Consider the following 55,350-nt stretch of genomic DNA (forward strand, 5'->3'; position numbering starts at 1 on the left):
CGCCGTCGTCGGCCTCGAGACGCTCGGCCAGGTCTCGACGTACGGCGCCGAGGCGTTCACCTGGGCGCTCGTGCTCGCCGTGTTCTTCCTCGTGCCCTACGGCCTGATCTTCGCCGAGACCGGTGCTGCCTTCAGCGAGGAGGGCGGCGCGTACACCTGGGTCCGCGACGCCTTCGGCCGCCCGGCGGCAGCGGTCGCCTCGCTGCTCAACTGGGTCACCCAGCCGGTGTGGGTGGGCGGCTCGATGTCGTTCCTGGCGGCCGAGACGGTCAGCACCTACATCACCCCGCTGCCGTCGGGCTCCTTCGCCGACTACGTCTTCAAGTTCGTCTTCATCTGGATCACCGTGCTCGCGGCCGTCGTCAGCCTGCAGAAGGGCAAGTGGCTGCCGACCAGCGGTGCGGTGCTCAAGATCGCCGTGCTGGTGCTGTTCGTGGTGACCACGGCGATCTACGCCGTCCAGCACGGCGTCGAGGGCCTCGGCGCCGGCGACTTCAGCCCGACCCTGCTCGGCCTCTTCGGCTCGGTCCCGATCCTGCTGTTCGCCTACCTCGGCTTCGAGTCGGGCAACAGCGCCGCCGGCGAGATGGAGAACCCGGGCCGCGACGTGCCCGTCTCGATCGCCCGCTCCTGCGCGACCGCCGCGTTCTGCTACCTGGTGCCGATCCTCGCGATCCTGCTGGTGGTGCCGAAGGACGAGATCACCGGCATCGGCGGCTTCCTGGACGCGGTCAAGACCGTGTTCTCGGTGTACGGCGACGCGTCCGGCCCGATGCTCAAGATCACCGCGATCGTGGTGGTCTACGTGCTGATGAGCCAGGGCTCGGCGTGGATGATCATCTCCGACCGGATGCAGGCGATGACCGCTGCCGACGGCTCCTTCTTCGGCGGCTACTTCGGTCGCTTCCACCCCGGCCTGGGCACCCCGGTGCGCGTCAACATGCTCTCGGGCGTGACGGCGACCGTGTTCATGTTCGCCGCGATGGTCGTCTCCGGCACCGGTGGCGCGATCTTCGGCGTGGTGCTGACGATCTCGATCTCCACCTTCCTGCTCGCCTACCTCTTCGTCATCCCCGCCGCGATCAAGCTGCGCCGGATGTACCCGGACGTCGAGCGCCCCTTCCGGGTACCCGTCTCCGACCGCGGCTTCGCGCTGCTCGGCTGGCTGGCCTTCGCCTGGATCGTGCTCGGCTCCTGGGTCGCCGTCTTCCCCGGCACCCTCGAGCGCGTCTTCGGCCTCGACTACCCGTTCAAGGACTACTGGGGGGTCTCCCAGGCGACCTTCGAGGCCTTCACCCTCGGCACCCTCGCCGTGATCGGCGCCCTCGGCGCGATCGGCTACGTGTTCGGCCGCTCCGTGCGCGCCGGCAGTGCCGCTGACAACCCCGACACCCCCGACAACCAGATCAAGGAAACCGTCCGATGACCTCGGCGTACGACATCCTCTTCGAGCCCGTGCAGATCGGGCCGGTCACCACCAAGAACCGCTTCTACCAGGTGCCGCACTGCAACGGCATGGGCTACCGCGACCCGAGCGCGCAGGCCTCGATGCGCAAGATCAAGGCCGAGGGCGGCTGGTCGGTCGTGTGCACCGAGCAGGTCGAGATCCACGCGACCTCAGACATCGCGCCGTTCATCGAGCTGCGGATCTGGGACGACCAGGACCTGCCCGCGCTCAAGCGGATCGCGGACGCCATCCACGAGGGTGGCGGCCTGGCCGGCATCGAGCTGGCCCACAACGGCATGAACGCGCCGAACCAGCTCAGCCGCGAGACCCCGCTCGGGCCGCAGCACCTCCCGGTCGCGCCCGACACCATCGCGCCGGTCCAGGCCCGCGCGATGACCAAGCAGGACATCGACGACCTGCGGCGTTGGCACCGCAACGCCGTGCGCCGTTCGCTGGAGGCCGGCTACGACGTCGTCTACGTCTACGGCGCGCACGGCTACGGCGCCCCGCACCACTTCCTCTCCCGCCGCTACAACAACCGCACCGACGAGTACGGCGGTTCGCTGGAGAACCGGATGCGCCTGCTGAAGGAGCTCCTCGAGGACACGATCGAGGAGGTCGCCGGCCGCGCCGCCGTGGCCTGCCGGATCACGGTCGAGGAGGAGATCGACGGCGGCATCACCCGCGAGGACATCGAGGGCGTGCTGCGCGAGCTCGGCGAGCTGCCGGACCTGTGGGACTTCGCGATGGGCAGCTGGGAGGGCGACTCGGTCACCTCACGGTTCGCGCCGGAGGGTCGTCAGGAGGAGTTCGTCGCCGGGCTGAAGAAGCTCACCACGAAGCCCGTCGTCGGCGTGGGCCGGTTCACCTCACCCGACGCGATGGTGCGCCAGGTCAAGGCCGGAATCCTCGACCTGATCGGCGCCGCCCGGCCCTCGATCGCCGACCCGTTCTTGCCGAACAAGATCCGCGACGGCAGGCTGAACCTGATCCGCGAGTGCATCGGCTGCAACATCTGCGTGTCCGGTGACCTCACGATGTCGCCGATCCGCTGCACCCAGAACCCCAGCATGGGCGAGGAGTGGCGGCGCGGCTGGCACCCCGAGAGGATCCGCGCCAAGGAGAGCGACTCGCGCATCCTCGTCGTCGGCGCCGGCCCGTCCGGCCTCGAGGCGGCCCGTGCCCTCGGCGTCCGCGGCTACGACGTCGTGCTGGCCGAGGCCGGGCGCGACCTCGGCGGTCGTGTGTCCGCGGAGTCGAGGCTGCCGGGCCTCTCGGCCTGGGGCCGGGTCAAGGAGTACCGCGAGGCGGTCCTCGCCGAGCTCCCCAACGTCGAGATCTACCGCGAGAGCCCGATGACGGCTGCGGACATCGTCGAGTTCGGCTTCGAGCACGTCATCACCGCCACCGGCGCCACCTGGCGCACCGACGGCGTCGCGCGCTTCCACACCACCGCGCTGCCGATCGCCGAGGGCGCGCAGGTGCTCGGCCCGGACGACCTGTTCGCCGGCCGCCTGCCCGAGGGCAGGAAGGTCGTCGTCTACGACGACGACCACTACTACCTCGGCGGCGTCGTCGCGGAGCTGCTGGCGCAGCAGGGGTACGAGGTCTCCATCGTCACCCCGGCTCCGCAGGTCTCGTCGTGGACCAACAACACCTTCGAGATCAACCGGATCCAGCGCCGCATCATCGAGAACGGCATCACCCGGGTGCTCGACCACGCCGTCGTCGCGGTCGGCGCGGGCGGCGTGACCGTCCGCGAGACCTACACCGGCCTCGAGCGCGACCTCGACTGCGACGCCGTGGTCATGGTGACCGCCCGCCTGCCCAGGGAGGAGCTGTACCTCGACCTCGTCGCCCGCCGCGACGCCGGCGAGATCGCCTCCGTGCGTGGCATCGGCGATGCCTGGGCCCCGGGCACCATCGCCGCCGCCGTGTGGTCGGGACGCCGTGCTGCCGAGGAGTTCGACGCCGTGCTGCCGTCCAACGACGAGGTGCCGTTCCGCCGCGAGGTCACCCAGCTGGCCTGAGGTCGAGCTCGAGGATCCGGTGGTCCGAGACCTCCGGCTCCGCCCGGACCCGGAAGCCCGCCACGGCTTCCGGGTCCGAGACGAGCAGGTAGCTCGCGTGCCGCACCGGCTTGGGGTACGCCGACGTGCGGGTGTCGGCCGTGCCGACCAGGTCGTGCAACCCGATCCCGCGCAGGACCGCGAACGTCGCGCTGTCCGGCAGCAGGTTGAGGTCGCCCGCCAGGACCACGAGGTCGCCCGGCCGTCGGATCGCCTCGACGAAGGCGGCGAGCCGGTCCGCCTGCTCCTCGCGGGCCGGGGTGTCGCCCTTGCCGGCGGGGTCGCGCAGGCCGTGCAGCTGCACCACGCACACGGTGCGCCCGGCGGCGCGATCGACGACACGCACCGCCTGGGCCGCACGGGGCCGGTCGGTGATGGTCCACTCGTCGTGGTCGACGAAGCAGCCGTGCACGAACGCGCTCGCCGTGCCGACGATCGGCAGCGTCTCGCTGACGTAGGTGCCGAGGCCGAAGTCCTGCTGGTGCCGGCGTCCTGCGTCGTCGGTGACCGGACCGGCGTCGCTGGCGACGAACAGGGCCTCGTGCGACGGCAGGAGACGTCGTACGTCGGCGTGCAGGTTCGCCCGCTGGGGCAGCGAGCGCTCGCCGTCGGCGAAGGAGGTCCAGCCGGACAGGCCGGCGGTGCGGGTGACCTCCTGCAGGCACACGACGTCGGCACCGGCGGTGGGCAGCCAGGCCGCGAGGTCGTCGTGGCGGGCACCGCCCCAGGCGTTGACCGAGACGATGCGCATGCCCGGAGTCTGTCAGAGGACGTAGAGCTCCGGGCGCGTGTCGGTCCACAGCGCGGCGTTGTGCTGGTCCGCGTCCGCGATCCCGGCGGCGAGGTCGACCGTGCAGGTCACGACGGCCGGTCCATCGGCGTCGTGGCGCGGCGCCTCGCAGACGACGGTGCCGTCGGGGGCGATGACGCGGCTGCGGCCGAACATCGCCGCGTCGCCCTCGCCGCCGGGCTGGTTGACGGTGATCCACCACTGCCCGTTGGCCAGCGCGTGCGCCGGGTGGAGCCGGTCCCACCAGTGCTCGGCCCCGGCCTCGTAGGCGGCGGGCATCACGACGAGGCGGGCGCCGCGGTCACGCAGCGCGCGGGCGTAGGCCGCATGGTCGCCGTCGAAGCAGGTGGCCATGCCGACCCGGCCGAAGGGCACGGTGTCGAGGACGGTGGCCTCGGAGCCGGCGGCGAAGACCGCGTCCTCCGCGGTCGGCCGGTAGAGGTGGGCCTTGCGGTGGCGGGCAACGATCTCGCCGGCCGGGTCGTACACGACGGTGGTGTTGTACGTCGCCCCGTCGGCCAGCTCCGGGACCGACCCGGCGAACAGCCAGATCCCGTGCGAGCGCGCCGCCGCGGCGAGCGCGTCGCTGCGTGGCCCGGGCACCGGCTCGGCGGCCCCGGCGACGATCGCTGCGAGCCGCGGGGCGTCGTACCCACTGGCCCAGAGCTCCGGCAGGACCACCAGTTCCGCGCCCTGGCGGGCCGCCTCCGCGACCAGCGCCAGCGCGGTCGTGAGGTTGGTGTCGGGCTCGCCGGGGGCGGCGTGCCACTGCACCAGGCCGATGGTGACGCGATCCTGCATGGGAGGTGCTCCTTCGTGGGACGGGGAGGCCCATCCCATGCGGCGGTCCAGGTGATGTCAATGCGTGGGGTCATCGCTTTTGTTGATGCTGAGCAACGAAAACCGGTGTTGGTCGGCACCCTCGTCCGCGGCCTACGGTGAGCGGGATCACGGCCCAGAGGGGGACCCATGCACGACGACGCGATCGAGACCACCCTGACGGTGGAGAAGCGCACCATCGACCACATCCCGGTGACCGAGCGGCACGGCAAGGCCCGTGACCTGTTCACGATCTGGTTCGGGTCGAACATCATGCTGCTCACCGTCGCCACCGGTGTCGTCGCGACCGCCGTCTACGGCCTGCCGGTCTGGGCGGCGGTGATCGCGCTGGTCGTCGGCCACGCGCTCGGCGGGGTCGTCATGGCGCTGCACGCGGCCCAGGGCCCGCAGATGGGCGTGCCGCAGATGCTGCAGACCCGCGCGCAGTTCGGGTCCTACGGAAGCCTGCTGGTCGTCGTGCTCGTGATCTTCATGTATGTCGGCTTCTTCGCGTCCAACATGGTGCTCGGCGGACAGGCCGTCTCCAGCCTGTTCGGGCTCGACGAGACGTTCTCGATCATCCTGATCGGCCTGGTCAGCGTGGCCGGCGCGATCGTCGGCTACCGGATGATCCACGCCCTGACCGGCCTGATGAGCCTGGTCTCCGGGCTGGTCATGGTGCTCGCCTTCGTCTGGGTCCTCGCGGTCAACGACCTGCCGACCGGCACCTTCCACTCCGACGGCGCCACCCTGGCCGGGTTCATGGGCACGATCTCGCTCGCGGCCCTGTGGCAGATCGCCTACGCGCCGTACGTCTCCGACTACACCCGCTACATGCCTCGCGACACCGGCGTGCGCCCGGCGTTCTGGGCGACGTACGCCGGCGCGGTGCTCGGCTCGCTGTTCCCGATGATCCTCGGTGCCGTCGTCGGCGCCGCCCTGCCCGAGTCGGACACGGTCTCCGGGCTGCAGGAGCTCACCCACGGCGTCGGCGGGCTCGTGATCGCCGTCTTCGGCATCGGCATCGCCTGCACCAACGCGATGAACCTCTACTGCGGCGCACTCTCCACGATCACCGTCGGCCAGACGATCTTCCCGAGGTGGGTGCCCGGCGCCGCCGCGCGCGGCGTCGTCTCGGCGCTGCTCTTCGTCGCCGCCGTCGTGATGGCGCTCGCCGGCAAGGACGACTTCCTCGTCAACTTCACCAACTTCATGCTCCTGCTGCTGTGCGTGCTGGTGCCGTGGACCGCGGTCAACCTGGTCGACTACTACCTGCTCAAGCACGGCGAGTACGACATCGACTCGCTCTTCGAGCGCGACGGCGGCCGCTACGGCCAGTTCAACCTGATCGCGGTCGGCTGCTACTTCCTCGGCATCGCGGTCCAGGTCCCGTTCCTGGTGACCACCAAGTACACCGGACCGATCGGCGAGAGGCTCCACTACGTCGACATCTCCTGGATCGTCGGGCTCGCGGTGATCTGCCCCCTCTACCTGTTCCTGATGCGGCGGTTCAGCCGGTTCTCCGGCCACCGCCCGGCGCTGGAGCCGGCCGCGCAGGGCGGCGTCGCGTGACGGAGACCGTCGCGACGTCGGACTACCTGGTCGTCGGCGGAGGCACGGCGGGCTCCCTGCTCGCCGCTCGGCTCAGCGAGGACCCCGCGGTCTCGGTGACCCTCGTCGAGTGGGGCCCCGACGACGAGCACGAGCCGCGGGCCCGCGACCTGCGCCGCTGGGCGGAGATGATCGAGGGGGAGTACGACCTCGACTACCGCAGCGTCGCGCAGGAGCGCGGCAACTCCGCGATCCGCCAGGCCCGGCTGCGGATCCTCGGCGGCTGCTCCGACGGCAACACGATGATCTCCTGGCGCACCCTCGCGGCCGACCTCGACGAGTGGGTCGAGCGCGGCGCTGCCGGCTGGGACGCCGCGACGGTGCAGCCCTACTTCGACCGCCTGCGGACGCCGATCCAGCCGGTCGCGCCCGAGGACCGCAACCCGATGGTCGCCGACATGGTGCACGCCGCGGTCGCCGCGCTCGACGTACCCCTGCAGGAGGCGTGGAACGACGGCCGCCTCGACGAGCGCGCCGAGGGCGCCGGCTTCTTCGAGGTCGGCTACACCCCGGACACCAACCTGCGCTCGTCGACCTCGGTGCACTACCTGCACCCCGCCCGGGCCGAACGCGCCAACCTCGACGTCGTGCTCGACGCCCGTGTGGAGCGGGTCGAGGTCGAGGACGGCCGCGCGACGGGCGTCCTGGCCCGGGTCGACGGCGAGCTGGTGCGGTACGCCGCGCGCCGCGAGGTCATCGTGTGCTGCGGCGCCATCGACTCGCCGAGGCTGCTGCAGCTCTCCGGCATCGGGCCGCGTTCGGTCCTCGACGAGGCCGGGGTGGACGTCGTCGTCGACCTGCCCGGCGTGGGGGAGAACCTGATGGACCACGCCGAGGGCCTGGTGGTCTGGGAGCTCGCCGAGCTGCCGCCGCCGACCTGCGCCAGCGGCTGGGACGCCGGCGCGCTGGTCAGCCTCACCGCACCGCACGACCGTCCCGACGTGCTGATGCACTTCCCGGTCGAGCCGTGGGCCGTCCATGCCGAGGCGTACGGCGCCCAGCTGCCCGAGCGGATCGTCTCGATCGCCCCCAACGTCGCCCGCCCCGCCTCCCGCGGCCGTGTGTGGATCACCTGCGCCGACCCGGAGGCACCGCCGGCGATCGACTACCGCTACTTCACCGACCCCGAAGGTCGCGACGAGGCCGTGCTCGTGGCCGGCGTCCGCCTGGCCCGCAGGATCGGCGCGGCCGAGCCGTTCGCGTCCCGGCTGGTGCGGGAGGTCTTCCCCGGCCCGGACGTGCAGACCGACGAGGAGATCAGCGCGGTCGCCCGTGCGACCCACCAGACCGTCTACCACGTGTCCGGCACTTGCAAGATCGGCGCGGACGACGACCCGACCGCCGTCCTGCGGCCCGACCTCACGGTGCGAGGTCTCGACGGGCTGCGCGTCGTCGACGCCTCGGTCTTCCCGCAGCTCGTCGCGACCAACCCGGTCGTGACCGTGATGATGGTGGCCGAGCGCGCGGCCGACCTGATCGAGGAGGCCGCGCAGCGGGTCACGGCACCCGCAGGGCGATCGTGTAGCTGATCGCCTGGCCCGACGAGGCGGATCCGGTGGCGAGGTAGGTGCCGGTCGGCGCGACGGGCACGGCCGCACTCGTGTCGGCGACCGTCGCGGTGATGTGGCCGCCCCCGGTGCCGGTCGTCGTGCGGCGCCGGGTCAGCGAGGCCGGGACGGTGTGGCTCGTGTTGGTCGAGGACTTGTCGGCCCAGTAGACGACCACCCAGTCGCCGGTCCGCGTCGGCGTGACCGACGGTGCGACGTACTGCGTCGTGGTGCTGGTCTGGACGTTGACTGCGCTGACGTCGATCGGGGTGCCTGCGGGACCGCGGTAGGCGGCCACGGTGAGATCGCCCTTGGTGAGGGAGGAGGCGCTGACGGTGACGGTCGACCCCGCGTCGCCGGCGGTGGCGGTGCGCACCCAGACCCGGCTCAGTGCGGCGGGCAGGTCGGCGCTGCGCACCTGGGTCCAGCCGGCTGGAGCCGACGTGCTCGTCGGCGCCGTGTTCGCGGTGAAGTAGAGCAGGAGCGTGTCGCCGGGCCGCACCGTGGCGGGCACCAGGACGCTGTGGTTGGTGACGTTGGCGTTGCTGCTCGCCGAGGCGACGAAGGAGATCGCGGTCGTCTCGGGCGGCGGTGGCGGGGGAGTGCCGCCGTCGTAGAACGGGTCGGTCGCCATGGCCCTGAACCCGGCGGCAGAGGTCGTGCTGCTGTCGGGGTACCACGTGCAGCTGTCCGGGCCCTGGGCGTCGAAGGCGGAGACCCCGGCGAACTGCGCGTAGTCCGAACGCTTGAAGAGTGCCTGTGCCGCGGCGTACCAGTCGGCCTTGCGCGTGGGGTTGGCCGGGTCCTCGGTGCTGGCCCACTCGGTCAGCCACAGCTCCTTCGTCGGGTGCAGGGTGCCGAAGTCCCGGAAGGGACGGATGATCTGCTCGAGCGACATCCAGGGGGTGTTGATGCCGGTGCGGCAGGTGAACCAGTTGTAGGCGTCGATGCCCATCGCGTCCACGTAGGCATCGCCCGGATACCACTTCGGCCCGTAGTTCCGGGCGTCCGGGCCGACCATGAACGCGTAGTCGGTCATGATCCACATGAACTTCACGTTGGTCGCCCCGCGAGCCACGACGATGTCGTGGAACTTCCGCCACGCCGCGATGAACTGCGGTGCCTCTCCCATCGTGGAGCTGGCCTTGGACTCCGGCTCGTGGTTGAACGTGAAGTAGATCGGTACGCCGTAGTCACGCAGCCGGTCGGCCCAGGCCACCATGTCGTTGTGGAGCGCACTCCCGGGCTGCGCGTCGACGAGGCTCTGCCACAGGATCGTCTGGCCGTTCGTGCGGCGGGACTTGACCGACAGGATCAGGGTGCGTCCGCTGCCCTTGAGCCAGGTGTGGAACGAGTCGGGGAACGGGGTGTCCCAGCGCGGGAAGTCCCGGACCACGTCGTAGGTGCGACCGGCGGTCGCCTCGGCGCGCAGGAGGGCGGACTGGTAGCTCTCGCCGGCACGGGGCTGGCTGACGGCGCCGAACCTCATCCCGGTGGGTGATCCCGACGCGAGCTGCGGTGCTGCGGCGAGCGTCAACGCCGCTGCCAGCGCCACGGTCAGTCGCACGAGCCTGTTCGTCCTCACGCGGCGTCCCCCGTCTGCTCGTCGTCACCGGGAAGTGGAACACCGCGAGGCACGCGCTGTCGTCACCACGATTGGGGGATCCGCGGGTCGCGATCGGCGCTACTCCAGCAGCCCGGCGTGCAGCTCCTCGGCCAGCTCGGCCACGATCTCCAGCTGGTGGCGCAGGGTCCGCTCGGACGGCTGCTGGGCGACGAAGGTCTCCTCGAACGGGTCGACCACCTCGGTGCGGATGCCGGACAGGGTCTCCACGATGGCCAGGCCGCAGAAGGGGACCTCGGACTCGGCGTAGCCGCCCTCGTGGACGGCGACGACCCGGCCGTCGCACACCTCGTCGGCCAGCTCCATGACCATCGCGGTCATCTGCCGGAAGCTGTCGGCGTACAGCAGTTGGCGGGCAAGCGGGTCGACCATGTTGGCGTCGAGGCCGCTGGCGATGACGACCAGGTCCGGGGAGAAGGCGCGCAGTGCGGGCAGCACGATGTCGCGCATCGCGGCCAGGTAGGTCTCGTGGCCCGAGCCCGGGGGCAGCGGGACGTTGAGGTTGTGGCCCCGGCCCGCGCCCGTGCCGCGCTCCTCGGTGCCGCCGGAGTCCACGGGGAAGCAGTTCTCCTGGTGGATCGAGACGGTGAGCACGTCGTCGCGCTCGTAGTAGACGGCCTGGGTGCCGTTGCCGTGGTGCACGTCCCAGTCGAGGACGGCGACCTTGCCCAGGCCGTGCTCGGCCTTGGCCGCCTCGATCGCGATCGCGATGTTGGCGAGCAGGCAGAAGCCCATCCCCTCGTCGGGCAGGCAGTGGTGGCCCGGCGGGCGGGAGAGGGCGTACGCGTTGCGGTAGCGGCCGGTCACGACGTCGGCGACCGCCCGCTTGGCGAGGCCGGCCGACAGGGTGGCGATCTCGAAGCCGCCGTGGGAGAACAGGGCCTCGGGCCCGATCTCGCCGCCGCGGCCAGCGGAGAGCTCGCGGAAGTTGTCGACGTACGTCGCCGGGTGCACGCGCAGCAGGTCCTCGCGGGTGACCGGCTCGGCGCTGTGCACGGCGAGCTGCTCGGTGAGGCCGGAGACGTCCATCAGCGACTTGAACCGCCGCTTGGACTCGGGCGACTCGGGGTGGCCACCGCTCGCCAGCGGCTGCAGCCAGCCGCCGACCGGGAGGAACAGCACGGCCTCGCCGGTGCTGTGCCACAGGCACCGCTCGTCGTGGTAGAACGCGGTCCGCGGCTGCTCGCTCATGCGGTCGGTGCCTCGTAGGTCAGGTAGCTGCGCTGGGTCGCGATGTGCCCGGCGACGTGCTCCGCATCGTGCCAGACGCCCCAGATGAAGCTCGAGCCGCGGCGCGAGAGCCAGGGCAGGCCGACGAAGTAGATGCCGGGCTCGGAGGAGACGCCCCGGCGGTGCGACGGCCTGCCGGCCTCGTCGAGGGCGCCGGCGGGCAGCCACGCGTAGTCGGTGGCGAAGCCGGTCGCCCAGACGATCGAGGTGATCCCGGCATCGGCGAGGTCGAGCGCGAGCAGCGGGTCGGTCACGCTGGTCGGGTCGTCGCCGAGCACCCGGGCCTGCGGCTCCTCGGGCAGGTCCATGCCGTTGGCCTCGACCCAGGCGTCGGCCTGGTCGAGCAGCGCGAGCAGGTTGGCGTCGCCGGCGGCGATGTTGGCGGCGAGGTCCCCGCGGAAGGTGAGCACGCCGTCGTCGTACCGGTCCGTCATGCCCACCAGCGTGATGCCCTGCGCGGCGAGCGCGCGGAAGTCGACGGTGTGGCCACCACGGGCGCCGCTGACGGCGATCGTGACGTGCTCGGCGCCGGCCGTCGGCGTCTCGAGATCCCACAGGCCCAGGACGCCCAGCCACCAGCAGAAGTCGCGGCCGCGGTAGCTCCGCGGCGGGCGGTCGTGCGGGCCGACCGAGAGGTAGACCTGGCGACCCGAGCGCTGGAGCTCGTCGGCGATCTGCACCCCGGACGACCCGGCGCCGACCACGAGGACGTTGCCCTCGGGCAGCTGCTCCGGGTTGCGGTAGTCACTGGAGTGGATCTGCACCGCGCCGGGCCCCTCTGGGCCGTCGGGGACGATCGGCGGGAAGACCGGCTTCTGGAACGGGCCGGTGGCGGCGACGACGTAGCGGGCCTCGACGACGCCGTCGGAGGTCTCCACGCGGAAGCCGGGACGGCCCTGGTTGCGGGTCACCGAGGTGACCTCGACGCCGGTGCGGATCGGCGCGGCGATCTTCTCGGCGTACGCCTCGAAGTACGCGGCGACCTGGTCCTTGGTGGCGAAGCCGTCCGGGTCGACGTCCTGGAACTCCAGGCCGGGGAAGCGGTCGTGCCAGGCGGGACCGTTGGCGACCAGCGAGTCCCAGCGCATGGTGCGCCAGCGCTCGGCGATCCGCTCGCGCTCGAGGACGAGGTGCGGGATGCCGTTGTCGCTGAGGTGCTCGCTCATCGCGACGCCGGCCTGGCCGGCGCCGACGACGAGGACCTCGACCTGCTGGGGTTCCTGGTGGGACATGGGACGATCGTCGGGCGCGGGGATTGGTCCTGTCCAACAGATCTTATTGGTCCACTGCATTGCTTTCAGTGATGACCGGCGACGCCGGCACGGTGCATCTGTTCCATTGATGATGGAAGTCGGAAAGATCTGTTGGACACATGGCCTGCGGTCCAGTGGACTGGAGCGCATGAGCAGCATCGTCGTCGGCGGCCACACCCGCATCCGTCCGTTCAACACCAGCGTCACCTACCCGGAGCAGAACCTCGACAACGACCTGTGCCAGGCCGTCGTCGCGGGCAACACGGTCTACGTCCGCGGCCAGATCGGCCAGGACCTCGACACCAGCGAGTCCGTCGGCATCGGTGACGTCGAGGCGCAGACCGAGCAGGCGATGGCCAACATCAAGATGCTGCTCGAGGAGGCCGGTGCCCGCATGGAGCACCTGGTCAAGCTCACCATCTACATCGTCGACCCGCGCTACCGCGAGACCGTCTACCGGACCATCGGCCGCTGGACCAAGGGCGTGCACCCGATCTCGACCGGCATCGTCGTCTCCGCCCTCGCCCGTCCCGAGTGGCTCGTCGAGGTCGACGCGATCGCGGTGATCTCCCAGTGACCTTCTCCGTCCTCGCGACCGACGGCAAGGGCGCCGTCGGCATCGCCGTCACGTCCTCCAGCCCGGCCGTCGCGGCGCGCTGCATCCACCTGCGTCCCGGTGTCGGCGGCGCGTCCTCGCAGAACATCACCGACCCCCGCCTCGGCACCGAGCTCCTCGACGCGCTCCAGAGCGGACTCGACGCCCGCGCCGCGCTCGCCAGCGTCACCGACGGTCGTGAGCACATCCAGCACCGCCAGCTCACCGTCCTCGGGCTCGACGGCACCGGCGCCGCGTTCTCCGGCGAGGGCTCGCTCGGCGTGCACCACCAGGTCGTCGGCGACGGCGTCGTCGCGGCCGGCAACCTGCTCGCCGACACCGCCGTCGTCGACGCCGTCGCCGCGGGGTTCACCGCGGCCACCGGAGAGCTCGAGGAGCGCCTGCTCGCCGCGCTGGAGGCCGGCCTGGCCGCCGGCGGCGAGGCCGGACCGGTCCGCTCGGCCGGTCTGTCCGTCGTCCGCGACGTCGCGTGGCGGGTCAGCGACCTGCGCGTCGACTGGAGCGACGACCCGATCGGCCGGCTCCGCGAGCTGCTCGACGTCTGGCTGCCCCAGCGCGACGACTACGTCACCCGGGGGCTCGACCCCACCGTCGCGCCGTCGTACGGCGTCCCCGGGGACGAGTGAGATGACCAAGCAGGCCGCTGCCGACACGATCCGCTCCGACGCCGAGCGCCTGATCGCGCTCTCCGAGCAGCTCCACGCCAACCCCGAGCTCGGCTGGGAGGAGCACAGGTCCTCGCGGTGGGTCGCCGAGGCCCTCGCCGAGGTGGGCTACGACGTCACGCCGGCCTACCTCGGCCTGGAGACGGCCTTCCACGCCACCATCGGCAGCGGCCCGTTCCGGCTCGGCCTGTGCGCCGAGTACGACGCCCTGCCGGGCCTGGGCCACGCGTGCGGCCACAACCTGATCTCCGCGATCACCGTCGGCACCGCCCGCGCGCTGGCCCCGCTCGCCGACGCCGCCGGCCTGACCATCGAGGTCTACGGGACCCCGGCCGAGGAGGGTGGCGGCGGCAAGATCGAGCTGCTCGAGCGCGGCGCCTTCGCCGGCCTCGACCTGGCGATGATGGCGCACCCGGCGCCGGTCGACGTCGCCGAGGCGGAGCCGTTCGCCGTGTCGCACTCGCACGTGGAGTACCGCGGCAAGGCGGCCCACGCCGCGGCGTACCCCGAGCAGGGCGTCAACGCCGCCGACGCGTTCACGATCGCCCAGGTGGCGATCGGCATGCTGCGCCAGCAGCTGCCGCCGTCGGTGCGCGTGCACGGTGTGATGACCAACGGGGGAGAGGCGCCCAACGCGATCCCGGCCCGCACCGAGGGCCGCTGGTACGTCCGCGCCGAGTCGCTGGCCCAGCTCGCCGAGACCGAGGACCGGGTCTGGAAGTGCTTCCAGGCCGGGGCGCTGGCCACCGGTGCGAGCCTCGAGGTCACCCCCGAGAGCAAGCCGTACGCCGAGTTCCGCACCTTCGCGCCGGCCCTGGAGGCCTACCGGCGCAATGCGCAGGAGCTCGGGCGCACCTTCGACGAGACCTCGCCCGCGCGCCGGATGAACCGTGCCTCGACCGACATGGGCAACGTCTCCCAGGTCGTCGACGCGATCCACCCCTACATCGGCATCAACTCGGGCACCGCGCTCAACCACCAGCCCGAGTTCGCCGCCCACTGCGTCGGCGGGGACGCCGAGAAGGCGCTCCTCGACGCGGCGACCGCGCTGGCGTGGACCGCGCTCGACGTGGCCGCGACGCGATGACGACCCGCACCGAGCACGACTCGCTCGGCCCGCACGAGGTCCCGGCCGCGGCGTACTGGGGCGTCCACACCGCCCGCGCGCTCGTGAACTTCCCCATCAGCGGTACGCCGGTCGGGAGCCACCGCGCGCTGGTCGCGGCCCTCGGCGCGGTCAAGCTGGCCGCGGCGCGGGCCAACCACGAGCTCGGCCTGCTCGACGAGCGCCGCTTCACGGCGATCGCCGCCGCGGCCGAGGAGCTGCGCGTCGGCACGCTCGACGACCAGATGGTCGTCGACGTGATCCAGGGCGGTGCCGGCACCTCGACCAACATGAACGCCAACGAGGTGATCGCCAACCGCGCGCTGGAGCTGCTCGGCCTGCCGCGCGGCGCCTACGACGAGGTGCACCCGCTCGACCACGTCAACCGCTGCCAGTCGACCAACGACGTCTACCCGACCGCCGTGCGGATCGCGCTGCTCGCCGCGATCGACCGGCTGGAACGGTCGACCGCCGCCCTGGCCGAGGCGTTCGCCGCCCGCGCGACCCGGTTCCGCACGGTGGCGAAGGTCGGGCGGACCCAGCTGCAGGACGCCGTGCCGATGACGGTCGGGCAGGAGCTGGGGGCGTTCGCCGTCACCCTGCGCGAGGAGCTCGCCCGGCTCGCCGACTCCCGCTCGCTGCTGTGCGAGGTCAACCTCGGCGCCACCGCGATCGGGACCGGCATCACCGCCCACCCCGGCTACCGGCGCCGCGCGCTGTCGCACCTCGCCGAGATCACCGGCCGTCCGATCATCGCGGCCGGTGACCTGGTCGAGGCGACCAGCGACACCGGCGCCTTCGTGCAGGTCTCCGGCGTGCTCAAGCGGGTCGTGGTGAAGGCGTCGAAGATCTGCAACGACCTGCGCCTGCTGTCCTCCGGCCCGCAGGCCGGCTTCGGCGAGCTGCAGCTGCCGCCGCGCCAGGCCGGGTCGAGCATCATGCCCGGCAAGGTGAACCCGGTCATCCCCGAGATGGTCAACCAGGTCGCGTTCTGGGTCATCGGCACCGACACCACCGTCACCATGGCCGCCGAGGGCGGCCAGCTCCAGCTCAACGCCTTCGAGCCGGTCATCTGCCACGGCCTGCTCCAGGGCTTCGCGTGGACCGCGGCCGCCTTCGACGCGCTGCGCGAGCTGTGCGTCGCGGGCATCACGGTCGACGAGGAGCGGCTGGCGGCGAGTGCCGCGAGCAACGCCGGCCTGGCGACCGCGCTGACCCCGCTGATCGGCTACGCGGCGTCCGCCGAGATCGCCAAGGCGGCGCTCGGCGGCCGGGGCGACGTGCGCGCGCTCGCCCTCGCCGGCGGTGTCGACGCGGCCGAGCTCGACGAGCTGCTCCGGCCGGAGCGGCTCGCCAACCTCGACGGCTGAGCGCCGGGACCGGGAGGTACGGCAGGATGGCCGTCATGGCGGAGGTCGGCTTCACGCTCACGCAGCTGCGGTACTTCGCCGCGGCCGCGGAGCTGGGCTCGATGACCGCGGCCTCGAAGGAGCTGATGGTCTCCCAGTCGGCCGTCTCCACCGCGGTCGCCCAGCTGGAGAAGGAGCTCGGTGTCCAGCTGCTGCTGCGCCACCACGCCCGTGGCCTCACCCTGACCGCGGCCGGCGAGGCCTTCCAGCGCGAGCTGCGCAGCTACCTCGTCCACACCACCGAGCTCGCCGAGGTCGCCCGCTCGGCGGGCCAGGCGCTCACCGGCGACCTGACCGTCGGCTGCTTCACCACCCTGGGCCCGTTCGAGCTGCCGCGCCTGCTGGCCGCGTGCGAGGCCGACCACCCCGGCATCCGGATCTCGGTCGTCGAGGACGAGCACGCCGCGCTCAAGCAGGCGCTGCGCTCGGGGCGGTGCGAGCTCGCCCTGATGTACGGCTACGACCTCGACGACGACATCGACCACGTCCGGGTCGGCGGCGCGCCGCCGTACGTCCTGCTGCCGCGCGGCCACCGGCTCGCCCGGCGCAGGAAGGTCTCGTTGAGGGAGCTCGCCGACGAGCCGATGGTCCTGCTCGACCTGCCGCACAGCCGGCAGTACCTCGAGCGCCTGGTCGCCTCGGTCGGGGTGCGCCCGACCGTGCGGCACCGCACCTCCGGCTTCGAGACCGTGCGGGCGATGGTCGCCAACGGGCAGGGCTGGTCGGTCCTCAACCAGCGCCCGGCCAGCGACACGACCTACGACGGCGCCGAGGTCGTCACCCTCGAGATCGCCGACCCGGTCGAGCCGCTCGAGGTGGTCGTCGCCTCGATGAAGGACGTCCGGCTGACCGCCCGGGCTCAGGCGTTCGTGAGGTCGGCGGTCGGCGGCCGCCGCCGGCCCAGGGCGTAGAGCCCGAAGCCGGTCGCCAGCAGCAGCCCCAGCAGGATGCCGATCCGCTGGCCGAACTGCGCCGGGTGCGCGGCGTCGAGGGCCGCGTAGACGGCGAGGTGGTCACCGACGTACCAGAGCAGGTACGCCGTCGGCGGCGCCAGCCAGCTCAACGGGTGCCACCAGCGCACTGCGTGGTGGTTGCGGCCCACCAGGACGAAGTCGAGCACGACCAGCGACGGCGTCACGACGTGCTCGAGCAGCGACCAGGCGTGCCACAGGTTGCCGTTCTGCATCGGCACGTAGGCGAGGGCGACGAGCACCATCAGCGTGGTCAGCGCGCCGCGCAGCCAGGGGGAGCGGGGCTCACGGACGGCCAGGCCCAGGAAGCACACCGCCACGGCGAGGTTGGAGAGCTGGGACAGCGCGGTCCACCACACGTCGTACTCCTGCGCGGCGAGGCCCACCCCGGTCGCCGCGCTGCCGGCGACGAGCAGGCGCCAGAGCGCGACAGGGGCCGTGTTCACCGGGGAATGGTGTCACGTTCACCATGCGTTCACCCCGTGAACACGGCCCCTGGCCCAAGCGCTTCAGGCCCTCGCGGCCGTGGCGTGACGGGCGTCGGACGCCGTGGTGGGGCTGCTCCGGCGGCGGACCGCCTCGGCGACGACCAGCACCACCAGGTTCGGCGCGAGCGCGATCAGGCCGGAGTCCCAGCTGCCGATCGGGACCTCGAAGAAGGTGATCCAGGCGACCGTCACGACGCCGACGACCATGCCCAGCAGCACGGGCACCGCGCCCACGGTGACCTTGCGACGCAGCCCGATCAGGGTCGCCGGAGCCATCTGGGTGAGTCCGCCGTAGGTGAGCAGCAGCAGCGAGGCGATGTCGGAGTTCGCCAGGCCGAAGCCGAGGGACAGCACGATCGCGCCGATCACGAAGACCGTGTTGAGCCGGAACCGGAGCGACTCGCGCACCGGCACCAGGTTGGTGGACACGAGCGAGGAGATGCCCATCGCGATCGCTGCCGCGGGAACCATGGCGGCGGAGGCGCCGGCGATGGCGACGACGGCCACCAGCCACGACGGCAGGGTCGCGTTGGCGGTGTCGAGCAGCACGTGGTTGCCGGTCGTGTCGGGCGCGAGCGCCTGGGTGGCGGTGAGCCCGACGATGATCGGGGCGAAGAGCATCAGCTGGTAGAGCGCGAGCCACTTGTAGTTGCTGCGCAGCACCTCGCCGGACTTCGCTGCGAGGACCGGCGGCCACAGGTGGGGGAAGGTGTTGAGGCCGGCGCCGATGCTGGTGACGACCACGGCGGTCAGGAAGAACGTCGAGTCCCAGCCGGGCTGGCTGAAGTCGAGCAGCTGCGGTCCCACGCTGTGGATGTGTGCGAAGGTGTCGGGGATGCCGGCGATGCCGAACACGGCACCACCCAGCACGATCAGCAGCGCGGCGATCATCAAGACGTCCTTGACCACGGCGACCCGGGCGATGCCGCGGATCCCGGACCAGACCACGAAGACCACGACGAGCAGGCTCGCGACCACCATGGACAGGCCGCGTCCCGCCTCGCTCCCCGTCGCGAGCTCGACGATGAGGCCCAGGCCGGTGATCTGCAGCTGCAGGTAGGGCAGCAGGAAGATCGCGCCGACCAGGGCGGACACCTTGCCGAGGGCCGGGCTGTTGAACCGGTCGGTGAAGAAGTCCGCCTGCGTGAGGTAGCCGCGCTCCTCGCCGAGCTGCCTGATCCGGGGAGCGACGAAGTAGAGGCCGATCGAGCAGATCGAGAGGTAGGCGAGGGCGAAGACACCCACCACCCCGCCCCCGAAGGCGATGCCGGCGAGGCCGAGGAAGCTGAACGTCGTCAGCGAGTCGCCGGCCTGGAGGAACCACGAGGTCCAGCGCGGGAAGCCACGACCGCTGACGGTCCAGTCGGCCATGGTGGTGCTGCGCCGCCCGCTCATGCCGAGGGCGCCGAGAGCGACGATGCCGATGATGATGGCGGTGGTGAGGATCATCGCTGCTCCTCCTCGTGGCGGGCGTCCGACGCGGCGAGCTCGGCGGCGTCGACCGCCGCCCCGCCGTCGCGGCGGTAGCTCGCCTCGACGACCTGGAGGGCGACGACGGTGCCGACGACGCACAGGGCGGTCCAGACGAGGACCGACGGCAGGCCGAACCACAGGTGGGGGCCGTTGACGAACGGCAGCAGCGGTGTGGCGAGGAAGCCGACGACCGGTACGGCGGCGATCGCGAGCCGCCGGGGGCTGGCGAGGGTGGGGATGGACGGGGTCACGAGAGGTCCTCCGGGAGGCGAGGGGTGCAACGGCCGTGGCCGGTCGCTGCTTCGAATGTTGCGGCGATGGAGAGCAGGGTGGAGTCGGTGCGGGCCCGGGTGACGACCTGGAGGCCGACCGGGAGCCCGTCGGGCGTGAACCCCGCGGGCACCGAGATCGCGGGCACGCCCAGGGGGGTGAGCAGGTAGCTGGCGCGCATCCAGTCGAGGTAGGTCTGCTGGGCCGTGCCCTCGATGTCGGTGGGCCACGCCTGCTCGACGGGGAAGGGGGCGACCTGGCTGACCGGGGCGAGCAGGACGTCGTACTCGTCGAAGAAGCGGTGCGCGGCCCGCTGCAGCCGGGTGACCTCGGCGAACGCCTGCATGACGTCGCGGCCGGAGAGCCCCCGGCCCTGGCGGACGTTCCAGACCAGGTCGGGCTTGAGCACGTCGGGCTGCTCGTCGAGCAGGTGGCCCCACATCAGGTCGAACTCGGCGGCGCGCAGCGTGCGGAAGGCGTCGTCGGAGCCGTCGAGGTCGAGGCAGGCGTCCTCGACGTGCGCGCCGAGCTCGCTGAAGACCTTGACCGCCGGCTCGAGCACGTCGAGCACCTGGCGCTCCACCGGGACCCGGCCACCGAGCGTGGGCGCCCACGCGACGCGCAGTCCCCGCAGGTCGGCCGACGCCACCGGTGCGGAGCCGGGACGCTCGCCGTGGTGGGAGAGCGGGTCGTCGCGGTGGGGACCGGCCAGCACGGAGAGCAGCAGGGCGGTGTCGTCGACGGTGCGGCCCATCGGTCCGGAGACGGCCAGCGGGGTGAAGACGACCCCGGTGGTGGGCTCGGGCACCAGGCCCGGCGTCGGGCGCAGGCCGACCACGTTGCACATCGCGGCCGGGTTGCGCAACGACCCACCCATGTCGCTGCCGTCGGCGACCGGCTGGAAGCGCGCGGCCAGTGCCGCTGCCGCGCCACCGCTGCTGCCACCTGCCGTACGGCCGAGCGCGTAGGGGTTGTGGGTGGCGCCGAAGACCTCGTTGAACGTGTGGGAGCCGGCCGCGAACTCCGGCACGTTGGTCTTGCCCACGCGCACCGCACCGGCAGCCTGGATCCGGCGCACGACCTCGTCGTCGGCCGTCGGGACGTTGTCGGCGTGCAGCGGGGAGCCGTACGTCGTGCGCAGGCCGGCCGTGGCGTGCGTGTCCTTGAACGAGATCGGCATGCCGTGCAGCGGTGCCAGGGGAATGCCTGCCGCGCGGCGCCGCGCGGCCTCGGCGTCGGCCGCCGCGGCCGCGCGCTCGGCGCCGTCGCGGTCGAGGGTCACGATCGCGTTGACCACCGGGTTGTGCCGGTCGATCCGCTCGAGGTGGGCCGCCAGCACCTCCCGCGCGGAGAACGCGCCCTGCTGCTGGCCCTCGACCAGCTCGCGGGCGGTGGCTTCGGTCAGGTCGTCGACCACGGGACTCCTCCAGAGGTGCTCGAACGGCGGGCCGGATCACCGGGTGACTCAGGCCACACTGTTGTTTGAGCCACAGTCTTTGCCATGATGGCGATTCAGGTCAATAGATCCTGTGAAAAGAATGAAATGAGACAAATGGAGAGGGATTCGTGAACAGGCGAGCCGCCCTGCCCGGTTCGCGGGGGCGGGTGCCGGATACTGGCCCGGTGTCGAGTGCCCCCCTGGACCCGTTGTCGCAGCGGATCGTCGGCGCCCTGCAGGTCGACGGGCGCGCGTCCTGGCGCAAGATCGCCGAGGTCCTCGACGAGCCCGTGCGCACCGTCGCCCGACGCGGCGCGGCGCTGCTGGAGGAACGCACCGTCCAGGTCGTCGGACTCCCGAACACCGACCCGACCCACCTGCTGCGGATCCGTTGTCGTGCCGGTGCCACCGCGACCGTGGCGGGCGCGGTGGCGTCTCGTCGCGACACCGTCTTCGTCTACGCCCTCGGCCGGGCCCCCGAGATCGTCGTCGAGGTGATGACGCCCTACGCGACCCTCGCGGCGCTGGTGCTCGACGAGCTGCCCGCCCTCGACGGGGTCGAGGAGGTGCAGGTCGACCCGGCGCTGCTGTACTTCCGCACGATCGCGGAGTGGCTGCCCGGGCTCCTGAGCGCCGAGGAGATAGCCGGCCTCGGCGGGGTCCCGACCGCGGGGCCGTTCTCGCCGGAGACGGACTTCCGTCTCGACGACGCCGAGCGCACCCTGCTCGACGTGCTCGCCAGGGACGGACGGACCCCGCTGCAGGAGATCGCGGAGCTGCTGGGCTGCTCGGACGCGACGGCGCGACGACGCGTCGAGCAGCTCGTGGAGCGCGGGGTGCTGCGGATCCGCGCCGTCGTCGAGCCTGCACTCCTCGGCCTGCCCGTGGAGACCCTGCTGCGCGTGCGTGTCCACCCGACGAAGGTCGACGCGGTCGGTCGTGCCCTCGTCGGGTCGCCGCTCGTGCGCTACTGCGCGTTCGTCGCCGGCGAGGACCAGCTCCTCGTCGACGTGACGACCCCCGACGTCGACGGGCTCCGGGCACTGCTGGCCGACCCGACCTGGATCGGCGGCGCCGACCAGGTCGCCGCCACCCCGCTCCTGCGTGCCTACAAGCGCGGCGGCGTCCTCGTCGACCCATCGGTAGGGTCCTCGCATGAGCGCTGACTGGCGGGCCGACACCGTCGAGAAGATCCGGTCCCTGATCGTGGCGGCGGAACCCGCCGTGGTCGAGGAGGCCAAGTGGAGGAAGGCCTCCAACCCCGACGGTGTGCCGACCTTCTCCGCCGACGGGCTGATCTGCACCGTCGAGACCTACAAGGACAAGGTCAAGACCACGTTCGCCAAGGGCGCCTCGCTCGAGGACCCGACCGGGATCTTCAACGCCAGCCTGGACGCCGGCACCCGCCGAGCGGTCGACGTGTTCGAGGGCGAGGTCATCGACGAGGACGCGTTCATCGCCCTGGTTCGCGAGGCCGTCGCGCTCAACCGCGGCTGACCCCCCGCATGCACTTCGTCGGGATCGACCTCGCCTGGGGCGACCGAAGGCCCACCGGGCTCGCTGTCGTCGACGGCGACGGCACCCTGGTGGCGGTCGCTGCCGTGCAGGACGACGACGAGATCGTCGCCGCGCTGGCGCCGTACGTCGAAGGGGAGTGCCTGGTCGCGATCGACGCGCCGATCGTCGTGCCCAACGCCACGGGGAACCGGCCGGCGGAGGCAGCACTCAACAAGGACTTCGCCCGCTTCGACGCCGGCGCGCACCCGTCCAACACCGGCAAGCCGGAGTTCCGCGACCAGCCCCGCGCCGCCCGGGTGGCGGCCCGGCTCGGGCTGGACATCAACCCGCGTTCGCGGCGACCTCGCCGGGCGATCGAGGTCTACCCGCACCCCGCGACCGTCGCGCTGTTCCGGCTCGGCCGCACGCTGAAGTACAAGGACAAGGCCGGGCGCGACCTCGAGCAGCTGCGCGCCGAGCTGGTCGTGCTGATCGGCCTGGTCGAGGGCCTCGCCGCCGCCGAGCCGCCGCTGCACGTCGCCGTGCTGCCGGCCTGGCAGGAGCTGCGAGCCGCGGCCGAGACGGCGACCCGCAAGAGCGAGCTGCGCGTCGTCGAGGACCAGGTCGACGCCGTCGTGTGCGCCTACATCGGCCTGTTCGCCGAGCGCCGGCCCGAGCACACCACGACGTACGGCGACCTGGAGACCGGCTACATCGTGACGCCGACGCTCCCGCCCGACCTCGAGCCCACCCCGCGCCCGCGCCGCGGCGCACCGCCGCTCGACGTCGGCTCCGCCGTACGCCGCTACGCCGAGCTGCAGCCGGGCCTGCGCCCCGTCACCGAGGGCTTCGTGGCGCTGGTGACCTCGATCCTCGACGAGGCCGGCATCAACTACCTGACCGTCACCGGCCGCACGAAGTCGGTCTCGTCCTTCGCGGCGAAGGCGGCCCGCACCGTCGACGGGCGTCCGCTCTACACCGACCCGCTGCACGAGATCACCGACCAGGTCGGCGTCCGCGTCATCACCTACGTCCACAGCGACGTCCAGGCCGTCGTCGACCTCCTCGACGACCAGGTCGTCGTCCACGACGACCGCGACCTCGGGCAGGAGACCGCGAGCGAGGGGCGGTTCGGGTACTCCAGCCGACACCTCGTCGTCGGGCTCGAGCCCGGCTCCGACGGACCGCTGCAGGGTCACCAGGCGGCGATCCAGATCCGCACCGTGCTCCAGCACGCGTGGGCGGAGTTCGAGCACGACATCCGTTACAAGGGCAGCGTCCCGCCCGAGCACGTCCTCGAGCTGGACCGCCGCTTCACCCTCGCCGCCGGTCTCCTCGAGCTCGCCGATCGCGAGTTCTCGACCATCCGCGACCTGCTGCAGGGCCCCGTGGGGCCGGCCACCAGCGGCGAGGACGAGCCGTTCGACGAGGACGACCCGCGGATCAGCCCGCGCGAGCTGGCGGCCTTCCTCGCCGGCCAGTACGCCGACGCCGGCTGGTCGCGCACCGACCACTACGCGTGGATCTCCGCGCTGCTCCTCGAGCTCGGCATCACCTCGCTCGCCGCGCTCGGCGAGACCCTCCGCTCCGTCGACGAGGACGCCCTGCGCGAGCGGATGGGCTACCGCTACCCACCGGGCGCCGTCCGCCGCCTCGACGACGCGCTGCTGTGGGCCCACGGAGACAGGTACGCCGACCTGCGCGGCAACGCGCACCGTGCGGCTGCCCTCCGGGCCAGGTGGGCGAAGATGCGCGGTGAGGACTGACCGTCCGGCCGCGGCTCAGCGCTCGGCCGCCAGCCCGGCGGCCGTGAACCGCGCGAGCTCGTCGACGAACACCGGGTCGAGCCCGGCGGGGCCGATCTTGCCCTCCGGCTTGCCCTGGTCGGCCCCGGCGAGCGAGGCGAGCATCGAGAACATCGCGATGCCGAGCCGGAACCGGACCGCCGTGCTCTCGTAGTCGCGCAGTGCCCGCACGGCCGCGGCGTGGAAGAGCTCGGACGCGCTGGGCTCGCCGTCGTCGAGGTCGGCCCACGCGGCCGCACGGTGGTTGGCGAGCTGGGTGATCAGCTTCATCCACGACAGGCCCGCCTTCGGGTCGGCCGCGATCATGGCCACCATCGGGAGCAGGACGGCGTCGACCACGTCGCGCGTCGTCACCGGCTCGGTGCGCTCGACGAGCGCGGCGAGACCGGAGCGCATGCTGCGGGTCAACGGCTCGCCGCGGCGGGCGACGACCGCGTCGACCAGGTCCTGGCGCCGGGGGAAGTGGTAGAGCACCCCGGCCGACGACACGCCCGCGGCGCGGCCGATGGCCCGCAGCGAGTCGGTCCCGACGCCGTTGGCGGCGAACAGCTCCTCGGCCGTGTCGAGCAGCCGGGCCCGCACGTCGACGTCGGTCCGCGGCCCCGGACGGCTCGCTCCCGCCGTCATTCCGCGACCCTTGACAGCAATCTGATCACTTGCTCAGATTACGCCATGTCGAGCACCTCCGACCAGCAGCCCGAGCAGCTCAACGAGCTGGGCTACTACGCCGTGACCCACCACCCCGCCGACGCCCGGGTCCTGTTCCCGGAGGCGACCGCCGCGGCGCGGCTGGGCCTCGGCTCCTGCCACATCAGCGAGCGGTTCACGGTCAAGGAGGCGGGCTCCCTGGCTGGGGGCGTCGCCGGCCGGGCCCCGTCGCTGGGGATCGCGAGTGCCGCGATCAACCACCACACCCGGCACCCGATGATCACGGCGACCCTCGGCTCGACGCTGCACCAGATGACCGAGGGGCGTTACGCCATGGCCTTCGGCCGCGGCGCCGCCCAGCACTGGCGGGCGATCGGCCTGCCGGTGGTCACCGAGGCCGCGCTGCGCGACTTCCTGGGCCTGCTGCGCCAGGTCTGGCGGGACGGCTACGCACTGGACCACGACGGCCCGGCCGGCTCCTGGCCCGTCGTGCACAACCAGAGCGGGCTGGGCGAGGGACCGCCGCTCGGCCTGGTCGCGGTCGGGCCGCGGACCATGGAGCTTGCGGGGGAGACCTGCGACTTCGTCATCATGCACACCTTCTTCGGCGAGCAGGCGACCCGCTCCTCGATCGAGGCCGTGCGCCGCGGCGCCGAGCGAGCCGGCCGCGACCCCGACGCGATCCGGATCTGGTCCTGCCTCGCCACCGTCCCCGACGGCCTGTCCGACGACGACGGGGTACGCCGTGGCGTGGGCCGCCTGGTCACCTACCTGCAGGCGTACGGCGACGTGCTGGTCGCGGTCAACGGCTGGGACCCGGCGGCGTGGGAGCGACTGCGCACCGCCCAGGTCTACGTCGACGCAGCGGCCGCGGGCGCCATCGACGCGAGCGCCGACGCGCAGACCCTCCACCGGATCGCGGAGCTGGTCCCGGCGGAGTGGCTCGCGGCCTCGGCGCACGGGACCGCGGACCAGGCGGCGGCGACGATCGTCCGCGAGCTCGAGCTCGGCTGCCACTCCGTGATCCTGCACGGAGCCGAGCCGGACGAGCTGGCGCCCATCGTCGAGGCCTACCGGGCTGTTCGTCCGACGCCGGCCCGCCGCGTCGCCACCAACCCGGGCCGGTTCCTCTAGGGATGGCCTAGGGTCGGGCGGGTCATGGCCCGCGACCTCTACGTCCTCGAGATGGACGACATGCAGCAGTCGGCGGTCGACCTCGCCGACCCGACCCGGCTGGTCTTCGACTACGTCCGCCGGATCGGCGACCTCCTCGACGTGATGCCGCCCGGTCCGCTGCGGGTGCTGCACGTCGGCGGCGCGGCGATGACCCTGCCGCGCTACGTCGCCGCCACCCGTCCCCGCTCGCCGCAGGTCGTGCTGGAGCCCGCTGTCGAGGTCATCGAGCGCGTTCGTGCGCAGGCGCCGCTGCCGCCGCGCAGCGGCATCAAGGTGCGCCCGGTCGACGGCGAGACCGGGATCCTCGCGGTGCGCGACGACTCGCAGGACGTGGTCGTCCTCGATGCCTTCGCCGGCGGGAAGGTGCCCGGGTCGCTGACCTCGGCAGGCTTCGTCGAGCAGGTCGCACGGGTGCTGGCGCCGGGCGGGATGTTCGTCGCGAACCTGGTGGACCGGCCGCCGTACCCACGGGTGCGGGCGTTCGTCGCCGCCGTCCGCGCGCTCGGTGACGTCGTGATCGGCGCGGAGCCCGCGACCCTCAAGGGCCGCCGTGAGGGCAACCTGGTCGTCGCCAGCGGTGCGGTCCCGGCGGGTGCGTTCGGGGCACCGTCGCCGCTGGAGTACCGGGTGTTCCAGGGCCGTGCGGTGACCGACGCCTTCGGCGGCGGCCACCGCACGTGATGCTCAGCCGTTGAGTGCCCGGAACTCCGTCCAGATCGCGGCGCACTCCTCGCGCCCCTCGGCCAGGTGCACCAGGTCCATCGTGCTGGTGTCGCTGCCGTCGAGGTAGCGGCGTAGGTGCGTGTCCGAGAAGCCGTTGCTCGCCGCGTCGTCGCGCGTCGAGGCGTAGTAGCACTCGGTGATGCCGGCCCACATCATCACGGCCACGCACATCGGGCACGGCTCGCAGGTGGCGTACATGACCATGCCCGACAGGTCGAGCGTGCCGAGCCTGCGGCAGGCCTCGCGCACGGCGACCATCTCGGCGTGACCCGAGGGGTCGGTGTCCTTCAGGACCGTGTTGCCGACGCTGACGACGACCTCGCCGTCGTGGACGAGCGTGGCGCCGAACGGGCCGCCCGTGCCGGCTCGCATGCCCTCGAGGGTGATGTCGGCGGCCTGGGCGAACCAGGCGTCGACCTGCTCGGGAGTCGGAGTCGTCATGAGGTCGCCTCTCGCGTGCTGAGGATCGTCAGTGTGTAGCCGACGAAGCCGATGAGCAGGCCGGAGAAGAACGCCAGGTTCTTGACGTCGACGAGGAAGTCGATCTCCTCGAGCCCGGGGAGCGTGCCGGCCATCGTGAACACGAAGCTGACCACCAGCACGCCGATGGCACGCCAGTTGTAGGCCACCTGTGGCGACCTCGGGTCCGCGTAGATGTCGTCGAGGTCGACGGTGCGCCTGCGCTCCACGAAGTACGACGCCAGCATGATCCCGGCGATCGGGCCGAACATCGAGCCGATGAACGAGTAGAACAGGAACAGCGCGTCGGTCGCCTCGAGGAACTTCCACGGCAGGAACAACGTGCCCACCACCGCGGTGATGATCGCGCCCTTGCGCACCGTGAACCGCGAGGGCCACTCGGCGGTGAGCTGCAGGCCCGCCGGCAGCATGTTGCCGAACACGCAGAACGCGGTCATGCCGACGTTCATCGACAAGATCAGCAGCACCACGACGAACGGGTTGCCGATCGAGTTGATCGCGTCCACGAAGATCGTCGGCCGGTTGACGTCGAAGTCGCCGTGCGTGCTCACGCTGAGCGAGGCCATGAAGGAGACCGTCACCAGCGCGAACAGCAGGTAGGACGCGATGACGCCGACCGGGAAGCCGAGGGCCGGAGCCTTCGTGGAGGTCGCGTTGCGGGTGTAGTCGCCGGTGTTGACGATCGGGCCGGCCCAGTTGGACACCAGCGCCGCGACGCAGCCGACGAACACCAGCGGCGTCACCTCGGACTGCACGGGGTGCAGCTCGAAGACGTCGGAGAAGCTGCCGACGTTCCTGACGGCCAGCACGACGCCGACGACGATCAGGACGTAGACCGCCGGGTTCGCCCAGGTGCTGAACGTCCCGAGGAACCTCTGCCCCGCGAGGAACAGTGCCACCGTGATCGCCCACATCAGCAGGTACGAGATCGCCGTCGGGACGGCGAGCCCGAGGACCGAGCCGTCGAGGTCGGCGTACCCGGGGAAGACCTTGTCCATCACGACGTCCAGCGCCTGTGCGCTGGAGACCGTCGACAGGCCGAAGAACACGATGCCCGCCACCGTGCCGCGGATCGCGGCCGGGATCAGCGCGCCCCGGGAGCCGAACGAGTCGCGCAGCAGCATCGCGAACGGTACGCCGTACCGCGCCGAGGCCTGGCCGTTGAGGACGTAGCCGGCCGACACGATGACCGCGCTGAGCAGGATCGCGGCCACCACCTGCCTCGCCGAGAGGCCGAGCGCGAAGAAGCCGACGACCGTGAAGTAGGACAAGATGTTGTGGATCGGTCCCATCCACACGGTGACGAACTGCGGCGTCGACCAGGTCCGGTCCTGCGGACGGACCGGGAGGACGTCCTCGGCGTAGCCGCGGGCGGCGTACGTCGCGACCGCCTCGGCTCCCGGGTCGACCAGGTCGTGGAGGCTAGAGGTCGGGGACATGCCACCCCGTCCCCTCAGGCACCGATCGTCTCGGCGAGCGTGACGACGGCCTGCTGGAAGGCCTCCAGCGGCGGGTGCACGATGCCGGCGCCGATCATGCCGATGCCCGGGTCCTTGTGGGCGATGGCGGTGTTGATCAGCGGCAGGATGCCGGTCTCGATGACCTTGCGGACGTCGATGCCGGTCGGCACGCCCATGAAGTCCAGCGCCGGGATGGTGACGTTGGGGTTGTTGGTCGTGGTGATGGCGTTCATCGTCCTCGAGTAGCCCATCGCCTCCTGCACCGTGCCGCCGACGAGGGCGACGATCGCGGGGGCTGCTGCCATCGCGAAGCCGCCGATGCCGAAGGTCTCGGTGATGGCCGAGTCGCCCATGTCGAGGCCGGAGTCGGCGGGGGTGTAGCCGGCGAACATCGGGCCGACGACCTGCTGCGCGGGACCGGTGAACCACTGGTCGCCGGTGCCCGAGACGCGGATGCCGAAGTCGACGCCGTTGCGGCACATGGCCGTGACGACCGTCGAGCTCTCGATGCCCGCAGCGGCGTCCATCGCGGCCTTGGCGGTGACCATCCAGGTCGGCCCGGAGAAGTAGTCCGAGGACGCGACGAAGTCGAACACCTCGCGCTTCTCCCTGGTCGTGAAGTCGGTCTCGAGGATGTACGGCGCGAGCGCCTGGATCAGCAGCGTCGTACCGGCCACGTTGCGGTTGTGCGCCTCGTCGCCCATGTGCAGCGCCTGCGAGAGCAGCAGGCGCAGGTCGAGTCCACCCTCGTTGAGCTCCATCGCGCCGGCCAGGATCGGGCCGAGGACGTCGCGCATCCAGGTGAGGCGGTCGATGACCGACTGGTCGTTGGCGCCGAACCGCAGGATCTTGGACAGCTGCTCGGACAGGTTCGTGTAGGCGGTGTTCCCGTGGGTGCGGTTGGTGACCTTGTGGACCCACATGCTGGCGCTGGTGACACCGGCCATCGAGCCGACCGACTGGTGCTCGTGACAGGGGGAGAAGGTGATCTCGCCCGAGCCCGCCAGCTCGCCTGCCTCGTCGAGGTCCTTGGCGAGGCCCTCGAAGACCAGAGCGCCGGTGACCGCGCCCTTCATCGGGCCCGACATCCGCTCCCAGCTGATCGGGGGACCGGCGTGCAGGATGGTCGTCCTGGTCATCCCGGGCACGGTGTCGATCGCCTGGCCGAAGCCCTCGAGGAAGGGCTGGGCGGCGAGGACGCGGCTGACGGCCTCCTCGTTGGCGGCGTCGATCCTCTCGGCCAGCTCGGGACGCTCGAGGCGGCCGAGGGCCGCGATGATCTCCGGGTCGCCGCCGCCCGGCGGGGTCCAGTCCATCCGGACCGGCGCCACGCCCTGGGCGGTGAGGTCCTCGGCGAACATGTCGAGACCGAGGTTGACCGGCTTGAGGCCGGTCGAGAACAGGCTGTTGATGCTCATCAGTGGTCACCCTTCGCAACGAATTCGCGGGCCAGCAGGCCGAGGTTGGTGGAGGAGGAGGCGATGGTCACGCCGGCGGCCTCGAGCTGCGCCACCTGGCCGGCGATGGCCGGGGCGTCGAGGTCGGTGCCGAGGACGTAGCCGAGGATCTCCAGGTGCTGGCCCCGTGCGGCAGCCCTGGCCTTGGCCTCCTCGATGGCGGGGATGGTCACGCCGACCGGGTCCTCGTGGGAGCCGAAGCCGAGGATGAAGTCCATCGCGATGACGCCGACCTCCGGGTCGTCGGCCTCCTGGAGGAGGCGCTGCAGGCGCAGCGACGGGTCGATCATCGGGTGCGGGCGGCCGTCGGTGAAGTCGTCGTCGCCCATGTCGAGGAAGGTGTGCTCCTTCGACGGGTCGGTGGCGCCGAGGACGTACGACGGGTCCTTCTGGATGTTCGAGTAGACGTTGTCGAACGTCGCGAGCGCCGCGAACATCGCCTCGTCGCACAGGGTGCCGCCGCAGAACAGGCCGCGGACGTACCTCTGCTCGGGAGCCAGCTTGGCGCGGACCTCCTCGATCAGCGCGATGTTGAGGGCGTGCAGGTCCAGGGTGGACTCGTCGACGCCGGTGGCGAGGACGGCGGCCAGTGCGGCGGGCTTGGTGCCCGACACCAGCTGCACGTTCGGGTGGCCCGACGCGGTGCGCGACGAGCCGAGGAAGCAGACCACGGCCGGCTTGCCGGTCGCGCCGAGGACACCGAGCACCCTCTCGGCGACGTCCTCCGCCGGGGGCTTGGAGACGACCACGATGACCTCGGTCTCCGGGTCGGCCGCGAGGGCCTCGATGCCGTCGAGCATCATCAGGCCGCCGACCTCGGCCGACAGGTCGCGACCGCCGGTGCCGATCAGCTGCGAGACGCCGCCACCGAAGTCGTGCACCCGGACCGAGATCTCCTGGCTGCCGGTGCCCGACGCGCCGACGATGCCGATCGAGCCACGGCGCACGGCGTTCGAGAACGCCAGGCCGGTGCCGTTGATGATCGCCGTGCCGCAGTCGGGACCCATCAGCAGCAGCCCCTTCTCGTGGGCCAGCGTCTTGAGCTCGATCTCGTCCTCGACCGACACGTTGTCGGAGAAGATCATCACGTGCCTGCCGGCGACGAGCGCCTTGCGGGCCTCGCGGGCCGCGAAGGCGCCGTTGACGGAGATCAGCACGAGGTTGCTGTCCGGCACCTCGGAGAACGCGCCGTCGAGGGTGCGGTAGCGGACCTCGGTGGCGCCCTCGGCGGGGCTGTTCTTGCGGGCGAGGATGTCGTTGACGGCCTGGACCGCGTCCTCGATGAGGTCGTCTGCGGCGTCGATGACGATCATCAGGTCGCTCGGCCTCGCGGCGTCGATGGCGGGGTCGTCGACGCCGACGTTGGCGAGGACCTCCTTGTTCATCGGCGTGGCCATGCCCAGCAGGGCCTGGGTGACGCCCTCGACGGCGTTGGCCCTGGTGCTCATCGACATGAGCGAGACCGAGTCGAGGTAGGTGTTCTTGCGGATGTCGATGTACCTGGTCATCTCAGGTCCCTTTCAGAGGTAGCGCTCGATCACGGCGGCGAGGTCGTCGAACCCGCGCTTGCGCGCCAGGTCGAGGGGCGTGACACCCCACTCGTCCGTCATGCCGGGCTTCGCGCCGTGCTCGAGCAGCAGCTCCGCGGTCTGCTGGCGGACCGGGCCGCCGTCGCCGAGGATGATCGTCTCGATCAGCGCGGTCCACCCGAGCGTGTTGGTCAGGTTGACGTTGATGTCGGTGTTCTCGAGCAGGTAGCGGACGATCTCGAGGTGGCCCTTCTCGGCGGCCGGGGTGAGGCCGTTGCCGCCGAAGCGGGTGAGGCGCTTCAGGTCGGTGCCCGCCTCGACCATGATCTTCACGAGCTCGAGGTCGTCGTGGATGCAGCCGTGGATGAACGGGTTGAAGCAGGTCTGGTCCTGCGCGTCGATGTCGACGCCCTCGCCGATCAGGAAGCGCACCACGTCGTGGTGCCCGGCCCGGGCCGCCGCCAGGACGGCACTCGCCTCCTCCCGGTCCACGGCGTCCTTGTCGGCGCCGTCGGCGAGGGCGGCGCGCACGCCGTCCAGGTCGCCGGCCGCCGCGGCGGCGAGGTACCGCTCGTCGGCTGAGGGTGTGGTCACGAGATCTCCTTCGAGTGGGTGGGATCCGCGAGGCGGTCCGCCTCGCGCAGGTCTGCCTCGAGCTCGAGCCCGAGGCGGAAGCCGGTGAGGATGTCGGCCCCCGAGGTGTGGCCGACGGCCCGCACCCGCAGCACGGCGTCGACCAGGGCGGGGGTGGTGCCGGCCGCGCTGAGCGCCGAGACGAGGACGTGGATCCGCTGGCGGCCGCGCCCGGCGAGCGCCTCGGTCAGGGTGGCCGCGCTGACCGCGGTGGTGCGCTCCTCCAGGGGAGCACCACCGAGGACCCCCTCGGCCAGGGCCGGCCGGACCCGCTCGAGCAGCATCCCGCCGGCCGCGGCGAGCACGGCGAGGCCGGTCAGCACGTCGTCGCCGCTGGGGGTCAGCCCGGAGCCGAGGCCGACCAGGCGGGCCGCGGCGGCGGCGACCGCGTCCGGGTCGCCGCCACGGACGGCGTCGGCCAGGACCGTCGTGCGGCGGGCGAGCTCCTCGGCGCTGAGGACGTCGAACGGAGTGAGGTCGGCCGGCGGCAGCAGGTGCCGCTCGATGGTGGCGGCCGCCGCCCGGAGGTCCCCGGGGGCCAGCACGGCCAGGGCGGTCGGGTCGGCGGGGGAGGGCTGCCAGCGCGCGGCACCGGCAAGGACGACGGTCGTGCCGTCGTACTCGTGGGTCAGGGCGGGACCGAACCGGATCGGGTCGTCGAGGTGCCAGTCGATCCGCGCCCAGTCGGCGGCGGCGATCCGGACGGTGCGCGGCGCGTCGTCGAGCTCGTCGCTCGACAGGCAGCAGAGCAGGCCGTCGGGCGTGCGCACGTTGACGACCTTCGCGTGCACGGAGTGGACGGCGCCACTGCGCCCGTCGGTGGGGAGCCCGTCCGCGAGCAGGGCGTCGACGGAGACGGCGTCGACCAGCCGTACCGCGTGCTGTCCGGCAGTCGCCACCACCCGGGACTCCTTCGTCTGGGCTTCGTGAGGGGTTCTGTGAGCGGGCTCTCCCATCTCCAGGTGATGGTATACCATTCTTTGAAATGGTATACCAGCGTGTACCCCATCGAGCAGGAGGAAGTTCATGCGAGTCGTAGTGGCACTGGGCGGCAACGCCCTCGCGCGTCGGGGCGAGCCGATGACGGCGGAGTACCTGCGGGCCAACGTCCGCTCCACGTGCCAGGCGCTCGCCGAGCTGGCCCGCACCACCGAGCTGGTCATCACCCACGGCAACGGACCGCAGGTCGGCCTGCTCGCCCTGCAGAACCTGGCCTACCAGGACGTCGCGGCGTACCCGCTCGACATCCTCGGCGCCGAGACCCAGGGCATGATCGGCTACGTCGTGCAGCAGGAGCTGTCCAACGCCGTCAAGGGCGAGCGCGAGGTCGCCGGCATCATCACGACCACCGTCGTCTCCGAGGACGACCCGGCCTTCGACCGGCCCACCAAGCTGATCGGCCCGCAGTACTCCGCGCACGACGCCGCGGAGGCCGCGGCCGAGTACCGCTGGACCATCGCCAAGGACGGCAACGCCTTCCGCCGCGTCGTCCCGTCGCCGCAGCCCCTCGCCATCGTCCAGGCGCCGCTCATCCGGCGCCTGCTCGAGGGCGGCACGCTGTGCGTGTGCGTCGGTGGCGGCGGCGTGCCGGTCCGCCTGGACCGCAAGGGCCGCCACGTCGGCGTCCAGGCCGTCGTCGACAAGGACCAGGCCAGCGCCGCGCTCGCTGCCGAGATCGGTGCCGACGTGCTCATCATGCTGACCGACGGCGACTACGTCAGCGAGAACTGGGGCACCCCGCAGCAGCGTGACATCGTCACCGCCTCGGCCGACGCGATCGCGGAGCTGGCCTTCGCCGAGGGCTCGATGCAGCCCAAGGTGGACGCCGCGATCCGGGTCGCCCGTGCCGGCGGCCGGGTCCTGATCGGTCCGCTCGACCGGCTCGACGACCTCCTCGCCCGCAAGGTCGGCACCGAGATCGTGCCGACCCTCGACGAGGGCATCGTCTTCCTGGAGCGCGAGCCCGCCGCCTGACGGTCAGTCCGCCGGGGTCGACCTGCGTACGCCGGGCAGCACCTGCTCGCCGTAGAACTCGATCATCTCCCGGTAGTACGGGCCCATGGTGGAGACGTACACCTCGTCGTACCCGGCCTCGGCGTAGGCCCGCACCGCTGCGACGTGCTCGCCGACGGCGGACCCGGCGACCACGCTGTCGGCGGTGGCCTCCTTCGTGACCAGCTGCGATGCCTGCTCGAAGTGCCGCGGCGAGGGGAGCACCTGGGCGAGCTCGCCGGGGAGACCGGCGTTGGCCCACAGCCGGTGGGCGTGCTCGACGCCTTCCTCCGTGCTGGGTGCGAAGGCCACCTTGAGCCCGGCTGCGGTCGGCCGGCCGCCGGACTCCTCGGTGAACAGCTCGCGGAGCTCGGCGCCGGGGGCGGTGTTGACGTAGCCGTCCGCGATCTCGGCGGCGACCCGGGTGGCCTTCTCGCCGAAGCCCGACATCCAGATCTCCGGCGGCGTGCCGGGCAGCGTCCACAGCCGGGCGTCGTCCACCGTGAACCACCGGCCCCGGTGGTCGACGGTCGCGCCGGTCCACAGGGCCCGGATCAGGCCGACCGCCTCGCGCAGCATCTCGATGCGTACGTCGAACGAGGGCCACACCTCGCCGGTGAGGTGCTCGTTGAGCGCCTCACCCGTGCCCACCCCGAGCCGGAAGCCGGGGTTGAGCACGGCGCAGGTCGCGGCCGCGTGGGCGACCATCAGCGGGCTCTGCCGTCCGATGGGACAGGTCACCGCGGTCATGATGGGAAGGGCGGTGACCTGGGCGATCGCCCCGATCATCGGCCAGACCATCGGGCTCTGGCCCTGCGTCGAGTTCCACGGCTGGATGTGGTCGCTGATCCACAGCCCGTCGAACCCGGCGTCCTCGGCGGCGAGCGCCTGCTCGACGAGCTGGGCCGGCGTGTACTCCTCGCTGGAGAGGAAGTAGCCGATCCTCATCTCACGACTCCGCCTCTGCCTCGAGGGTCTCCTTGAGCTCGTCCTTGCTCATCGACGACGTCCCGGAGACACCGGCGTTGGCGGCCTGCTGGTCGAGCTCGGCCCTGGTGATGTCGCCCGGCTGCTCGCCGAGGTGCTCCTCGCGGGCGGCGAGGAACGCCTCGCCCAGCTCGGCTCGGCGGGCCTCGTCCAGCCGCTCGCGCATGCCGGGCAGGACGGTCTGCTCCTCCTCCTCGACGTGGTGGCTGACCGCGTCGACCAGCTCCTGCAGCGCGGCCTCGAAGTCCGGGGAGGAGGGGTCGGTCTCGGACAGGGCGAGCGCGAGCTGGTCGGCCTCGAGGTGCTCCTTCTGGCTGTGCTCGACGTCGTCGGCTCCGCCGGCCTCGCGGGCCGCCGGGTAGACCTCCGACTCCTCGGCCCGGCTGTGCGCCGTGAGCAGGGTGGTCATCACCGGCACGAGCGCGGCGCGCTTCTCGGGCTCGTTGAGGAGGGTGTCGAAGAGCTTCTCGAGCTCGCGGTGGTCGTTCATGATGAGGTCGACGACGTCCTTGCTCATGGGGTGCTCCTCGCGTGGGTCCGTGGGTCCGTGGGCCCTGACCGGGCCCGCGGGAGCCGTACCCGTGAACCCGCTGCCGATACGGCGGGCGAGGGTCAGGCCTGTGACTCCTCCCACCGTCGGTGCGCCGCGAGGACCGTGCTCCACAGCCGGTCGCGTTCGGCGGGGGTCAGGTCGTCGAGCGGGAGGTCGAACACGTCGGCCAGCAGGGCGAACCAGGTGCCCCGGTCGGTGACCGGCGCATCGGTGCGGGCGCCCTCGCCGATCCGGCTGGGCACCAGGCCGCGCACGACGTCGACCCCGGTCGCGTCGCGCCGCTCGACCACCGCCACCTGCACGAAGCCCGAGTCGGCGGACGTCGAGAGCCGTTGGTGCTGGGCGAGGAAGTCCTCCACCCGGGCGGCGCCGGTCGTCCAGGACATGCCGGTGAACCCGCCCGCCGGGTCGTGGCCCAGGTGCCAGCGCGTCCCGTCGGCCGACTCCTCGAGCGTGAGGTCGAAGGGCGCCTGCCGGTGGGCTCCGGCGACGAGCGGCAGCGGGTCGTGCAGGGCGTCGCCGAGCCCGCTGTCGACGTACCAGGTGCCGGTGGGGTTGTCCTCGGTCGGGAGGCCGGTGACGCTCAGCGCCAGGTGGTTGCCGACGACGGTGGGGTTCGCCCCGTCCGGGCCGTGCACACCGCCGACGTGGGCGGTCGTGGCATAGCCGAGCGAGGTGAGCAGCAGCCCGAGCGCGCCGTTGAGGTGGTAGCAGTAGCCGCCGCGTCGCTCGTGCGCGATCCGGCGGGCGGCCGTGTGCGGGTCGATGTCCCAGGCCTGGCCGGCGTGGATCCACAGCGTCTCGTAGGGGACCCGCTCGGCGTGCCGCCGCACGATCCGCTGCAGGGCCGCGGCCGAGGGCGGTTCGGCGGCGACCCCGAGGCGGTCGAGGTAGGCCTGCTGGAGCCGGGGGTCCAGCCTGTCGGTGAACACCCCGGCATTGTGCAGGCTCAGGCCATCTCGGGCACGTGCAGGTGCGCGTAGGCGAGGTCGAACTCGTGCACCTCGACCACCACGCCGGAGGCCTCCTGCGCCGTGCGGTTGCGCATCTCGTCGGCCATCGTGCGGCTCGCGACCATCGCGTCGTGCGACTCCCAGGCCGTCGTCGCGCAGCCCAGGCCGGTGGCCCGGTCGACGAGCAGGCTGGCACTGCAGAAGCCGTCCATCTCGTCCAGGCGGGGGAGAAGCGCGACCCGGAAGGTCTCGGTCATCGTGTCGAGGTCGCCCTCGAGCCAGCTGACCCGGCAGCACGCACCGTGGTGGCTGCGGTGCATGGCGACGATCTCCCAGCTGTCGACCTGCATCGAGGCACCGAGCACGTCGCGGCCGCGGTCGCGCATCGGCCGCAGCAGCGCGTCGCTGGCGGTCATCGCCTCCTCGGTCTGCCACGAGCTGGTGGCGATGCAGTACCCGGTCGCGCGGTCGACCAGCAGCGAGAGCCCGAGGCAGCCCTCCATCCGGCCGAGCATCGGTGCTGCCTCGTCCTCGACGAACTTGATGCCCGCGTCGATGTTGGCGGGGTTGCCGTGGAACGTGCTCGAACGTGCGTACACGACCCACTCCTCTCAGGGGCAGGGCGACGCCCGACCGGCATCGCCGGTAGCTCCCTGCATACTCCTGAGCGGGCCGACACGCCAGCCCTGCGGGGCAGCCGGATCAGGCGTCGACGGGCCGCTCGTTGTAGGCACCTGCGAGCTCCTGGCCGGTCAGCGCGTGGATGGCGTCCATGATCTCGTCGGTCGCCTCCCGCCGCGCCCGGCCCGGCGCCACGCCCTCGAAGCGCCCGGTGAAGTCCAGCGGCCTCCCGAACCGCACGGTCACCTTGGCCAGCCGCGGGAACCGCGCGTCGACCGGCTGCAGCTCGTCGGTGCCGGTCAGCCCGACCGGCACCACGGGTACGCCGGCCGTCAGCGCCAGCTGCGCGACGCCGGTGCGGCCGCGGTAGAGCCGTCCGTCGCGCGAGCGGGTGCCCTCGGGGTAGATGCCGAACGCCTCGCCCCGACCGAGCACCTCGAGCGCCACGTCGAGCGAGTTGAGGGCCGCGCGGGTGTCGCTGCGGTCGACCGGCACCATGCCCAGGCCCTCGAACCAGGCCTTGCTCAGCCGGCCCTTGATCCCGGGGCCGGTGAAGTACTCCGCCTTCGCCAGGAACACCACCTTGCGGGGCGCCACGATCGGGATCACGACGCTGTCGGCGAAGCTGAGGTGGTTGCTCGCGAACAGGACCGGCCCGGTCAGCGGCACGTTGGCGACGCCCTCGATCGTCGGTCGCCACACCGCGCGAGCCAGCGGCGGGACAACGGAGTGGAGGACCTCGTACAGCACGGGGGTCAGCCTAGTTCCCCGGACGGACCCCTCCTTTCCCCATTCCACGGGATGCCACTGCACCGCCCCGCAGGGATCGTGGGAGGAGGGAGGGGCCACGAGGCCAGGAGGCCAGGCATGACGAGATGGTGCGGCCCCGACGAGGCCGGGTACGACGAGCAGCGCGCTGTGTTCAACGCCATGATCGACAAGCGGCCGCGCGTCATCGCAGCCTGCTCCGGACCCGCGGACGTCAGGGAGGCGCTCGATCGCGCGGCCCGCGACGGGCTCGCGGTCGCGGTGCGCTCGGGCGGCCACTCGGTGGCCGGCCAGTCGACCAACGACGACGGCCTGGTGGTCGACGTACGCCCCATGAAGGGGGTCGAGATCGACGTCGCCGCCCGCCGCGCGCGGGTCGGCGCGGGCTGCACGTGGGGCGAGCTCGACGCGGCCGCCCAGGAGCACGGGCTGGCCACGACCGGTGGCCGGATCTCCTCGACCGGCGTCGCGGGGCTGACCCTCGGCGGCGGCTCCGGTTGGCTGGAGCGCCAGTACGGCCTCAGCTGTGACAACCTGCTCGCCCTCGAGCTGGTCACCGCCGACGGCCGCGAGCTGCGCGCCGACGAGACCCAGCACCAGGACCTGCTCTGGGCGAGCAAGGGCGGCGGCGGCAACTTCGGTGTCGTGACCGCGCTGGAGCTCCGGCTGCACCCGGTCGGCCCGACGATCATCGGCGGGCTGATGCTGTGGCCGCTCGACCGCGGCCCGGAGGTCGCCCGCGTCTTCCGGGACTGGGCGGCCGGCGCGCCCGACGAGCTCGGCACCGCGCTCGTCGTGATCAGCGGACCGCCCGAGGAGTTCGTCCCCGCGCACCTGCAGGGCCAGCCCCTGATCGGCCTCGCCGTGTGCTGGAACGGCGACCACGCTGTCGGGAACGACCTGGTCCAGGTGATGCGAGACCTCGCCCCGGCGGTCGACCTGGTCGGCCCGATGCCCTACACCGCGTTCCAGTCGATGCTCGACCAGCCGGCGGGTCTGCGGCAGTACTGGAGTGCCGACTACCACGACAGCTTCCCCGACGACGCCCTCGACGTCTTCCTCGACGCCGGTGCCCGCCGTCCCTCCCCGATGAGCCAGCACCTGCTGCTCCCGTGGGGCGGCGCGCTGGCCCGCATCGACGCCGACTCCACACCGCTCAACCAGCGTGCCGCCCGTTGGGTCAGCCACCCGTTCGCGACCTGGCTCGACGAGTCCGAGGACGCCGCCAACATCGGCTGGGTCCGCGACTACCGCCGGGCGAACGCCCCGTTCACCACGGGCGGGGTCTACCTCAACTTCATCGGCGACGAGGGCGACGAGCGGATCCGCGCGGCCTTCGGTGACAAGTACGAGCGCCTCGTCGCCATCAAGTCGGAGTACGACCCCGACAACGTCTTCGCGGGCAACCAGAACATCCGTCCGCGTGCCACCGTCTGAGCAGAGGAGAAGCCATGTCCGACAAGCAGAGCATCGACACCCCGCACGAGCGTCGTGCCTTCCAGGACCACGGCCACATGGACGTCGTCACCCTCGGCGACTTCACCCTGGGCCGCGGCACCTTCGAGCCCGGCTGGCGCTGGTCGAACGACGTCAAGCCGATCGCCGGCACCGACTCCTGCCAGGTCCACCACACCGGGATCTGCCTCTCCGGCCGGATGACCATCAAGCCCGACGACGGCGAGGAGTTCAGCATCGGCCCCGGCGACGTCATCGACCTCGACCCGGGGCACGACGCCTGGACGGACGGCGACGAGGCCTGCGTCATCCTCGACACCGGCGTGGCGGCGTACGCCAAGCCGAGCTGAGGCGGCGACTGGGAGACGCCCTGCCGGCACCGGTTCTGACTGATTCCTGCATCGGCAGGCCCTGGGCCGATCGTCCTCTACGTTCTGCCCATGGTCGACGAGCTGCCCGCGCGGATCCGTCGCGGCTACGCGCTGGGCGGTGTCGCCACGGGCGTCTACGGCACGGTGCCGTCCCTGCTGCTGATGCCCTACCTCACCGAGGAGCTGGGCGTCGGCGCCCTGCTCGCCGGGCTCGTGGTGTTCGCGCCCAAGGCCTGGGACGTCGTCTGCAACCCGCTGGCCGGCCGCCTCAGCGACCGGGTGCGACGCCGCGACCGCCGCCGGCCCTTCCTCCTGGTCGCCGGCCCGCTCATGGGAGTGGGCCTCGCGTTCGTCTTCACCGGGCCGAGCGCGCCCTTCCTGCTCGCCCTGGCGTGGGTGCTGCTCGCCAACCTGGTCGCCGCGACGGCGTACGCGTTCTTCCAGGTGCCCTACCTCGCGATGTCGGCCGAGGTCACCGGCGACTGCGGCGTGCGCACCCAGATGATGGCGTGGCGGGTGGGCGTGGTGACCACCGCGATCGCGGTCTCCGGGGTGGTGGCGCCCTGGCTGGCGACGACCGCGGGCGGCTACCGCACGATGGGTGTCCTCGCCGGACTCGTCGTCCTCGCCGGCTCGCTGGCCGTGTGGTGGTGCACCCGCGGCGCACCCGTGGTCCGGGCCGAGAGCGCCGGGGGAGGACTGCGGGACCAGCTGCGGATCGTCCTCGGCAACGCCCACGCGCGAGCGCTGATCACCGCCCTGGTGCTGCAGGCCGCGGGCACGAGCATGCTCCTCGCCGCGGTGGCCTACGCCGCCCGGGTGCTCCTCGGTGACACCGCCACCGGCAGCTACCTGTTCGCCGCGTTCGTGCTGCCCGGCGTCCTGTCCGCACCGGTGTGGGCCCGGCTCGGTCGCCGGCACGGCAAGAAGGCCGGCGACCTGGTCGCGACGGCCGTCCTGGCCTGCGGCCTGGTCGCGATGCTCGGCGCCTGGTCCGGCAGCCTGGCGTGGTGCCTGGTCTGGTCGGCCGTCACGGGGGCCGGGTACGCCGGCATCCAGGTCTTCCCGCTCGCGATGCTCCCCGACGTCGCCGCCCACGACGCCCGCACCTCCGGGCACAACCGGATCGGCCTGTTCTCCGGCGTCTGGGCCGGCTGCGAGCTGCTCGGCTTCGCCCTCGGACCAGGGCTGCTCGGCGTGGTGCTGGCGGTCGGCGGCTACGAGGGCGGCCTCGACGCGTACGACACCCCGGCGCGGCTCGCCGTCCTCGCCGGCACCTCCGTCGTGCCATCCGCGCTGGTGCTGGTCAGCCTCGCCGCGATCCGCGCCTACCGCCTGGACGAGGCGCTGCGCGACGTCCCGTCCGGTCCAGCACCTGCCCCTGTCGCTTGACCGGGCGCAGCACGGTCAGCCGGCTGCGCACCTGCCAGCCCGGAGACAGCACGGCGAGCTCGGCCTCGATGCGGGGCAGCTGACCGAGCGAGGCCAGCCGGACCCCGAGGGTCAGGTTGCCGGCTCCGACCGTCTGCACGCAGCGGTGCACCGCTGCGTGCCCGGCCAGCGCCCGACCGGCCCGGTCGGGGTCGTCCGCCTCGACCTCCAGCAGCACGCCACGACCCAGGGCCGCGGCGGGCGTCGCCAGGTCGCAGCCCAGCTGGATCACGCCCGAGCGCAGCGCCCGGTCCAGGCCGCGTCGTACCGTCGGCTCCGAGCCGCCCACCCGCGCCGCGAGCTCCTGCCCGCTGAGCCGGGCGTCGTCGCCGAGCGCCGCGAGCAGCTCGTCGACCAGGCCGGCACGCGGCGGTGTGGGTCGCGGCTCGTCGGTGCGCGGGAGCAGCGCGCGCCGCTGCGAGGCCGAGCAGATCCCCAGGCGCCACCCGGCGTCCTCGGCGTGGACGGCGGCGACGACCCGGCGCTCCACGACGTCGGCACCGCACAGGCCCGCGAGCTCGTCGACGCGCTGGTGGACCTCGGCCAGTCCCGCACCGAGCACCACGACACCGAGGTCGGCCGCGCCCGACAGCAGGTCGACCGTGTGCGCCCAGTCCGGCGCCGCCGCGCGCTGGGCTGCCTCCTCGGCCGCACCGGGCGCCGTGCGCAGCAGCGCGAGCGTCGCGTCGACGTACGGCGTGAGCCGGGCCGCCGACGGCCGGACCACCCACCAGGCCAGGCGCTCCTCGTGCAGCCGCCGCCAGCGGCGGGCCGCGGTCACCGCGTCGATGTCGAGGACCGAGGCGATGGTCGTCCACGGCGCCCGCGGGTTCACCTGCAGCGCGTCGATCAGCGCGAGGTCGATCTCGGGCAGGATCTCGAGGTGACCGATCCCGTCATCGATGGACGTCATGTGAGCAGTCTTGCCCATCCCCGGCCAGGTGATGTCGGTTTCCGTCGCCCGGAGGCCACGCCGTGACGAGGTCCTAGGGTCGTCGACATGAGGCAGCGCACCGCCGACGTGGCCGACGTCGACCAGCTGATGGCGACCATCGAGGACCTGGTCGCGCTGGCGCCGCGCGCGACGGGGACGCCGGGCGGCGAGCAGGCCGCGGCGTACGTCGTCGACCGGTTCCGCCGCGCCGGCCTCGACGAGGTGTGGGTCGAGGAGAGCGACTCGTTCGCCTGGGAGGCCCTGTCGACCGCGCTGTCGGTCGACGGGGACGAGGTCGCGTGCGCGGCGATCCGGCACTGCGCGCTGACCGGCCACGAGCAGGTCGGCCCCCTCGGAACCGGTCCCGACGGCGTCGAGGCCGAGCTCGTGGACATCGGCGCCGACGGCGTCGGCGACCACGACGTCGCCGGCCGGATCGTGCTCTTCGACCTGACCTTCGACCTGCCGCAGTGGGCGCTGCTGCCGCTCAGCGAGTACGTGCACGACCCCGGCCGGCGGATGCTGAACCGTGAGGCGCTCGGCTCGCGCAACCCCTACATCACCTCGCTCACCCGCACGATGCGCGACGCCGCGGCCGCCGGCGCGCTCGGGGTGGTCGGCGTGCTGCGCGACTACCCGGAGTCGCTCGGCTACCACAACGAGTACTACCGCCGGACCCTGCTGACCCTGCCCGGCGTGTGGATCACCCGCAGCGCGGGGGATGCCCTGCGTCGCCGGCTGCACGCCGGCTCCGTCGCCTCGCTGCGGCTGGTCGCCGAGCGCCGACGGGTCACCGCCCGCACCGTGGTCGGCGTGCTGCACGGAGCATCGCCGGAGACGGTCATGGTCCAGTCCCACCACGACTCGATCGGCCCCGGCGCGGTCGAGGACGCCAGCGGTACGGCGGAGGTCGTCGCGCTCGCCGAGCACGCCGTCGACCGCGCGCGGTCGGGCCGTCCCTGGGCCAAGACGCTGATGTTCGTCACCTTCGACAGCCACTTCACCGGCTACCAGGCGCACCGGGACTTCGCCCGCCGCTACACGATCGACCCCGACTCGCCGTACCGGCTGGCGCTCAACCTGACCGTCGAGCACGTCGGGCTCCGCGCCCGTCGTACCTCGGACGGGGCATTCGAGACGCTCGACCACAGCGAGCCGCGCGCGTTCTTCGAGAACGTCTCGCTGCCGATGAAGCTCGCGCTGGTCCGCGCCGTCCGCCGCCACGGGCTCGGCGCGACCTCGGTGCTCAACGCCGGCCTGCTGGAGTTCACCCTCGACGGCATGCCCACCGACGCGTCGTTCACCTTCACCGCCGGCGTCCCCACGATCAGCCTGGTCTCCGGCCCGCTCTACCTGTACGACGACGCCGACACCCTCGACAAGATCGACGTCGACCAGCTGGTCCCCGTCGCGAACGCCTTCGCCGACCTGATGGCCTTCGCCGACGGGCGCGCCCCGGGGCGGCTCGGGATGGTCCCGCGTGCCGTGCGCAGGCGCCTGCCGCGGGGGCGCTGGTGAGCGCGGTCGTCGCCCGCGAGCCGGCGCGGGGGCGGGCGGCGCTCGCCGCGGCGGGGGAGTCGTGGCGGGTGTCGTACCCCTCGGGACGCTCCGTGCTCACCGGGCTGGTCCACCTGCCCGCCGGCCCTCCGCCCGCCGGCGGCTGGCCGGTCGTCACCTACGGGCACATGACCACCGGCGGCAGCGACCGCTCGGCGCCCAGCGCCGCTGTCGACGGGCACCCGGAGCTGCGGCGGATGACCCAGGGCGACGCCTTCGTCTCACAGCTGCTGGGGCGGCGGATCGCGGTCCTGCAGCCCGACTACGAGGGCCTCGGCAGCCCGGGCCCCCATCCGTACCTGGTCGGTCCCGCCCTGGCCACCTCCGTGCTCGACCTGCTCGTGGCCGCGCGTGCGTCCTTCGACCTGTCGCACCGCTGGGTCTCCGCGGGGCACTCCGAGGGTGCCGTCGCCGCCCTGCACGCCGCCGCTCTCGGCGCTCCGGCCGGTTTCTCGCTGGCGGGGTGCGCCGTGTTCGCCCCCGTCACCCGGATGGACCAGACCATCGGTCTCTCCCTGCGCTGGCCGCTCACCCCGCCCGGCTTCGGCGTCGTCCCCGCCCTCGTCGCCCTCATGATCGAGGGCGCCGCCACCGTCGATCCCGATCTGGCCGTGCTGGTGGACGGCGACGGCCTCAGCGACCGCGCCCGCCGGCTGTGGCCCCAGCTCCGCGAGCGCACCCTCACCGAGCTCGCCCACCGCTCCTCCTTCGGCGGCCTCGCCCCCGGTGCGCTGCTCGGAGCCCGCGGGGACGTCGTACGGGACCGGTTGCTGGGCTCCCTGCGCACCCACGACGTCGCCCGGCTCGCGCTGCCCACCGGGATGCCGCTGCGCATCGACGCCGCCGCCGCCGACGAGGTCGCCCCGTTCTGGCTGACCCGTTCGCTGGTCCGCGGCTACCGCGAGTCCGGCCTGCGGGTCGAGCCGCACTGGTGGCGCACCGGTCACTCCGGGGTGCTCGCCCCCGGTCGGGCGCCGCAGCCGGCCGCTGCGTGGGTGGCCGGGCTGCTCGTGCCCCGTTGACCCGCTGTATCAACCCGCCTCCCCGCGACTCCTCTCTGCATGAGCGGTGCCGCCGGCACCGCGCGAGCGAGGAGACAGGCGATGACAACACAGGACGCACCGTTCTCGCAGCGCGAGCTGTGGGAGCGTGACGACGTGCCGGTCGGTGACGACCAGCGGCCGTGGGGCTACGTCACCGAGTCGGCCCGGCTGCTGATGCCGGCCGACGGGGCCGAGGGTGAGGTCCGGCTGCGCGATGCGGGGGAGCAGTTCGCGGGTCTCCCGGTGCTGCACGCGGACCGCCTGCTGCTGCCCGGCGTGCCGGGGCGGGACGCCAACCTCGGGGAGGCGCTGACGCGCAGCCTCGCCGAGCGGGCGGAGGCGGCCCTGGTCCGCGACCGTCGTACGCCGCGCGATGCCCGGGGCGAGATCGGTGCCCCGTACCGGCCCCGTGGCGTGCCGTCGGGCATGCACCCGAAGGTCGTCAGCTCGCTGCGCGACACCGCGTTCGGCCTGAACGCACGCGGGACCCGCACACGACTGTCGAACCACAGCACCATCATCGGCGGCGAGTCGCGGTCGCTGGTCTACCCCGACGCCTACCCCTACACCGCGGTCTGCAAGCTCTACGTCTACCACCAGGCGACGCCGGGCGGAGCGTGGATCTACGACAGCGAGGCGACCGGCTACATGATCGGCCGGAGCACGATGATGACCAGCGGCCACGTCCAGCCCAACGCCGGCTCCGGCTGGATGATCAAGGTCGTCCCGGCCTGCTGGAACGGCCAGTCGGTGTTCGGCGCAGGCTTCCTGAGCTACGTGTCGGGCTACTGGTCGTGGAACTCCGACTCGGGCAGCGACATCAAGATCTGCGGCCTCTACGACCCGATCGGCGACCGCACGGGCTACTTCGGCTACCGCCACTACAGCTCGTCGTGGGAGGACGGTGACTACTGGACGATGGCCGGCTACCCCTACGACATCAGTCTCGCCTCGATGTCGCACGAGACCGCGATCGCCGTGCGTGACGACGACGACGGCGACGACATCAACGTCAACGGCTCCACCTACGACACCACCCAGGTCGAGAGCGACGCCGACGAGGCGTCCGGTGCGTCCGGTGCGCCGCTGTGGGGGTGGTGGGACGACGGCCCGTACGCGATCGGCGTCCACCACGGCGTGGAGTACGACGGCACGCTCTTCGGCACCGAGACCTACTCGTGCGCCTCCGGCGGCGACGGGTTCGTCGCTGCTGCGGGCTGGGGCCGCAGCATGTGGGGGTGAGGTGCCCCGGTCGTCGCCGGGGCCGGCGTGGTGCGCGGCCAGGTCCAGGCACAGCGAAGGACGAGCGCGAGCAGGGCGAGCTCCAGCACGACGCCGAGGCCGTAGAAGAACAGCCAGTCCGCTCCCACCAGGTTGAACGCCGTGACGGGGACGTAGAGCGAGGCCACGACCAGGTTCGCGGTGCGGCTCGCCCGGGCGGGCAGCGTCATCGACAGCACGATCATGAGGATCGGGATGGCGACCAGGGTCAGCGCCGCGGCCGAGAAGGTCTGGGAGAGGTCGAACTCGAAGACCCTGCCGTCCAGGATGTCCTCGACGACGCCGGGGGTGAAGAAGTTGAGGATGTCCACGTAGGCGTACAAGAACATGAAGGCGGTCCACGTCGCGGCGAGGCTGGCACGCACCGGGACCGGCTCGTCGTGCAGTGGGGCGGTGGGGTTGGTTGCGCTCATCGGGTCTCCGTGGTCGTGGTGGTGGTCGGTGGGTCCACGATCGCCGGGCCCGGCGGCGCAGGGCATCGGCCGCGGGGCCGCGGTCGCCCCGGCCGATGGCACGGTCCCTCTCTCGTACTTTCGGCGGGTATGCCGGGGCGCGTCGATCCCTAGGCTGGGGCCGTGGTCACCGTCCGGCGTTCCCTCCTCGACGAGCCGCGGCCTGCCGACGCCCCGCCCGTCGGTCGTCTCGACCGACTGCTGGTGGGCGTGTTCGCGGCTGCGGTGCTGGTCGAGGGCATCGCCCGGCCCGACGTGGCGTGGCGACCGCTGGTGACCGTGCTCGCCCTGGCGCTCGTGCCCGCCCTGCTCTGGCGGCGCAGCCGCCCGCTCGTGGCCGCCCTGCTCGGGTGGGGTGTCGCCGGGGTGCTCTCGGTCCTCGAGCTGACCCCCCACCACGGCGACCTCGACCTGTACTCCATGTCGGCCGTCCTGGTCCTGCTCCACTCCCTGGTGCGGTGGGGCTCGGGACGGGAGGCGGTGCTGGGGACGGCGTACGTGACCGTCGTCGTCGCGCTGGGGATGTACGCGACCTCCGCGGGCCGGGCCGACGTCTTCGGCGGGACCGTGCTCCTGCTGCTGGTCGTCGCACTCGCCGCGGTGTTCCGCTACCGCGCGGACCTCTGGCACCGGCAACAGCGCGAGATCCGCAACGAGGAGCGGGTCGCCCTGGCGCGCGAGCTGCACGACATCGTGGCCCACCACGTCTCGGCCATCGCGGTGCAGGCCCAGGCCGGCGGTGTCGTTGCCGGCGCCCAGCCGGAGAAGGCCGCCGAGGTCCTGGCCGCGATCGAGTCCGAGGCGTCGCGAACCCTGGCCGAGATGAGGTCGATGGTGCGGGTGCTGCGAGAGCCGCAGGCCGTCGCCTACTCGCCGCAGCGGGGTGTCGCGGACCTGCCTGCCCTGGCGCGCGCCGACGCGACGCCGGCCGTCGAGGTCACGCTGGACGGTTCGTTGACCCTGCTGGCGCCCGCCGTGGACGCGACGCTCTACCGGCTCGCGCAGGAGTCGCTGACCAACGCCGTACGGCACGCCCGGGGCGCGACGCGGGTCGGGATCGACGTACGCCGCGACGGTGCTGCCGTCAGGCTGCGGGTCACTGATGACGGTCGGATCGAGCCGGGTCCGGCCGCGGCGTCGGGCTTCGGTCTGCAGGGCATGGCCGAGCGCGCCCAGCTCCTCGGCGGCTCGCTCACCGCGGGCCCACGGCCCGAGGGTGGTTGGGTGGTCGAGGCCGTGCTGCCGGCGGCGGGCCCGGCATGACCGTCCGCGTCGTCGTGGCCGACGACCAGGACCTGGTCCGCACCGGCCTGGTGATGATCCTCGGTGCCCAACCCGGCATCGAGGTCGTGGGGGAGGCGGCGGACGGGCTCGCCGCGCTCGACCTGGCGACCCGGCTGCGCCCCGACGTCCTGCTCGTCGACATCCGGATGCCCGGCCTCGACGGCGTCGAGGTGACCCGGCGCCTGGCCGGGCCCGACGTGACGGACCCGATGGCGGTCGTCGTCATCACCACCTTCGACCTCGACGAGTACGTCCTCGGCTCCCTGCGCGCCGGCGCCCGCGGCTTCCTCCTCAAGGACGCCGGACCCGAGCTGCTGGTCCAGGCCATCCACGCCGCGGCCAGCGGCGACGCGCTGATCGCCCCCAACATCACCCGCCGGCTGCTCGCGACCTTCGCCGACCAGGCCCCGGCGACCCCGGTCCAGCCCGTCGACCCGCTCACCGAGCGCGAGGAGGAGGTGCTCTCGCTGGTCGCGCGGGGCCGGACCAACGCCGAGATCGCCACCGAGCTCTTCGTCGGCCTGAGCACGGTCAAGACCCACGTCGCGTCGTTGATGACCAAGCTCGGTGCCCGCAACCGCGTCGAGGTCGCGATGTGGGCCTACGACACCCGGCGCGTCCGGGCCGACTGACTCCGGTCCGCGAATGGGCTCACCGGGCCGGCGATCCGCTGTACGTTGTGCGGTGCCGCTCCGCGGTCCAGCGTCCTGACAGGAGACCCCATGCCCCACGACCGGCCCTTCACCCGGCAGTCCACCGTGCTCGAGCTGTCCTCGACGCTGCCCGGGCGCGCGTTCAAGGCGCTGATCGTGCGCCAGCTCCCTCCCGTCGCCACCGAGAAGGAGCGTCAGGAGCTGGAGGACATGACCGTCGGCCTCCCCTTGGAGACCTTGGTCGAGCTGTCCGAGGGCAAGCTCACCTGGGGGATCGCCGATTCCGTCGTCGACCTGGCGAACGGCAAGCCGCACCGCCTGATCCCTCGTGGTGTGGGCGCGGGTGCGGGCGTGCTGAAGAAGGTCACGCGCGCGGTCCGCCGCTGAGCCGTCATCGTCAGGTCGAGCCAGCAGACGGCGGGTCGCTGCCGCCGAGTCGTCCTCGGTCAGACGGTCGGGACGGTCCCGCCGTCGATCACGTACTCGGCCCCCACGATCGACGAGGCCCGGTCGGACACCAGGAAGCCGACCAGGTCGGCAATCTCCTCCGTCCGTGCGAAGCGACCGAGGGGGACTCCACCCAGGGCGGCGTGGACGCCCTGCTCGGCCTCCTCCCGGGTGCCTCCACTCGCCTCGGCGAGCTTGCCCAGGAAGTCCTCGTAGCCCTCGGTCTCGATGCCGCCGGGACTGATGGTGTTCACCCGGATGCCGTGAGGTGCGAGCTCGTTGGCGAGTCCCTTGCTGTAGGTGCGCAGCGCACCCTTCGCTGCCGCGTAGGGCAGGGTCGCCTCGTGCAGGGGCATCTGGCGCTGGATCGAGCCGAAGTGCAGGACCACGCCCGACCCGGCCTCGACCATGGCCGGGAGCAGCGCGCGATCGAGCCGGACCGCGCCGAGAAGGTTGAGGTTGATCTCGGTCAGCCACTGCTCGTCGGTGGCGGCGGCGAACCCGCCGGGTGGTGTCGTCGAGCCGCCCACGACGTGCACGAGGATGTCCAGCGCGCCGCCTTCTGCGATCCGGCGGGCGAGGGTGTCGGTGCCCTCGGGCGTCGAGGTGTCGGCCTCGACGAAGCGGTCGGGGCGCTCGTACCCGGCGGGCATCGTGCGGGCCGACACCCAGACGTCGGCTCCCAGCTCGCGGAGCCTCGCCACGACTGCTTGGCCCGACCCCCTGGTTCCGCCCGTGACCAGCGTCCGGCGGCCGTCCAGTCGGTCTCGTTCTGTGGTGGACATGGGTTCCTCCTTGAATGGTCGAGCGGCCGGTCAGCCGAGCACGATGTCCAGCTGGGCGATCCGGTCGCCGTCGAGCGCGAACCGGTAGTCCAGGTCCGCCTTCCCTCCGGGGAAGTCGCCCTCCAGGTGGTGGCTCACCACCCAGGTGTCGCCGTCGCGAACGACTCCGGTGATCTCGTCGGTGTAGGTGAACTCGGTTCCCGCCTCGCTGATGAACCGGCGCAGCGCCGCCTCGCCGCTGAAGGACTCCCCGACGTCGGAGATGACGGCCTGCGGGCCCAGGAGGTCCAGCGCGGCGTCGGCGTCGCGGGCCGCGTGGGCGTCGTTGAAGGCACGGATCGTGGTGGGCAGCTGCTGGGTGTCGGTCGGGGTGTTGGTGTTGTCGTCCATGTGGACGAGCGTGGGCGCTCGCGCGCCGCGAGGGTCAAGGGCTGGAGTCTCTCCCCGGGGGAGAGTGCACACTGCTGCCATGTTGGCGATCGGTGAGTTCTCCCGGATGACGCACCTCAGCATCCGCACGTTGCGGCGCTACCACGAGGCGGGGTTGCTCGAGCCGGAGACCATCGACGTCTCCAGCGGCTACCGGTACTACTCGCCCGACCAGATCCCGGTCGCCCAGGTCATCCATCGGCTGCGGGAGCTCGACGTCCCCTTGTCCGACGTCCAGCGCATCCTTCGCTCTCCGGACCCGGAGCAGCGAGCTGCGCTGGTCGCCCAGCACCTCGAACGGTTGGAGTCCGAGCTCGCTCGCACCCGCGCGGCGGTCGGCGCCCTGCGTCGCTTGCTGTCCCCGGAGCCGGCGCCGCTGCAGGTGGAGGTCCGCGCGGAACCCGCAGTCACAGTGGCGGCGGTCGAGGACGTGGTGGGGGAGGGCGACGTCGAGGCCTGGTACGCCGGCGCGATGGCCGAGCTCGACGCAGCGCTCGGTCCCGGGGCCGAGCACGGACCGCCCGGCGGCCTCTACGACAACGCTCTCTTCGAGAGCGGTCGTGGGCGCTTGCTGCTCTACCGGCCGGCTCCGGAACCACCCACCCGCGGCCGGGTCCGCCCGGTCACCCTGCCCGCCGTCGAGCTCGCCGTCACCACCCACCAGGGCGAGCACGACGGCATCGACGTGACCTACGGCGAGCTTGGCTCCTGGGTGGCCGGCAACGCGTTGACGGTGGCGGGACCGGTACGCGAGCGCTACCTGGTCGGCCCGCGGGACACCGACGACAGCGCTGCGTGGCGCACCGAGATCGGGTGGCCCGTGTTCCGCGTGGCGCCCAGCCCCTAGGTTCCGTCGTCCGCCGTCTCCGCCGGTTGCCACGAGCGTCCGTCGCCCGCCCGCCGGCGCCGACGGACGCCAGGTCTACGGGCACCTATGTCCGACGTCGGCCCGGGAGCGATCAAGGGTGACGTCCCGCGTCGTGGTGGAGTTTCCTCGACACCGTGCGGGTCAGTGGTTCTCATGATGCCGTCATGAGTTCGGGCTTGGCCACCTCCTGCTCGGTCTTGTTGGTGCCGGTGATGAGTTCCATGGAGTGTTCGGACAGATAGCGACGTTCGGCGGTGACCTGCCATTCGTCGTGGGCTTCGACCAGGACGGCCCCGGCCAGCCTGAGCAGGGCCTCGGGGTTGGGGAAGACGCCGACGACGTCGGTGCGGCGTTTGACCTCCTTGTTGAGCCGCTCCAAGGGGTTGGTCGACCAGATCTTTTTCCAGTGCGACACCGGGAACCCGGTGAACGCGAGGAGGTCGTCGTGGGCATCACGCAACATCTGCTCGACCTTGGGCAGCTGTTTGCCGAGCATCGCCGCGATGACCTCGAACTGCTCACCAACGTGCTCGGCGTCGGGTTGGGCGAAGATCGTGCGGATTGCGGCGGCGACCATCTCAGCGTTGCCCTTCGGTACGACCGCGAGGACGTTGCGCATGAAGTGGACCCGGCACCGCTGCCAGCTCGCGCCGACAAAGACAGCGGCGATCGCTGTCTTCAGGCCGGTGTGGGCGTCGCTGATGACCAGCTGGACACCACCCAGGCCGCGGGCCTTCAGACCGCGCAGGAACGCGGTCCAGAACGCCCCGTCCTCGCTGTCCCCGACGTCGAACCCGAGGACCTCACGGCGCCCGTCGGCGGTGACTCCGGTGGCGATCACGACGGCCTGGGACACCACGCGACGGTTCACGCGGGCCTTGCAGTAGGTGGCGTCGAGGAACACGTACGGGTAGGTGATCTCGCCCAGCGACCGGTCGCGGAACGCGCCGACTTCCTCGTCGAGGTCCGCGCAGATGCGGGAGACCTCGGACTTGCTGATCCCGGTGTCCGCGCCGAGTGCTTTGACCAGGTCGTCGACCTTCCTGGTCGAGACACCGTGGAGGTAGGCCTCCATCACCACCGCGAACAAGGCCTGGTCGACCCGTCGTCGGCGTTCGAGCAGTGAGGGGAAGAAGGATCCCGACCGCAGCTTCGGGATCCGCAGTTCCAGGTCGCCGGCGGTCGTGGACAGGGTCCGCGGCCGGGAGCCGTTGCGCTGTGTCGTGCGTTGGTCGGTGCGTTCCCAGGGGCCGGCGCCGATCACAGCGGTGAGCTCGGCGTCGATCAACGCCTGGTAGATCGTCTGTGCCGCGGTGCGGACGCGGTCCTCGACCCCGCCGGCCTGCATGGCTTCAAGTACCTCGAGTAGTGCAGCATTGTCCAAGGCCATCGTGCTTCGTGTCCTATCCGTGAGTGTCTGTCGCAAGTACTCACTGACCGTCGCACGATGGCCGCCTACGTCACCGGCAACACGACGAACCTCAACGCCGAGGAACTACACCACTCGGCGGGACGTCACCGCGATCAAGCGGGCGGAAGGCAAGGCTTCCGCGAGTTGTACCGGATCTGTGACCGACGAGCGGCTGACAACAGCAAACGCCGCCGAGTGACCAAGGGGTCGCTCGGCGGCGTTTGTGCAGGTCAGCGGCTGTTCGTTGCGGTCATTCGGCGTAGCTGGACGACCGCAGCCGGAGGCCCGGTCAGATGTCGTAATACTGACTGACTCACCCATGTCGACCTGCGTGAACGTCGAAGATGGCCGGCTGTTTGTACCGCAGTTGTGACAACCTACCCCGATTCGCGGCGGCGGGCACGGCTCGAAATCCAGGAGAAGGCCCGCGCCTCTCTACTCGCCTGGCGGACAAGGCGCCTCGGTTCCGCCATTCGTTGCGCAGCGGCGTAGGGGCGGCTGGCTTGGGCCTTCAGTTGGCGAGGAACTCGGCTGCGGCGGGCGCGAACTGCTCGTGGAACTGGAAGATGCCACCGTGTCCGGAGTTCGGGTAGATGATCAGTTCGCTGCCCTTGATGCGGCGGTGGAGATCCTCGGACAGGACGGTGGGGACCATGCGGTCGTGGTCGCCGTTCGCGATGAGTGTGGGCTGGGTGAACGTCGACAGGTCGGAGGGCGCGGAGCGGCCGAACTTCTGGATCGCCTTGAGCTGGGTGCGCAGTGCCTTGAGGGTGATGTCCTTGTCGCGGTCGATGTCGCGTTCCTGGAGCCGCTTGACGAAGGCCTTCCCGGCTGCCTTGCCCGTGGCGTCGCGGTTGAAGAAGAGGTACTCCTTGGGGTCGGAGCGGGTCAGGGTCGCGCGGAGGATGTCGTAGTAGGTCACGCCGACGACCTTGTCCATGTCCTTGCCGCCGCGCGGCCCGGTGCCGGTCAGGACAAGCCGGCGGACCAGGTCGGGGTGCTTGACGATCAGGTCCTGGGCGATCATGCCGCCCATCGAGAACGAGAAGACGTCGATCTGCTCGAACCCTAGAGCGGTGATGAACTCGTAGGCGTGGTCGGCTGCCTCCTCGAGGGTGGCTGGCACCTGGCCGGTCGAGGCTCCGACGCCACGCTGGTCGAAAGTGATGACGTGCCGGTTTTCGGCGATGGGATCGACGATGCGGGGGTCCCAGTTGTCGAGGGTCGCGGCGAGGTGGACGAAGAAGACGACCGGGATGCCGCCCTTGGGGCCCAGCTCCCGGTAGGCGTACGTCACCCCTCCCGCGCTGACGGTGCGGGCCGGGGCCTGGGCGTAGGAGGTGATGACGGGGTCGTTGCCGGTGGCGCTCATGAAGGGCTCTCGATTCATTGGTGGAGGACGGGCGCGCCGTGCGTGACGCCCAGGTGTCGCCGGCGGCTGCTGGTCCGGCCGGCGGAGAGCAGGGTCATCGCGTGACGACGATCTTGCCGGCGGCCTTGCCCTGCTCGACGTAGGCCATCGCGTCGAGGGTGCGGTCGAAGGGGAAGGCACGGTCGAGCACGGGACGCAGCGTGCCTGCGTCGTACAGGTTGGCGAGGGTGGCGAGCTGTGCGCCGCTGGCCCGCATGAAGAAGAAGGAGTAGCGCACACCCAGCTTCCTCGCGCGGCGGCGGACCTTGCGGCTGAGCAGGGCCATGACCGGCTTCAGCAGGGGCTGTCCGAGCTGGGTTGCGAAGGCGGGGTCGGGCGGGCCGACGACGCTGATGGCCAGGCCGCCGGGCTTGAGGACCGTCAGGGACTTCTCGAGGCTGGCGGCTCCGAGCGAGTCGAGGACGACGTCGTACCCGGACACGACCTGGGTGAAGTCCTGTCGGGTGTAGTCGATGACCTCGACGGCGCCCAGTGCGCGGACCTTGTCGACGTCCTTGGTGTGGGCCGTCGTCGCGACGTGGGCACCGAGGTGCTTGGCGACCTGGATCACCGTCGAGCCGAGTCCGCCGGCGCCGGCGTGAACGAGCACCTTCTGCCCCGGACGGACGTCGGCGACGTCGACGAGTGCCTGCCAGGCGGCGAGCGCGACCAGCGGGACGGCCGCGGCTTCCTCGAACGACAGGGAGCTCGGCTTGAGCGCCACGTCGTCGGCGTCGATGGCGAGCTGCTCGGCGAAGGCGCCGATGCGCAGGTCCCGCGGCCGCGCGTAGACCTCGTCCCCGACCTCGAGGCCGCGGACGTCGGCGCCGACCTTCGTGATCACCCCGGACAGGTCGTGGCCCAGGACGAACGGACGCTTGTACTTCAGGAGCTGCTTGAACTCGCCGTTGCGGACCATCTTGTCGAGGGGGTTGATGCTGGCGGCCCGGATGTCGACGAGCACGTCGCGCGGCCCGACGCTCGGTGCCGGGACGTCGGCAGCCTTGAGCCCGTCAGGGCCGTAGTGGGTGACGACGAAGGCCTTCATTCGGGTTCCTGACGGTTCGGGTGGACGGGAGGATGGGGAGCGGTGGCCAGGGCCACCGCATTGGCGTACGCCGCCGCGAGCATGCGGTCGGACAGGTCGGGGTCGGTGACCGCGCGGGCCGCCTGGAGGGATCCGACGAGCAGCGAGAAGAGCCCGATCGCGCGCCGCTCGGTCTGGTCCGGGTCTCCGTTGTCGAGGTGACGTGCGATGGCCTGGATCATCGCGGTCGCGCCCGCGGTGTAGGCCTCACGGACCGCCACGTCGCACCGCCCGATCTCGTCCAGGAGGGCCGCTGAGGGGCAGCCGCCGGCGAGGTCGTCGCGATGGGCGGGGGAGAGGTAGTACTGCAGGTACTGCTCGACCGAGGCGAGTCCGGCCGGCAG

Annotated in this window: 54 protein-coding genes (2 of these 54 running past the window's edge); 25 read left to right on the top strand and 29 right to left on the bottom strand. The window is 72.0% G+C overall.

Going from position 1 to position 55,350, the window contains the following annotated elements; all coding sequences use genetic code 11:
* A protein-coding gene (locus BJ958_RS04025; protein ID WP_179725650.1) for an APC family permease crosses the window boundary here: on the top strand, nt 1-1,426 show its 3' portion. 98 nt of this gene lie to the left of the window's left edge; 1,426 of the gene's 1,524 nt are visible here — the last part of the coding sequence; its start codon lies off the left edge, out of view; it ends in the stop codon at nt 1,424-1,426.
* Nucleotides 1,423-3,477 carry an oxidoreductase gene (locus tag BJ958_RS04030; RefSeq protein WP_179725651.1) on the top strand — a complete coding sequence of 685 codons (2,055 nt, stop codon included), beginning with the start codon at nt 1,423-1,425 and terminating at the stop codon, nt 3,475-3,477. The genes BJ958_RS04025 and BJ958_RS04030 overlap by 4 nt, the downstream gene beginning before the upstream one ends.
* Here BJ958_RS04030 and BJ958_RS04035 read toward each other — a convergent pair.
* Nucleotides 3,461-4,267: an endonuclease/exonuclease/phosphatase family protein gene (locus tag BJ958_RS04035; protein ID WP_179725652.1), complete on the bottom strand. Its 807-nt coding sequence runs from the start codon at nt 4,265-4,267 to the stop codon at nt 3,461-3,463. The genes BJ958_RS04030 and BJ958_RS04035 overlap by 17 nt on opposite strands.
* Before the next feature lie 12 nt (nt 4,268-4,279).
* Nucleotides 4,280-5,107 (bottom strand): carbon-nitrogen hydrolase family protein, encoded by an 828-nt coding sequence (locus tag BJ958_RS04040; protein WP_179725653.1) that lies wholly within the window; start codon nt 5,105-5,107, stop codon nt 4,280-4,282.
* 168 nt (nt 5,108-5,275) lie between these two features.
* Here BJ958_RS04040 and BJ958_RS04045 point away from each other — a divergent pair, with 168 nt between their 5' ends.
* Nucleotides 5,276-6,697 carry a purine-cytosine permease family protein gene (locus tag BJ958_RS04045; RefSeq protein WP_179725654.1) on the top strand — a complete coding sequence of 474 codons (1,422 nt, stop codon included), beginning with the start codon at nt 5,276-5,278 and terminating at the stop codon, nt 6,695-6,697.
* Nucleotides 6,694-8,265, top strand: coding sequence for an FAD-dependent oxidoreductase (locus tag BJ958_RS04050; protein ID WP_179725655.1), 1,572 nt, complete (start codon nt 6,694-6,696; stop codon nt 8,263-8,265). The genes BJ958_RS04045 and BJ958_RS04050 overlap by 4 nt, the downstream gene beginning before the upstream one ends.
* Here BJ958_RS04050 and BJ958_RS04055 read toward each other — a convergent pair.
* The 3 genes from BJ958_RS04055 to BJ958_RS04065 all read right to left on the bottom strand — a co-directional run bounded on the left by BJ958_RS04055 (nt 8,234) and on the right by BJ958_RS04065 (nt 12,369).
* Nucleotides 8,234-9,850, bottom strand: coding sequence for a glycosyl hydrolase (locus BJ958_RS04055; RefSeq protein WP_179725656.1), 1,617 nt, complete (start codon nt 9,848-9,850; stop codon nt 8,234-8,236). The genes BJ958_RS04050 and BJ958_RS04055 overlap by 32 nt on opposite strands.
* Before the next feature lie 117 nt (nt 9,851-9,967).
* A complete protein-coding gene (locus BJ958_RS04060; protein ID WP_179725657.1) occupies nt 9,968-11,098 on the bottom strand; it encodes a class II histone deacetylase in 1,131 nt (376 codons plus the stop codon).
* On the bottom strand, nt 11,095-12,369 hold the full coding sequence (locus BJ958_RS04065; RefSeq protein ID WP_179725658.1) for a flavin-containing monooxygenase: 1,275 nt from the start codon (nt 12,367-12,369) through the stop codon (nt 11,095-11,097). The genes BJ958_RS04060 and BJ958_RS04065 overlap by 4 nt, the downstream gene beginning before the upstream one ends.
* Nucleotides 12,370-12,538: 169 nt before the next feature.
* Here BJ958_RS04065 and BJ958_RS04070 point away from each other — a divergent pair, with 169 nt between their 5' ends.
* The 5 genes from BJ958_RS04070 to BJ958_RS04090 are packed head-to-tail and all read left to right on the top strand — an operon-like array spanning nt 12,539 to nt 17,096.
* Nucleotides 12,539-12,967, top strand: coding sequence for a RidA family protein (locus BJ958_RS04070; protein WP_179725659.1), 429 nt, complete (start codon nt 12,539-12,541; stop codon nt 12,965-12,967).
* Nucleotides 12,964-13,632, top strand: coding sequence for a DUF1028 domain-containing protein (locus tag BJ958_RS04075; RefSeq protein WP_179725660.1), 669 nt, complete (start codon nt 12,964-12,966; stop codon nt 13,630-13,632). Before BJ958_RS04070 ends, BJ958_RS04075 begins: the two co-directional genes overlap by 4 nt.
* Before the next feature lies 1 nt (nt 13,633).
* The gene (locus tag BJ958_RS04080; protein WP_179725661.1) at nt 13,634-14,758 is read left to right on the top strand and encodes a M20 family metallopeptidase; all 1,125 of its coding nucleotides are present in this window, start codon (nt 13,634-13,636) and stop codon (nt 14,756-14,758) included.
* Nucleotides 14,755-16,146 (top strand): aspartate ammonia-lyase, encoded by a 1,392-nt coding sequence (locus BJ958_RS04085; RefSeq protein WP_179725662.1) that lies wholly within the window; start codon nt 14,755-14,757, stop codon nt 16,144-16,146. Before BJ958_RS04080 ends, BJ958_RS04085 begins: the two co-directional genes overlap by 4 nt.
* Before the next feature lie 35 nt (nt 16,147-16,181).
* A complete protein-coding gene (locus BJ958_RS04090; protein WP_179725663.1) occupies nt 16,182-17,096 on the top strand; it encodes a LysR family transcriptional regulator in 915 nt (304 codons plus the stop codon).
* Here the strand turns inward: BJ958_RS04090 and BJ958_RS04095 are convergent.
* The 4 genes from BJ958_RS04095 to BJ958_RS04110 form a co-directional block, all read right to left on the bottom strand.
* Nucleotides 17,045-17,602, bottom strand: coding sequence for a hypothetical protein (locus BJ958_RS04095; RefSeq protein WP_179725664.1), 558 nt, complete (start codon nt 17,600-17,602; stop codon nt 17,045-17,047). The two genes, BJ958_RS04090 and BJ958_RS04095, sit on opposite strands and share 52 nt — an antisense overlap.
* A 63-nt stretch (nt 17,603-17,665) precedes the next feature.
* A complete protein-coding gene (locus tag BJ958_RS04100) occupies nt 17,666-19,093 on the bottom strand; it encodes a sodium:solute symporter family protein (protein WP_179725665.1) in 1,428 nt (475 codons plus the stop codon).
* Entirely contained in the window at nt 19,090-19,368 is a 279-nt protein-coding gene (locus BJ958_RS04105) for a hypothetical protein (RefSeq protein WP_179725666.1), read from the bottom strand. Before BJ958_RS04105 ends, BJ958_RS04100 begins: the two co-directional genes overlap by 4 nt.
* The gene (locus tag BJ958_RS04110; RefSeq protein WP_179725667.1) at nt 19,365-20,804 is read right to left on the bottom strand and encodes an amidase; all 1,440 of its coding nucleotides are present in this window, start codon (nt 20,802-20,804) and stop codon (nt 19,365-19,367) included. The genes BJ958_RS04105 and BJ958_RS04110 overlap by 4 nt, the downstream gene beginning before the upstream one ends.
* A 206-nt stretch (nt 20,805-21,010) precedes the next feature.
* Here BJ958_RS04110 and BJ958_RS04115 point away from each other — a divergent pair, with 206 nt between their 5' ends.
* The 3 genes from BJ958_RS04115 to BJ958_RS04125 are packed head-to-tail and all read left to right on the top strand — an operon-like array spanning nt 21,011 to nt 24,088.
* Nucleotides 21,011-21,991 carry an AsnC family transcriptional regulator gene (locus BJ958_RS04115; protein WP_179725668.1) on the top strand — a complete coding sequence of 327 codons (981 nt, stop codon included), beginning with the start codon at nt 21,011-21,013 and terminating at the stop codon, nt 21,989-21,991.
* Entirely contained in the window at nt 21,981-22,322 is a 342-nt protein-coding gene (locus BJ958_RS04120) for a DUF1801 domain-containing protein (protein ID WP_179725669.1), read from the top strand. The genes BJ958_RS04115 and BJ958_RS04120 overlap by 11 nt, the downstream gene beginning before the upstream one ends.
* Nucleotides 22,323-22,330: 8 nt before the next feature.
* Nucleotides 22,331-24,088: a DUF429 domain-containing protein gene (locus BJ958_RS04125; RefSeq protein ID WP_179725670.1), complete on the top strand. Its 1,758-nt coding sequence runs from the start codon at nt 22,331-22,333 to the stop codon at nt 24,086-24,088.
* Nucleotides 24,089-24,103: 15 nt separating this feature from the next.
* Here BJ958_RS04125 and BJ958_RS04130 read toward each other — a convergent pair whose 3' ends face one another.
* The gene (locus BJ958_RS04130) at nt 24,104-24,754 is read right to left on the bottom strand and encodes a TetR/AcrR family transcriptional regulator (protein ID WP_179725671.1); all 651 of its coding nucleotides are present in this window, start codon (nt 24,752-24,754) and stop codon (nt 24,104-24,106) included.
* Between the two features lie 45 nt (nt 24,755-24,799).
* Here BJ958_RS04130 and BJ958_RS04135 point away from each other — a divergent pair, with 45 nt between their 5' ends.
* Together BJ958_RS04135 and BJ958_RS04140 are read left to right on the top strand one after the other, a co-directional pair.
* Nucleotides 24,800-25,909 (top strand): TIGR03857 family LLM class F420-dependent oxidoreductase, encoded by a 1,110-nt coding sequence (locus BJ958_RS04135; protein ID WP_179725672.1) that lies wholly within the window; start codon nt 24,800-24,802, stop codon nt 25,907-25,909.
* Nucleotides 25,910-25,933: 24 nt separating this feature from the next.
* Complete coding sequence (locus BJ958_RS04140; RefSeq protein WP_179725673.1) at nt 25,934-26,632, top strand: spermidine synthase; 699 nt, start codon at nt 25,934-25,936, stop codon at nt 26,630-26,632.
* 3 nt (nt 26,633-26,635) lie between these two features.
* Here the strand turns inward: BJ958_RS04140 and BJ958_RS04145 are convergent, their stop codons facing one another.
* From BJ958_RS04145 to BJ958_RS04170, 6 genes are read right to left on the bottom strand one after another with little or no spacing between them, the layout of a single operon-like run.
* Entirely contained in the window at nt 26,636-27,115 is a 480-nt protein-coding gene (locus BJ958_RS04145; RefSeq protein WP_179725674.1) for a nucleoside deaminase, read from the bottom strand.
* A complete protein-coding gene (locus tag BJ958_RS04150; RefSeq protein WP_179725675.1) occupies nt 27,112-28,593 on the bottom strand; it encodes a cytosine permease in 1,482 nt (493 codons plus the stop codon). Before BJ958_RS04150 ends, BJ958_RS04145 begins: the two co-directional genes overlap by 4 nt.
* 14 nt (nt 28,594-28,607) lie before the next feature.
* The gene (locus tag BJ958_RS04155; RefSeq protein ID WP_218865590.1) at nt 28,608-30,032 is read right to left on the bottom strand and encodes a YlbE family protein; all 1,425 of its coding nucleotides are present in this window, start codon (nt 30,030-30,032) and stop codon (nt 28,608-28,610) included.
* Nucleotides 30,032-31,579, bottom strand: coding sequence for an acyl-CoA synthetase FdrA (fdrA, locus tag BJ958_RS04160; RefSeq protein ID WP_179725676.1), 1,548 nt, complete (start codon nt 31,577-31,579; stop codon nt 30,032-30,034). Before fdrA ends, BJ958_RS04155 begins: the two co-directional genes overlap by 1 nt.
* Nucleotides 31,580-31,591: 12 nt before the next feature.
* The gene (locus tag BJ958_RS04165; RefSeq protein WP_179725677.1) at nt 31,592-32,194 is read right to left on the bottom strand and encodes an ankyrin repeat domain-containing protein; all 603 of its coding nucleotides are present in this window, start codon (nt 32,192-32,194) and stop codon (nt 31,592-31,594) included.
* Nucleotides 32,191-33,135 (bottom strand): oxamate carbamoyltransferase subunit AllH family protein, encoded by a 945-nt coding sequence (locus BJ958_RS04170; protein WP_179725678.1) that lies wholly within the window; start codon nt 33,133-33,135, stop codon nt 32,191-32,193. The genes BJ958_RS04165 and BJ958_RS04170 overlap by 4 nt, the downstream gene beginning before the upstream one ends.
* A gap of 124 nt (nt 33,136-33,259) precedes the next feature.
* Here BJ958_RS04170 and BJ958_RS04175 point away from each other — a divergent pair, with 124 nt between their 5' ends.
* A complete protein-coding gene (locus BJ958_RS04175) occupies nt 33,260-34,207 on the top strand; it encodes a carbamate kinase (protein WP_179725679.1) in 948 nt (315 codons plus the stop codon).
* A gap of 3 nt (nt 34,208-34,210) precedes the next feature.
* Here BJ958_RS04175 and BJ958_RS04180 read toward each other — a convergent pair whose 3' ends face one another.
* The 5 genes from BJ958_RS04180 to BJ958_RS04200 all read right to left on the bottom strand — a co-directional run bounded on the left by BJ958_RS04180 (nt 34,211) and on the right by BJ958_RS04200 (nt 38,089).
* Complete coding sequence (locus BJ958_RS04180; RefSeq protein WP_179725680.1) at nt 34,211-35,173, bottom strand: TIGR03557 family F420-dependent LLM class oxidoreductase; 963 nt, start codon at nt 35,171-35,173, stop codon at nt 34,211-34,213.
* 1 nt (nt 35,174) lies between these two features.
* A complete protein-coding gene (locus BJ958_RS04185) occupies nt 35,175-35,729 on the bottom strand; it encodes a hemerythrin domain-containing protein (protein WP_179725681.1) in 555 nt (184 codons plus the stop codon).
* 95 nt (nt 35,730-35,824) lie between these two features.
* On the bottom strand, nt 35,825-36,697 hold the full coding sequence (locus BJ958_RS04190) for an arylamine N-acetyltransferase (protein ID WP_218865592.1): 873 nt from the start codon (nt 36,695-36,697) through the stop codon (nt 35,825-35,827).
* Between the two features lie 17 nt (nt 36,698-36,714).
* Nucleotides 36,715-37,317: a hypothetical protein gene (locus BJ958_RS04195; protein ID WP_179725682.1), complete on the bottom strand. Its 603-nt coding sequence runs from the start codon at nt 37,315-37,317 to the stop codon at nt 36,715-36,717.
* Nucleotides 37,318-37,420: 103 nt separating this feature from the next.
* A complete protein-coding gene (locus tag BJ958_RS04200) occupies nt 37,421-38,089 on the bottom strand; it encodes a lysophospholipid acyltransferase family protein (RefSeq protein WP_273516975.1) in 669 nt (222 codons plus the stop codon).
* Between the two features lie 117 nt (nt 38,090-38,206).
* Between BJ958_RS04200 and BJ958_RS04205 the strand changes: the two genes are divergently transcribed.
* The 3 genes from BJ958_RS04205 (at nt 38,207) to BJ958_RS04215 (ending at nt 41,325) form a co-directional block, all read left to right on the top strand.
* The gene (locus tag BJ958_RS04205) at nt 38,207-39,544 is read left to right on the top strand and encodes an FAD-binding oxidoreductase (protein WP_218865594.1); all 1,338 of its coding nucleotides are present in this window, start codon (nt 38,207-38,209) and stop codon (nt 39,542-39,544) included.
* Nucleotides 39,545-39,558: 14 nt separating this feature from the next.
* Nucleotides 39,559-39,912, top strand: a complete 354-nt coding sequence (locus tag BJ958_RS04210) for a cupin domain-containing protein (protein WP_179725683.1) — start codon at nt 39,559-39,561, stop codon at nt 39,910-39,912.
* 90 nt (nt 39,913-40,002) lie between these two features.
* Nucleotides 40,003-41,325 carry an MFS transporter gene (locus BJ958_RS04215; protein ID WP_179725684.1) on the top strand — a complete coding sequence of 441 codons (1,323 nt, stop codon included), beginning with the start codon at nt 40,003-40,005 and terminating at the stop codon, nt 41,323-41,325.
* On the opposite strand, the gene BJ958_RS04220 is transcribed toward BJ958_RS04215, so the two are convergent.
* Nucleotides 41,240-42,277, bottom strand: a complete 1,038-nt coding sequence (locus BJ958_RS04220; protein WP_179725685.1) for an AsnC family transcriptional regulator — start codon at nt 42,275-42,277, stop codon at nt 41,240-41,242. The genes BJ958_RS04215 and BJ958_RS04220 overlap by 86 nt on opposite strands.
* An 87-nt stretch (nt 42,278-42,364) precedes the next feature.
* On the opposite strand from BJ958_RS04220, the gene BJ958_RS04225 reads away from it, so the two are divergent.
* The 3 genes from BJ958_RS04225 (at nt 42,365) to BJ958_RS04235 (ending at nt 46,140) form a co-directional block, all read left to right on the top strand.
* Entirely contained in the window at nt 42,365-43,816 is a 1,452-nt protein-coding gene (locus tag BJ958_RS04225; RefSeq protein WP_179725686.1) for a M28 family peptidase, read from the top strand.
* Complete coding sequence (locus BJ958_RS04230) at nt 43,813-44,877, top strand: lipase family protein (protein ID WP_179725687.1); 1,065 nt, start codon at nt 43,813-43,815, stop codon at nt 44,875-44,877. The genes BJ958_RS04225 and BJ958_RS04230 overlap by 4 nt, the downstream gene beginning before the upstream one ends.
* A gap of 81 nt (nt 44,878-44,958) precedes the next feature.
* A complete protein-coding gene (locus tag BJ958_RS04235) occupies nt 44,959-46,140 on the top strand; it encodes a trypsin-like serine peptidase (RefSeq protein ID WP_179725688.1) in 1,182 nt (393 codons plus the stop codon).
* Here the strand turns inward: BJ958_RS04235 and BJ958_RS04240 are convergent.
* On the bottom strand, nt 46,071-46,592 hold the full coding sequence (locus BJ958_RS04240; protein WP_179725689.1) for a DUF6326 family protein: 522 nt from the start codon (nt 46,590-46,592) through the stop codon (nt 46,071-46,073). The genes BJ958_RS04235 and BJ958_RS04240 overlap by 70 nt on opposite strands.
* 162 nt (nt 46,593-46,754) lie before the next feature.
* Between BJ958_RS04240 and BJ958_RS04245 the strand changes: the two genes are divergently transcribed.
* The 3 genes from BJ958_RS04245 (at nt 46,755) to BJ958_RS04255 (ending at nt 48,955) form a co-directional block, all read left to right on the top strand.
* A complete protein-coding gene (locus BJ958_RS04245) occupies nt 46,755-47,894 on the top strand; it encodes a histidine kinase (RefSeq protein WP_179725690.1) in 1,140 nt (379 codons plus the stop codon).
* Nucleotides 47,891-48,547, top strand: a complete 657-nt coding sequence (locus tag BJ958_RS04250) for a response regulator (RefSeq protein WP_179725691.1) — start codon at nt 47,891-47,893, stop codon at nt 48,545-48,547. Before BJ958_RS04245 ends, BJ958_RS04250 begins: the two co-directional genes overlap by 4 nt.
* 90 nt (nt 48,548-48,637) lie before the next feature.
* Nucleotides 48,638-48,955 (top strand): hypothetical protein, encoded by a 318-nt coding sequence (locus BJ958_RS04255; RefSeq protein WP_179725692.1) that lies wholly within the window; start codon nt 48,638-48,640, stop codon nt 48,953-48,955.
* A gap of 59 nt (nt 48,956-49,014) precedes the next feature.
* Here BJ958_RS04255 and BJ958_RS04260 read toward each other — a convergent pair whose 3' ends face one another.
* Both BJ958_RS04260 and BJ958_RS04265 read right to left on the bottom strand, forming a co-directional pair.
* Nucleotides 49,015-49,800, bottom strand: a complete 786-nt coding sequence (locus tag BJ958_RS04260) for an SDR family oxidoreductase (RefSeq protein ID WP_179725693.1) — start codon at nt 49,798-49,800, stop codon at nt 49,015-49,017.
* A gap of 30 nt (nt 49,801-49,830) precedes the next feature.
* The gene (locus tag BJ958_RS04265; RefSeq protein WP_179725694.1) at nt 49,831-50,190 is read right to left on the bottom strand and encodes a nuclear transport factor 2 family protein; all 360 of its coding nucleotides are present in this window, start codon (nt 50,188-50,190) and stop codon (nt 49,831-49,833) included.
* 79 nt (nt 50,191-50,269) lie between these two features.
* Here BJ958_RS04265 and BJ958_RS04270 point away from each other — a divergent pair, with 79 nt between their 5' ends.
* Complete coding sequence (locus BJ958_RS04270; RefSeq protein ID WP_179725695.1) at nt 50,270-51,076, top strand: MerR family transcriptional regulator; 807 nt, start codon at nt 50,270-50,272, stop codon at nt 51,074-51,076.
* Nucleotides 51,077-51,248: 172 nt separating this feature from the next.
* Here BJ958_RS04270 and BJ958_RS04275 read toward each other — a convergent pair whose 3' ends face one another.
* The 4 genes from BJ958_RS04275 to BJ958_RS04290 form a co-directional block, all read right to left on the bottom strand.
* Nucleotides 51,249-52,487, bottom strand: a complete 1,239-nt coding sequence (locus tag BJ958_RS04275; RefSeq protein WP_179725696.1) for an IS256 family transposase — start codon at nt 52,485-52,487, stop codon at nt 51,249-51,251.
* Between the two features lie 532 nt (nt 52,488-53,019).
* On the bottom strand, nt 53,020-53,880 hold the full coding sequence (locus BJ958_RS04280) for an alpha/beta fold hydrolase (RefSeq protein WP_179725697.1): 861 nt from the start codon (nt 53,878-53,880) through the stop codon (nt 53,020-53,022).
* Between the two features lie 94 nt (nt 53,881-53,974).
* Nucleotides 53,975-54,967: an NADP-dependent oxidoreductase gene (locus BJ958_RS04285; RefSeq protein WP_179725698.1), complete on the bottom strand. Its 993-nt coding sequence runs from the start codon at nt 54,965-54,967 to the stop codon at nt 53,975-53,977.
* Nucleotides 54,964-55,350: the 3' portion of a TetR/AcrR family transcriptional regulator gene (locus tag BJ958_RS04290; RefSeq protein WP_179725699.1), read on the bottom strand. Its footprint extends 228 nt past the window's final position; the window shows 387 of its 615 coding nt (coding positions 229-615); the start codon falls outside the window, past its right edge — the gene reads right to left on this strand; its stop codon occupies nt 54,964-54,966. The genes BJ958_RS04285 and BJ958_RS04290 overlap by 4 nt, the downstream gene beginning before the upstream one ends.

It is taken from the genome of Nocardioides kongjuensis (assembly GCF_013409625.1).
Classification (GTDB): Bacteria; Actinomycetota; Actinomycetes; order Propionibacteriales; family Nocardioidaceae; genus Nocardioides; species Nocardioides kongjuensis.

What these genes read in the sequence shown, in the direction of transcription:
- BJ958_RS04030 (WP_179725651.1), top strand. Translation starts at nt 1,423, where the DNA reads ATGACCTCGGCGTACGACATCCTCTTCGAGCCCGTGCAGATCGGGCCG.
- BJ958_RS04035 (WP_179725652.1), bottom strand. Translation starts at nt 4,267, where the DNA reads ATGCGCATCGTCTCGGTCAACGCCTGGGGCGGTGCCCGCCACGACGAC.
- BJ958_RS04040 (WP_179725653.1), bottom strand. Translation starts at nt 5,107, where the DNA reads ATGCAGGATCGCGTCACCATCGGCCTGGTGCAGTGGCACGCCGCCCCC.
- BJ958_RS04045 (WP_179725654.1), top strand. Translation starts at nt 5,276, where the DNA reads ATGCACGACGACGCGATCGAGACCACCCTGACGGTGGAGAAGCGCACC.
- BJ958_RS04060 (WP_179725657.1), bottom strand. Translation starts at nt 11,098, where the DNA reads ATGAGCGAGCAGCCGCGGACCGCGTTCTACCACGACGAGCGGTGCCTG.
- BJ958_RS04065 (WP_179725658.1), bottom strand. Translation starts at nt 12,369, where the DNA reads ATGTCCCACCAGGAACCCCAGCAGGTCGAGGTCCTCGTCGTCGGCGCC.
- BJ958_RS04070 (WP_179725659.1), top strand. Translation starts at nt 12,539, where the DNA reads ATGAGCAGCATCGTCGTCGGCGGCCACACCCGCATCCGTCCGTTCAAC.
- BJ958_RS04080 (WP_179725661.1), top strand. Translation starts at nt 13,634, where the DNA reads ATGACCAAGCAGGCCGCTGCCGACACGATCCGCTCCGACGCCGAGCGC.
- BJ958_RS04085 (WP_179725662.1), top strand. Translation starts at nt 14,755, where the DNA reads ATGACGACCCGCACCGAGCACGACTCGCTCGGCCCGCACGAGGTCCCG.
- BJ958_RS04090 (WP_179725663.1), top strand. Translation starts at nt 16,182, where the DNA reads ATGGCGGAGGTCGGCTTCACGCTCACGCAGCTGCGGTACTTCGCCGCG.
- BJ958_RS04100 (WP_179725665.1), bottom strand. Translation starts at nt 19,093, where the DNA reads ATGATCCTCACCACCGCCATCATCATCGGCATCGTCGCTCTCGGCGCC.
- BJ958_RS04120 (WP_179725669.1), top strand. Translation starts at nt 21,981, where the DNA reads ATGAGCGCTGACTGGCGGGCCGACACCGTCGAGAAGATCCGGTCCCTG.
- BJ958_RS04125 (WP_179725670.1), top strand. Translation starts at nt 22,331, where the DNA reads ATGCACTTCGTCGGGATCGACCTCGCCTGGGGCGACCGAAGGCCCACC.
- BJ958_RS04130 (WP_179725671.1), bottom strand. Translation starts at nt 24,754, where the DNA reads ATGACGGCGGGAGCGAGCCGTCCGGGGCCGCGGACCGACGTCGACGTG.
- BJ958_RS04135 (WP_179725672.1), top strand. Translation starts at nt 24,800, where the DNA reads ATGTCGAGCACCTCCGACCAGCAGCCCGAGCAGCTCAACGAGCTGGGC.
- BJ958_RS04140 (WP_179725673.1), top strand. Translation starts at nt 25,934, where the DNA reads ATGGCCCGCGACCTCTACGTCCTCGAGATGGACGACATGCAGCAGTCG.
- BJ958_RS04145 (WP_179725674.1), bottom strand. Translation starts at nt 27,115, where the DNA reads ATGACGACTCCGACTCCCGAGCAGGTCGACGCCTGGTTCGCCCAGGCC.
- BJ958_RS04150 (WP_179725675.1), bottom strand. Translation starts at nt 28,593, where the DNA reads ATGTCCCCGACCTCTAGCCTCCACGACCTGGTCGACCCGGGAGCCGAG.
- BJ958_RS04155 (WP_218865590.1), bottom strand. Translation starts at nt 30,032, where the DNA reads ATGAGCATCAACAGCCTGTTCTCGACCGGCCTCAAGCCGGTCAACCTC.
- fdrA (WP_179725676.1), bottom strand. Translation starts at nt 31,579, where the DNA reads ATGACCAGGTACATCGACATCCGCAAGAACACCTACCTCGACTCGGTC.
- BJ958_RS04175 (WP_179725679.1), top strand. Translation starts at nt 33,260, where the DNA reads ATGCGAGTCGTAGTGGCACTGGGCGGCAACGCCCTCGCGCGTCGGGGC.
- BJ958_RS04180 (WP_179725680.1), bottom strand. Translation starts at nt 35,173, where the DNA reads ATGAGGATCGGCTACTTCCTCTCCAGCGAGGAGTACACGCCGGCCCAG.
- BJ958_RS04185 (WP_179725681.1), bottom strand. Translation starts at nt 35,729, where the DNA reads ATGAGCAAGGACGTCGTCGACCTCATCATGAACGACCACCGCGAGCTC.
- BJ958_RS04205 (WP_218865594.1), top strand. Translation starts at nt 38,207, where the DNA reads ATGACGAGATGGTGCGGCCCCGACGAGGCCGGGTACGACGAGCAGCGC.
- BJ958_RS04210 (WP_179725683.1), top strand. Translation starts at nt 39,559, where the DNA reads ATGTCCGACAAGCAGAGCATCGACACCCCGCACGAGCGTCGTGCCTTC.
- BJ958_RS04215 (WP_179725684.1), top strand. Translation starts at nt 40,003, where the DNA reads ATGGTCGACGAGCTGCCCGCGCGGATCCGTCGCGGCTACGCGCTGGGC.
- BJ958_RS04220 (WP_179725685.1), bottom strand. Translation starts at nt 42,277, where the DNA reads ATGACGTCCATCGATGACGGGATCGGTCACCTCGAGATCCTGCCCGAG.
- BJ958_RS04225 (WP_179725686.1), top strand. Translation starts at nt 42,365, where the DNA reads ATGAGGCAGCGCACCGCCGACGTGGCCGACGTCGACCAGCTGATGGCG.
- BJ958_RS04235 (WP_179725688.1), top strand. Translation starts at nt 44,959, where the DNA reads ATGACAACACAGGACGCACCGTTCTCGCAGCGCGAGCTGTGGGAGCGT.
- BJ958_RS04240 (WP_179725689.1), bottom strand. Translation starts at nt 46,592, where the DNA reads ATGAGCGCAACCAACCCCACCGCCCCACTGCACGACGAGCCGGTCCCG.
- BJ958_RS04250 (WP_179725691.1), top strand. Translation starts at nt 47,891, where the DNA reads ATGACCGTCCGCGTCGTCGTGGCCGACGACCAGGACCTGGTCCGCACC.
- BJ958_RS04255 (WP_179725692.1), top strand. Translation starts at nt 48,638, where the DNA reads ATGCCCCACGACCGGCCCTTCACCCGGCAGTCCACCGTGCTCGAGCTG.
- BJ958_RS04260 (WP_179725693.1), bottom strand. Translation starts at nt 49,800, where the DNA reads ATGTCCACCACAGAACGAGACCGACTGGACGGCCGCCGGACGCTGGTC.
- BJ958_RS04265 (WP_179725694.1), bottom strand. Translation starts at nt 50,190, where the DNA reads ATGGACGACAACACCAACACCCCGACCGACACCCAGCAGCTGCCCACC.
- BJ958_RS04270 (WP_179725695.1), top strand. Translation starts at nt 50,270, where the DNA reads ATGTTGGCGATCGGTGAGTTCTCCCGGATGACGCACCTCAGCATCCGC.
- BJ958_RS04275 (WP_179725696.1), bottom strand. Translation starts at nt 52,487, where the DNA reads ATGGCCTTGGACAATGCTGCACTACTCGAGGTACTTGAAGCCATGCAG.
- BJ958_RS04280 (WP_179725697.1), bottom strand. Translation starts at nt 53,880, where the DNA reads ATGAGCGCCACCGGCAACGACCCCGTCATCACCTCCTACGCCCAGGCC.
- BJ958_RS04285 (WP_179725698.1), bottom strand. Translation starts at nt 54,967, where the DNA reads ATGAAGGCCTTCGTCGTCACCCACTACGGCCCTGACGGGCTCAAGGCT.